The 56362-nt window shown below is 70.9% G+C and carries 51 protein-coding genes (1 of these 51 cut by a window edge); 8 read left to right on the plus strand and 43 right to left on the minus strand.

From position 1 onward, the window contains the following. From ACE3Q2_RS04415 to ACE3Q2_RS04550, 28 genes are all read right to left on the minus strand, one after another. A partial coding sequence (locus ACE3Q2_RS04415) for a CoA-transferase (RefSeq protein ID WP_374473084.1) occupies positions 1 to 417 on the minus strand: 417 nt, incomplete at its 3' end. Then, the gene (locus ACE3Q2_RS04420) at positions 417 to 1124 is read right to left on the minus strand and encodes a CoA transferase subunit A (protein WP_231696386.1); all 708 of its coding nucleotides are present in this window, start codon (positions 1122 to 1124) and stop codon (positions 417 to 419) included. The genes ACE3Q2_RS04415 and ACE3Q2_RS04420, both read right to left, overlap by 1 nt. A gap of 86 nt (positions 1125 to 1210) precedes the next feature. Then, entirely contained in the window at positions 1211 to 2218 is a 1008-nt protein-coding gene (locus tag ACE3Q2_RS04425) for a glycosyltransferase family 2 protein (RefSeq protein WP_374473086.1), read from the minus strand. Continuing rightward, a complete protein-coding gene (locus ACE3Q2_RS04430) occupies positions 2215 to 3621 on the minus strand; it encodes a hypothetical protein (RefSeq protein WP_374473088.1) in 1407 nt (468 codons plus the stop codon). Before ACE3Q2_RS04430 ends, ACE3Q2_RS04425 begins: the two co-directional genes overlap by 4 nt. 4 nt (positions 3622 to 3625) lie before the next feature. After that, positions 3626 to 4462 (minus strand): glycosyltransferase, encoded by an 837-nt coding sequence (locus ACE3Q2_RS04435; protein WP_231696389.1) that lies wholly within the window; start codon positions 4460 to 4462, stop codon positions 3626 to 3628. Continuing rightward, positions 4459 to 5586: a hypothetical protein gene (locus tag ACE3Q2_RS04440; protein WP_231696390.1), complete on the minus strand. Its 1128-nt coding sequence runs from the start codon at positions 5584 to 5586 to the stop codon at positions 4459 to 4461. Before ACE3Q2_RS04440 ends, ACE3Q2_RS04435 begins: the two co-directional genes overlap by 4 nt. Continuing rightward, positions 5583 to 6875: a sulfotransferase family protein gene (locus ACE3Q2_RS04445; RefSeq protein WP_231696391.1), complete on the minus strand. Its 1293-nt coding sequence runs from the start codon at positions 6873 to 6875 to the stop codon at positions 5583 to 5585. The genes ACE3Q2_RS04440 and ACE3Q2_RS04445 overlap by 4 nt, the downstream gene beginning before the upstream one ends. Beyond that, complete coding sequence (locus ACE3Q2_RS04450) at positions 6872 to 8239, minus strand: ABC transporter ATP-binding protein (RefSeq protein WP_231696392.1); 1368 nt, start codon at positions 8237 to 8239, stop codon at positions 6872 to 6874. Before ACE3Q2_RS04450 ends, ACE3Q2_RS04445 begins: the two co-directional genes overlap by 4 nt. Further along, entirely contained in the window at positions 8229 to 9056 is an 828-nt protein-coding gene (locus ACE3Q2_RS04455; RefSeq protein ID WP_231696393.1) for an ABC transporter permease, read from the minus strand. The genes ACE3Q2_RS04450 and ACE3Q2_RS04455 overlap by 11 nt, the downstream gene beginning before the upstream one ends. Next, complete coding sequence (locus tag ACE3Q2_RS04460) at positions 9053 to 10201, minus strand: cystathionine gamma-synthase (RefSeq protein WP_374473092.1); 1149 nt, start codon at positions 10199 to 10201, stop codon at positions 9053 to 9055. The genes ACE3Q2_RS04455 and ACE3Q2_RS04460 overlap by 4 nt, the downstream gene beginning before the upstream one ends. 81 nt (positions 10202 to 10282) lie before the next feature. Beyond that, positions 10283 to 11416, minus strand: coding sequence for an acyltransferase family protein (locus tag ACE3Q2_RS04465; protein WP_374473094.1), 1134 nt, complete (start codon positions 11414 to 11416; stop codon positions 10283 to 10285). A 116-nt stretch (positions 11417 to 11532) separates the two neighbouring features. Then, entirely contained in the window at positions 11533 to 12843 is a 1311-nt protein-coding gene (locus tag ACE3Q2_RS04470) for a hypothetical protein (RefSeq protein WP_374473096.1), read from the minus strand. Positions 12844 to 13164: 321 nt separating this feature from the next. Beyond that, complete coding sequence (locus ACE3Q2_RS04475; RefSeq protein WP_231696397.1) at positions 13165 to 15330, minus strand: secretin N-terminal domain-containing protein; 2166 nt, start codon at positions 15328 to 15330, stop codon at positions 13165 to 13167. Between the two features lie 25 nt (positions 15331 to 15355). Next, a complete protein-coding gene (locus ACE3Q2_RS04480; RefSeq protein WP_231696398.1) occupies positions 15356 to 16126 on the minus strand; it encodes a hypothetical protein in 771 nt (256 codons plus the stop codon). Beyond that, the gene (locus tag ACE3Q2_RS04485) at positions 16123 to 16746 is read right to left on the minus strand and encodes a hypothetical protein (RefSeq protein ID WP_374473099.1); all 624 of its coding nucleotides are present in this window, start codon (positions 16744 to 16746) and stop codon (positions 16123 to 16125) included. Before ACE3Q2_RS04485 ends, ACE3Q2_RS04480 begins: the two co-directional genes overlap by 4 nt. Further along, on the minus strand, positions 16743 to 16997 hold the full coding sequence (locus ACE3Q2_RS04490) for a hypothetical protein (protein ID WP_374473101.1): 255 nt from the start codon (positions 16995 to 16997) through the stop codon (positions 16743 to 16745). Before ACE3Q2_RS04490 ends, ACE3Q2_RS04485 begins: the two co-directional genes overlap by 4 nt. After that, the gene (locus ACE3Q2_RS04495) at positions 16913 to 17752 is read right to left on the minus strand and encodes a hypothetical protein (protein ID WP_374473103.1); all 840 of its coding nucleotides are present in this window, start codon (positions 17750 to 17752) and stop codon (positions 16913 to 16915) included. The genes ACE3Q2_RS04490 and ACE3Q2_RS04495 overlap by 85 nt, the downstream gene beginning before the upstream one ends. 49 nt (positions 17753 to 17801) lie before the next feature. Next, positions 17802 to 18857, minus strand: a complete 1056-nt coding sequence (locus ACE3Q2_RS04500; RefSeq protein WP_231696401.1) for a type II secretion system protein GspK — start codon at positions 18855 to 18857, stop codon at positions 17802 to 17804. After that, positions 18847 to 19446, minus strand: a complete 600-nt coding sequence (locus ACE3Q2_RS04505; protein ID WP_231696402.1) for a type II secretion system protein — start codon at positions 19444 to 19446, stop codon at positions 18847 to 18849. The genes ACE3Q2_RS04500 and ACE3Q2_RS04505 overlap by 11 nt, the downstream gene beginning before the upstream one ends. 2 nt (positions 19447 to 19448) lie before the next feature. Next, a complete protein-coding gene (locus ACE3Q2_RS04510; RefSeq protein WP_374473106.1) occupies positions 19449 to 19868 on the minus strand; it encodes a prepilin-type N-terminal cleavage/methylation domain-containing protein in 420 nt (139 codons plus the stop codon). Next, positions 19858 to 20292, minus strand: a complete 435-nt coding sequence (locus ACE3Q2_RS04515) for a prepilin-type N-terminal cleavage/methylation domain-containing protein (RefSeq protein WP_231696404.1) — start codon at positions 20290 to 20292, stop codon at positions 19858 to 19860. Before ACE3Q2_RS04515 ends, ACE3Q2_RS04510 begins: the two co-directional genes overlap by 11 nt. Beyond that, positions 20261 to 20698 (minus strand): type II secretion system major pseudopilin GspG, encoded by a 438-nt coding sequence (gene gspG / locus ACE3Q2_RS04520; RefSeq protein WP_231696405.1) that lies wholly within the window; start codon positions 20696 to 20698, stop codon positions 20261 to 20263. The genes ACE3Q2_RS04515 and gspG overlap by 32 nt, the downstream gene beginning before the upstream one ends. A 19-nt stretch (positions 20699 to 20717) precedes the next feature. After that, positions 20718 to 21914 carry a type II secretion system F family protein gene (locus tag ACE3Q2_RS04525; RefSeq protein ID WP_231696406.1) on the minus strand — a complete coding sequence of 399 codons (1197 nt, stop codon included), beginning with the start codon at positions 21912 to 21914 and terminating at the stop codon, positions 20718 to 20720. Positions 21915 to 21918: 4 nt separating this feature from the next. Next, positions 21919 to 23646 (minus strand): type II/IV secretion system protein, encoded by a 1728-nt coding sequence (locus tag ACE3Q2_RS04530; protein WP_231696407.1) that lies wholly within the window; start codon positions 23644 to 23646, stop codon positions 21919 to 21921. An 85-nt stretch (positions 23647 to 23731) separates the two neighbouring features. Continuing rightward, on the minus strand, positions 23732 to 25102 hold the full coding sequence (locus ACE3Q2_RS04535; protein ID WP_231696408.1) for a pyridoxal-phosphate dependent enzyme: 1371 nt from the start codon (positions 25100 to 25102) through the stop codon (positions 23732 to 23734). A 136-nt stretch (positions 25103 to 25238) separates the two neighbouring features. Continuing rightward, the gene (locus ACE3Q2_RS04540) at positions 25239 to 25457 is read right to left on the minus strand and encodes a YdcH family protein (protein ID WP_043800037.1); all 219 of its coding nucleotides are present in this window, start codon (positions 25455 to 25457) and stop codon (positions 25239 to 25241) included. A gap of 377 nt (positions 25458 to 25834) precedes the next feature. Beyond that, entirely contained in the window at positions 25835 to 26785 is a 951-nt protein-coding gene (locus ACE3Q2_RS04545; protein WP_374473110.1) for an OmpA family protein, read from the minus strand. 2 nt (positions 26786 to 26787) lie between these two features. After that, positions 26788 to 27150, minus strand: a complete 363-nt coding sequence (locus ACE3Q2_RS04550) for a hypothetical protein (protein WP_374473112.1) — start codon at positions 27148 to 27150, stop codon at positions 26788 to 26790. 94 nt (positions 27151 to 27244) lie between these two features. On the opposite strand from ACE3Q2_RS04550, the gene ACE3Q2_RS04555 reads away from it, so the two are divergent. After that, positions 27245 to 28378: a PilT/PilU family type 4a pilus ATPase gene (locus ACE3Q2_RS04555; RefSeq protein ID WP_374473114.1), complete on the plus strand. Its 1134-nt coding sequence runs from the start codon at positions 27245 to 27247 to the stop codon at positions 28376 to 28378. 7 nt (positions 28379 to 28385) lie between these two features. Here the strand turns inward: ACE3Q2_RS04555 and maiA are convergent, their stop codons facing one another. From maiA to hppD, 4 genes are all read right to left on the minus strand, one after another. Next, positions 28386 to 29048, minus strand: coding sequence for a maleylacetoacetate isomerase (maiA, locus tag ACE3Q2_RS04560; RefSeq protein WP_374473116.1), 663 nt, complete (start codon positions 29046 to 29048; stop codon positions 28386 to 28388). 123 nt (positions 29049 to 29171) lie between these two features. Next, positions 29172 to 30167, minus strand: coding sequence for a fumarylacetoacetate hydrolase family protein (locus ACE3Q2_RS04565; RefSeq protein ID WP_374473118.1), 996 nt, complete (start codon positions 30165 to 30167; stop codon positions 29172 to 29174). A gap of 25 nt (positions 30168 to 30192) precedes the next feature. Further along, positions 30193 to 31488, minus strand: coding sequence for a homogentisate 1,2-dioxygenase (gene hmgA, locus ACE3Q2_RS04570; protein ID WP_374473120.1), 1296 nt, complete (start codon positions 31486 to 31488; stop codon positions 30193 to 30195). Between the two features lie 34 nt (positions 31489 to 31522). Continuing rightward, entirely contained in the window at positions 31523 to 32623 is a 1101-nt protein-coding gene (gene hppD, locus ACE3Q2_RS04575) for a 4-hydroxyphenylpyruvate dioxygenase (protein WP_374473122.1), read from the minus strand. Positions 32624 to 32708: 85 nt separating this feature from the next. Between hppD and ACE3Q2_RS04580 the strand changes: the two genes are divergently transcribed. Further along, a complete protein-coding gene (locus ACE3Q2_RS04580) occupies positions 32709 to 33164 on the plus strand; it encodes a MarR family winged helix-turn-helix transcriptional regulator (protein WP_231696414.1) in 456 nt (151 codons plus the stop codon). Between the two features lie 58 nt (positions 33165 to 33222). Here the strand turns inward: ACE3Q2_RS04580 and ACE3Q2_RS04585 are convergent, their stop codons facing one another. The 3 genes from ACE3Q2_RS04585 to ACE3Q2_RS04595 form a co-directional block, all read right to left on the minus strand. Then, complete coding sequence (locus ACE3Q2_RS04585; protein WP_231696415.1) at positions 33223 to 34725, minus strand: peptide MFS transporter; 1503 nt, start codon at positions 34723 to 34725, stop codon at positions 33223 to 33225. 132 nt (positions 34726 to 34857) lie between these two features. Then, complete coding sequence (locus ACE3Q2_RS04590) at positions 34858 to 36438, minus strand: AbgT family transporter (protein ID WP_231696416.1); 1581 nt, start codon at positions 36436 to 36438, stop codon at positions 34858 to 34860. Between the two features lie 59 nt (positions 36439 to 36497). Beyond that, on the minus strand, positions 36498 to 37358 hold the full coding sequence (locus ACE3Q2_RS04595) for a tryptophan 2,3-dioxygenase family protein (protein ID WP_231696417.1): 861 nt from the start codon (positions 37356 to 37358) through the stop codon (positions 36498 to 36500). A 135-nt stretch (positions 37359 to 37493) separates the two neighbouring features. Between ACE3Q2_RS04595 and ACE3Q2_RS04600 the strand changes: the two genes are divergently transcribed. From ACE3Q2_RS04600 to ACE3Q2_RS04620, 5 genes are all read left to right on the plus strand, one after another. After that, positions 37494 to 41168 (plus strand): Calx-beta domain-containing protein, encoded by a 3675-nt coding sequence (locus ACE3Q2_RS04600; protein WP_374473126.1) that lies wholly within the window; start codon positions 37494 to 37496, stop codon positions 41166 to 41168. Positions 41169 to 41280: 112 nt separating this feature from the next. Continuing rightward, positions 41281 to 42354, plus strand: coding sequence for a pyruvate dehydrogenase (acetyl-transferring) E1 component subunit alpha (gene pdhA, locus ACE3Q2_RS04605; RefSeq protein WP_231696419.1), 1074 nt, complete (start codon positions 41281 to 41283; stop codon positions 42352 to 42354). 1 nt (position 42355) lies between these two features. Next, on the plus strand, positions 42356 to 43336 hold the full coding sequence (locus ACE3Q2_RS04610) for an alpha-ketoacid dehydrogenase subunit beta (protein WP_374473128.1): 981 nt from the start codon (positions 42356 to 42358) through the stop codon (positions 43334 to 43336). Positions 43337 to 43345: 9 nt separating this feature from the next. Further along, a complete protein-coding gene (locus ACE3Q2_RS04615) occupies positions 43346 to 44713 on the plus strand; it encodes a dihydrolipoamide acetyltransferase family protein (RefSeq protein WP_231696421.1) in 1368 nt (455 codons plus the stop codon). Further along, positions 44713 to 45102: a VOC family protein gene (locus ACE3Q2_RS04620; protein WP_231696422.1), complete on the plus strand. Its 390-nt coding sequence runs from the start codon at positions 44713 to 44715 to the stop codon at positions 45100 to 45102. Before ACE3Q2_RS04615 ends, ACE3Q2_RS04620 begins: the two co-directional genes overlap by 1 nt. 4 nt (positions 45103 to 45106) lie before the next feature. Here ACE3Q2_RS04620 and ACE3Q2_RS04625 read toward each other — a convergent pair whose 3' ends face one another. Genes ACE3Q2_RS04625 through ACE3Q2_RS04635 form a run of 3 tightly spaced genes read right to left on the minus strand, consistent with a single transcriptional unit; the run spans position 45107 to position 47874 of the window. Beyond that, the gene (locus tag ACE3Q2_RS04625) at positions 45107 to 46189 is read right to left on the minus strand and encodes a GGDEF domain-containing protein (RefSeq protein WP_374473131.1); all 1083 of its coding nucleotides are present in this window, start codon (positions 46187 to 46189) and stop codon (positions 45107 to 45109) included. Positions 46190 to 46240: 51 nt separating this feature from the next. After that, positions 46241 to 46555, minus strand: a complete 315-nt coding sequence (locus tag ACE3Q2_RS04630; protein WP_231696424.1) for a hypothetical protein — start codon at positions 46553 to 46555, stop codon at positions 46241 to 46243. Then, a complete protein-coding gene (locus ACE3Q2_RS04635) occupies positions 46555 to 47874 on the minus strand; it encodes a tryptophan--tRNA ligase (protein ID WP_231696425.1) in 1320 nt (439 codons plus the stop codon). The genes ACE3Q2_RS04630 and ACE3Q2_RS04635 overlap by 1 nt, the downstream gene beginning before the upstream one ends. 108 nt (positions 47875 to 47982) lie before the next feature. Here ACE3Q2_RS04635 and ACE3Q2_RS04640 point away from each other — a divergent pair, with 108 nt between their 5' ends. Further along, positions 47983 to 48735, plus strand: coding sequence for a hypothetical protein (locus ACE3Q2_RS04640; RefSeq protein WP_231696426.1), 753 nt, complete (start codon positions 47983 to 47985; stop codon positions 48733 to 48735). 69 nt (positions 48736 to 48804) lie between these two features. On the opposite strand, the gene ACE3Q2_RS04645 is transcribed toward ACE3Q2_RS04640, so the two are convergent. The 5 genes from ACE3Q2_RS04645 to ACE3Q2_RS04665 form a co-directional block, all read right to left on the minus strand. Beyond that, positions 48805 to 48957, minus strand: a complete 153-nt coding sequence (locus ACE3Q2_RS04645; protein ID WP_084062930.1) for an entericidin A/B family lipoprotein — start codon at positions 48955 to 48957, stop codon at positions 48805 to 48807. A gap of 75 nt (positions 48958 to 49032) precedes the next feature. Next, entirely contained in the window at positions 49033 to 49953 is a 921-nt protein-coding gene (rocF, locus tag ACE3Q2_RS04650) for an arginase (protein ID WP_374473135.1), read from the minus strand. A gap of 72 nt (positions 49954 to 50025) precedes the next feature. Next, on the minus strand, positions 50026 to 52455 hold the full coding sequence (locus ACE3Q2_RS04655) for an EAL domain-containing protein (RefSeq protein ID WP_374473137.1): 2430 nt from the start codon (positions 52453 to 52455) through the stop codon (positions 50026 to 50028). Continuing rightward, the gene (locus ACE3Q2_RS04660; RefSeq protein ID WP_374473139.1) at positions 52452 to 52886 is read right to left on the minus strand and encodes a response regulator; all 435 of its coding nucleotides are present in this window, start codon (positions 52884 to 52886) and stop codon (positions 52452 to 52454) included. Before ACE3Q2_RS04660 ends, ACE3Q2_RS04655 begins: the two co-directional genes overlap by 4 nt. A 76-nt stretch (positions 52887 to 52962) precedes the next feature. Beyond that, positions 52963 to 56362 carry the 3' portion of a PAS domain S-box protein gene (locus ACE3Q2_RS04665; RefSeq protein WP_374473141.1) on the minus strand. Its footprint extends 2681 nt past the window's final position, so 3400 of the gene's 6081 nt are visible here — the last part of the coding sequence; its start codon lies off the right edge, out of view — the gene reads right to left on this strand; the stop codon is at positions 52963 to 52965.

Raw genomic sequence — 56362 nt, forward strand, 5'->3', positions numbered from 1 at the left:
CACGCGCTTGACGCCGGCCACCAGGTCCATGGCGCCGCCCATGCCCTTGACCATCTTGCCGGGCACCATCCAGTTGGCCAGGTCGCCACGGTCGGTCACTTCCATCGCGCCCAGGATGGCCAGGTCGATGTGGCCGCCGCGGATCATGGCGAAGGAATCATGGCTGCCGAAGTAGCTGGCGCCGGCGCGCGCGGTCACGGTCTGCTTGCCGGCGTTGATCAGGTCGGCGTCCACTTCGTCCTCGGTGGGGAAGGGGCCGATGCCGAGCAGGCCGTTTTCCGACTGCAGCCACACGTCCACGCCTTCCGGGATGTGGTTGGCCACCAGCGTGGGCAGGCCGATGCCCAGGTTCACGTAGGCGCCGTCGGTGAGTTCGCGGGCGGCGCGCTGCGCCATTTCGTCGCGGGTCCAGGCCATTATTTCGCTCCTCGCACGGTGCGCTGCTCGATGCGCTTCTCGGGGGTCGGGTTGTGCACGATGCGGTCCACGTAGATGCCCGGCAGGTGCACCTGGTCGGGGTCGATGGCGCCGACCTCCACCACTTCCTCCACCTCGGCCACGCAGACCTTGCCGGCCATGGCGCAGGCGGGGTTGAAGTTGCGCGCGGTCTTGCGGAACACCAGGTTGCCGGCCTTGTCGGCCTTCCAGGCCTTCACCAGGGAAACGTCGGCGCGCAGGGCGGTCTCGAGCACGTAGTGCTTGCCGTCGAACTCGCGGGTTTCCTTGCCCTCGGCCACCACGGTGCCGTAGCCGGTGGCGGTGAAGAAGGCCGGGATGCCGGCGCCGCCGGCGCGCAGGCGCTCGGCCAGGGTGCCCTGCGGGTTGAACTCGAGCTCGAGCTCGCCGGCCAGGTACTGGCGCTCGAATTCCTTGTTCTCGCCCACGTAGGACGAAATCATCTTGCGGATCTGGCGCGTGGCCAGCAGCTGGCCGAGGCCGAAGCCGTCGACGCCGGCGTTGTTGGAAATGGCGGTGAGGTTCTTCACGCCCGAGTCGCGCAGCGCCGCGATCAGCGCCTCGGGGATGCCGCACAGGCCGAAGCCGCCGACCGCGAGGGTCTGGCCGTCGGCCACCAGGTCGGCCAGGGCCGAGCGGGCGTCGGGGTAGAGTTTGCTAGCTGCCATCGGGTTGCTCTCGGTGCAGTCCGGGAAGCGGGAATTCTACCCTGCCCCACCCGCGCGGCGACCCCGTACTTTCGGGCAGGGCGGGCTCAGCCCGGCGGCGCCGCCCGGTCGGCCAGCAGCGGGTGCACCGGCCGGCGCGGCACGCTGGCGATGTCGTAGCCCAGGAAGGCCAGCAGGAACTGCAGGCCGCTCACCACCGCCACGGTGGCGATCATGATGGTGCCCACCGGCGTGGCCACCCCGGCCTGGGCCGACTGCCACCAGTGCCAGCTGCCGAACACGGCGCCGAAACCCAGCAGGCCGGCGCCCGCCAGCAGTTCCAGCGAGGCCACCGGCAGGTCGCGCAGGAAATAGTTGTAGCCGATGCGCTTGGCCAGGTTGCGCAGGTGCTTGAAGGCGAACTCGCCGAGGATGCGCGACACCTTCAGCCCGCTCACCTCGTCGCCGTAGCGCGCGTCCATGGGCACGTCCACCACCACCGCGCGCAGCGTGTTGAGCCGGAACAGCAGGTCGGTCTCGAAGAAATAGCGCTGGCTGATCGACTCCATCGGCAAGTGCGCGGCCACGCCGGCGTGGATGGCGGTGTAGCCGTTGGTCGGGTCGAACAGGTCCCAGTAGCCGGTGCTGGCCTTGGCCAGGAAACTCAGCGCCAGGTTGCCCAGGCGGCGCACCAGCGGCATCTGCCGGATCTGGCGCAGGTCCCAGAATCGGTTGCCCTTGGTGTAGTCGGCGTCGCCGCGCAGGATGGGCGCCACGAAGGCCGGCAGCAGCGCCGGGTCCATCTGGCCGTCGCCGTCGAGCTTCACGATCACCCGCGCGCCGTCGGCGATGGCCTGGCGGTAGCCGGTCATCACCGCGCCGCCGACGCCCTGGTTCTGCGCGTGGCGCAGCACGCGCACGCGCGGGTCGCGCACCTCACGTTCGATGAAATCGCCGCTGCCGTCGGGGCAGGCGTCGTCCACGCAGTAGATGGCGTCCACCATCGGGCCGATGGCGGCGATCACGCCGGCCACGTGGCGGGTGACGCGGTGGCAGGGCACCACCACGGCCACGCCCTGGGTCCAGGCCACCGGAGGAAGGGGGTTCGTCGTCATGGCGACACCTTCGCCCCGCGCGGCGTCACGAGCAAGTGCAGCGCCACCAGGCAGGCCAGCGCGGCGGTGGGGTACAGGTAGCGGAAGTCGCAGGCGATGGTGGTGGGCACGTAGGAGCCGAAATACAGCCAGGCACCGAGCGTGGCGGCCAGCGCGGTGGGCGCGCCCTCGCCGCCCCGGCGGCGCAGCAGCACCAGGGTGATGGCCGCCAGCAGCAGCAGGTAGGCCCAGTGGCGCAGCACCGGGGTGTCGCGCAGCACGCGGGTGACGTGGCCGATGAGGCGGTCGCGCGGGTCCATTTCCTCGATCAGGCCGGCGTGCAGCACATGCTCGGGGATGCCGGCGACGCCCCAGTAGCCGGCGACGCAGCCTTCCATGGAGCCGAAGCCGAGCAGCGCGCCCAGCGCCTCGCGGCGATGCGCGAGGTATTCGCCGGCGTGCGCGCGCACGGCGCGCCACCAGTGCCCCGGCAGGGCCTCGCGGCCCATGTCGCCGAAAAAGGCCTTTACCTCGGGCCGGGCCCAGGTGGTGTCGATGCGTTCGACGCTGTAGCTGTCCTGGACGGCCGCCACCACCGCATCGTCGGCGCCGGCGTCACGCAGCGGCTGGCCGCCGGGCGTGCGTGCGCCGATGCCGATCAGGTCGTAGGCCATCACCATGGCCACGCCGGTGCCGGTGGGGCTGTCGGGCAGCGGCGTGATGGTGGCGTCGGCGGCGGCGCCGATGCCGCGGTGGCCCAGCGCCAGCACCAGCAGCACGGCCAGGCCGGCGGCGTAACGGCGCGGGCGGCCCGCCTGCTTTCGCGCCACCAGCCACGACAGCACGCCCCACAGCGGGAACGCCACCAGGAAAGCCTGCTGGCGCGCCCAGGGCAGCGCCGCCAGCGCCAGGCCCACGAGCACTACCAGCCACCAGCGACGCGCGTCCAGGCGCCGCTCCAGCGACCACAGGCCGACCACCGCGGCCATGGCCAGGGTCGCCAGCAGCACGTCCTTCCAGACGATGCCCACGTAGAGCAGGAACAGCGGGTTCAGGGCCAGCAGCAGCGCCAGCCAGAAGCGCCAGGCCGGCAGGCGGCCCAGATGGCCGGCGTCGGCGCCACGCGTCAGCACCAGGAAGAAACCGCCCAGCACCAGCGCGGTGTTCAGCGCCACGAACACCGCCGCGCCCACCACGCCGCCGCCCAGCCATTCGAGCACCGACGCCATGAAGGGCGGGCCCCAGCCGACCGCGCGGTGGATGACGCCCTCGTACAGCGCCACCACCGTGTCGAGCGACATCTGGCCCGGGCTGTGCATCGCCACCAGCAGCAGGGCCAGCACGTCCCAGGCCGCGGAAACGGCCGCCAGCCGCCGGCGGCCGCGGGCGAGTTCAACGGGGTTGGCCGTTGGCGTCGCCGTCATCGCCTCAGAGCCTGCGCCGGATGAACTGCGCGAAGCGCTTGATCCAGCCGCCGCGCTTCTCGATCCACTGGTCGAGCTTGCCGTAGCGGTAGCGGAAGTGGTCGAGCTCGCGGTACTGCTGGAAGCGGTGCTCGAACAGCACCTCGGCGTGCTGCGCGAAGAATGGCAGGTTGGCGCGGAAGATCTCCGCGTAGGTCGCCACCACGTTCGGCCGGTGCTCCATGAACTGCGTGGTGCGCGAGCGCTCCTGGATGCGGTAGAAGAACAGCGGCTCGGGGATCTTCGCCACGCCCCGCCCCAGCGACAGGATGCGCAGCCAGAACTCGTAGTCTTCCATGCCGTGCCGCAGCGATTCGCGGTAACCGCCCACGGCGGCCCAGTCGGCCTTGCGGAACAGGCTGGAGCAGAAGATCACGTTGTCCACCGCCATCTCGCGCAGCGAGAACGCCGGCAGCTGCCAGATGCCGCTTTCGGCGCCGAACTTCATCGCGTCGCAGTAGACGATGCCGAGCGACGGGTCGCGCTGCATTTGCGCCAGCGCCTTGGCGGCGTAGGTCGGGTCGAAGCGGTCGTCGGCGTCGAGCGGCAGGATGAACTCGCCGGTGGCCGCCGCGATGGCTCGGTTGCGCGCGGCGGCGGGGCCGGCGTTGGCCTGGCGGATCACGGTGACGCGCGGGTCCGCCAGCGAGGCCAGCACTTCGGCGGTGCGCGGGTCGGTGGAGCCGTCGTCCACCACCACCACCTCGGTGTCGGCGTGGGTTTGCGCGAGCGCCGAATCCACCGCCTCGCGCAGCAGCTCGCCGGCGTTGTAGCAGGGGATGACGATCGAGACGCGGCTCATCGCGCCGCCTTGCCGCCCGTGATGCGGCGCACCGCCTTGGCCATGGTCGGGCCCAGGCCGATCTCGCGGGTCGAGCGCATGAAGCGGTCGAGGATGGACGGCGGCTCGGTGGCCGCGGCCACGGCGGCGGGCGCCTCGCCTTCGGGCAGGAAGGTCGCGTCGCCGGCCTCGAACGGCCGCGGCACTGCGTCCCACAGCTCCGGGTTGCGGTAGGCCACGCGCGCCTGCAGCGCGATCTTGCGGCCGTCGGCGTAGGTGGCGTAGCTCCAGGGCGTCTTGCCCAGCGTGGCCTGGCCGTGTTTTTCCAGCAGGGCGCGGTATTCGGCGTAGAGCTTCACGAACGTGGCCGAATTGGCCGGCGTGAGCCACCAGCCGATGGCCTTGTCGATGGTGCCGGAATCCAGGCCCGAGAAATGGATGAAGCGCAGCGGGTCGCCGTTGGCGACGTAGCCCGACGAGGTCTCCACCAGCTCGCTGCCCAGCAGCGACCAGGTGGCGAAGTCGTAGCCGTGGTGCTTGAGGATGTGGCAGTCGAAGAAACACGGCACCAGGTCGATCCACTTCTGGTCGGTGAAGATGCCGCGGCTCTTGTCGTCGTAGCAGTACAGGAACAGGCGCTCGGCCCACCACTGCAGGAAGCGCGCCGAGTTGTCCGCGCGCGACACCGCCAGGAAGCCCAGGTTGTAGGCGCCGTGTGCCAGCGAGCTGATCTCCATGTCGATGTTGCCCGGCCGCAGCAGGTGCGGCGCCAGCACGATGCTGTGCTGGTCGAGCAGCGCGTCGAGCTCGGTGAACGGGCCGTACACCAGCACGTCCGGGTCGAGGTAGACGAACTTCCGCGCCTGCGGGTAGCGCTCGGTGAGGTGGATCATGAAGCGCGGCTTCACCGCCGTGGAGGCCTCGACGATGCTGTGGCGGAACATGAAGCGGTCGAAGTCCTCCCAGCCCGCGTCCTTGGCCAGCACCACCTCGTCGAAGTGCGGGAAGTCGAGCGCCACCTGCGGCGCCTCGCGTTCGACCAGGCAGAGCACGAAGGTGCCGTCCGGGTCGTGGCGCTTGACCGATTCGGCCAGCGCCATCGCCTTGGGCAGGTAGTTGGAGCAGATGGAGGTGAAGTAGATCATGGGGCTTTCTCGGGGGGATTCGGGGAGGCTTCGGCCGGGCGGCGGCCAAAGGCGCGGGCCAGGGCCCGCAGGGGCGCGGTGGCGCGCCAGGAGAACGAGGCCAGCACCATGGACAGGCGCGACTCGAGCCCGGCGATGCGCTCGCGGTCGGCCGCGGACTGGCGGTGCGCCTCGGCCAGCACCTCGCGGTGCTGCTCCAGGGTCTGCTCGGCCCAGCGCACCTGCGCGGCCAGGTCGCTGCGGGCGTTGGAAAGCGCGGCCTCGAGCTGTTCGCGCTGGTGCACCAGCGCGGCGTTCAGCGCCTGCTGCTGCTCCGACATGGCCTCGCGCTGGGCCAGCATTTCCTTGCCCCAGCGCACCTGCGCCGCCAGCTCGGAGCGGGCCGCGTGGATTTCCGTGGCCAGCCTGGCCTTGGCCTCGAGGTCAGGGAACACGGCGTCGCCCATCGCCTGCACGAAGGGGCCCACGGCGCGCCACTGCGCCTGGAACTCGGCGTCGAGCGCCTCGAAGTCTTCCCAGCGACCCTGCCCGCGCGCCAGCGCGAGGCCGGCGTCGTAGACGCGCCTGGCCAGGCCGGCCACGGGCGTCGCGGCGGCCGGGGCGGCCTGCGCGTGGTGCTGGTACGAGGCCTCGACGAAACCCGCCAGCGCGGAAGCGCGTTCGGCCGCGGGCACCGGCGCCTGCAGGCCCACGCGGCCCAGCGCGGCGTCGATGGCGGCCAGCGGCTCGCGCACCAGGTCTTCGTAGACGATGACGGTGCGCGGCATGCCGGCCGATTCGCGCACGGCGTCGAGCACGTGGCGCAGCCACAGCAGTTCGCCCAGCTCCGGGCCGAAGCCGTTGCGGGCGGCGAGCGAGGCCGCCACTTCGCCCGGCGGGCGCATCACCACCAGCACCGCCACGGGCAGCGCCAGGCGCCCGAGCACGCGGCGCCACAGCGGCAGGAAGCGGCAGGTGCGCGGGTCCTTCACCGCCCACAGCGCAGCGCCGGAGAAGTCGGCGCGCAGCAGCGCCACCAGGGCCTCCTCGGCGCGGCGCGCGGCCGGCGTTTCCAGCCAGCCCGCGGGCAGTTCGCGCGGGTCATACCACCAGCGCCCGAGCTCGCGGAACAGCTGCTCGTGCACGGCCACCACGCCGGCGTGCTCGAAGTAACCCTTGGGGTTGTCGCCGGCGGCGGGCACAAGCGAATCGCCCAGGGCGATGCCCAGCCGCGACAGCGCCCCGGACAGGGCCGAAGTGCCGCTGCGGTGCATGCCCGCCACCACGATGCCTTGGCTGCGCGTCGTCACGATGCCACTCCTTCGTCGGGAACCGGCGCCAGCGCCGGCACCACGTCCATGCCCACCAGCCCGGTGTCCAGGCGGCCCGCGTCGGGCAGCACCCTGAACATGGCCACGTCGATGCGGCGGTCGAGGTAGGCCTCGCCCTCGCCCAGCCGCGCCAGCACGCCGGCGTTGAGGAAATACACGCCCGCCGCCAGCAGGCAGCGGAAGCGGAACGCCACCGCCAGCCGCGCGCCGGCGTCCACCACCGGCAGCGCCCGCTCGGGCGTGGACGTCACCGCGCCACAGGCCTCGATGCCGGTGACCGTGCGCATCATCATGCCGCAGCGCACGCCCGCCGCCGCCTGTTCGAAATGGACCTGGTAGCGGTACACGTACTCGCGGCCGGCCACCAGCACGTTGACGCGGCGGCCGTCGGGCGTGGTCAGGTGCGGGTCCTCGATGCGCGCGCCCTGCGCGGCATAGGCCAGGGTGCTGGCCGGGCGCAGCGACTCGTCGTACCAGGGTTCGGGGCCGGCGTCGGCCGCCGCGGCGGGCGCGGGCTCGGCGTCGCGGGCGTTCTCCTGCCCGGCCAGCGCCGCCACGGGGTTGGCGCGGGCCTGCTCGCGCAGCTCGGCCAGGCGCCCCGCCGGGGCGTACAGCAGCTTCTGGTACAGGCCGATCACCTGCTTGGGCGCGCCGTCGGCCACCAGCTCGCCGCCGTCGAGCAGCAGCGCGCGGTCGCACAGCTCGATCACCGTGCCGGCCGAGTGCGACACGAACAGCACCGTCGCGCCCGCCTGGCGGATCTGCTCGATGCGCGCGAAGCACTTGCGCTGGAAGGCCTCGTCGCCCACCGCCAGCGCCTCGTCCACCACCAGGATGTCGGGCTCGACGTGGATGGCCACGGCGAAGGCCAGGCGCACGTACATGCCGCTGGAATAGGTCTTGACCGGCTGCTCGATGAACTCGCCGATGTCGGCGAAGGCGGCGATGGCGTCGAAGCGTTCGTCCACCTCGCGCCGGCTCAGGCCGAGCACGGTGGCGTTGAGGTACACGTTTTCGCGGCCGGTGAATTCCGGGCTGAAGCCGGCGCCCAGCTCGAGCAGCGCGGCCACGCGGCCGCGCACTTCCACCTCGCCGGCGCTGGCCGAGAGCGTGCCGCACAGCACCTGCAGCAGGGTGGACTTGCCCGAGCCGTTGCGGCCGACGATGCCGACGGTCTGGCCACGCGGGATCTCGAAGCTGACGTCGCGCAGGGCGTGGAACTCGCGGTACCAGCGGTTGGCCGGCCCCGGCGAGAGCATCTGCAGCAGGCGGTGGTGCGGCCGCGCGTAGACCGGGAAGGCCTTGGCCACGCGGGTGGCGCGGATGGCGAACTCAGAGGACATCCGCGAACCCCGAACGCGCCTTGGCGAAGAAGAAGCGGCCCAGGTAGGCCAGGCCGGTGGCCACCGCCAGGTAGCGCAGCAGGCCCCAGGCGTCGGGCAGCTGCTGCCACAGCAGCACCGCGCGCGCCTGGTCGATGATGAAGCTCAGCGGGTTGTATTCGAACACCCAGCGGTAGGAGTCCGGCACGGACTCGAGCGGCATCATCGCAGTGGACAGGAACAGCAGCGCCAGCGACAGCAGCGGCGTCACCTGGGTGATGTCGCGCAGGTACACGCCCAGCGCCGCCAGGAACCAGGCGATGGCCAGGCACAGCACCACCAGCGGCAGCATCACCAGCGGGAAGAACAGCGTGGTCCAGGCCAGCTGGCCGTCCATCACCAGGCGCAGCGCCAGGAACACCAGCAGGGTGGTGCCGGCGTGGAACAGCGCCGACATCACCAGCGGCCAGGGCAGGATGTCGATGGGGAACACCACCCGCTTCACGAAGTTCGGGTTGGCGGTGACCAGGGTCGGCGCCTTGTTGAGCACTTCGGAAAAGAAGCCGTGCACGATCAGCGCCGCGAACAGGATGATCGAGAAGCTGGCGCCGCCCTGCTCCACCTGCGGCCAGCGGTTGCCCATCACCGTGCCGAAGGCGAAGGTGTAGATCATCAGCATCAGGAAGGGGCTGATCAGCGACCACAGCAAGCCGAAGCTGGCGCCGCGGTAGCGACCCAGCACGTCGCGCTTGGCCAGCTCCAGCGTCAGCGAGCGGTGTTCGGTGAGTGCGGACAACGGGCGGAGGGCGCGGCGCGCCCAGCCCGGCTGGGCGTTCACCGCAGCGCGTCCTCGAGCTCGGCGAGCAGGTCGGCCACGTCCTCGACGCCCACGCTCAGGCGCACCAGGTTGTCGGTGACGCCCAGCACGGCGCGGCGTTCGGCCGGCACCGAGGCGTGGGTCATCACGGCCGGGTGGTTGGCCAGGCTTTCGACGCCGCCCAGGGATTCGGCGCAGGCGAACAGCTCGAGCTTCTCCATGAAGCCCTTGGCCGCCTCGAAACCGCCCTTGAGCCACACGCTGACCATGCCGCCGTAGCCCGCCATCTGGCGCGAGGCCAGGGCGTGCTGCGGGTGCGACTTCAGGCCCGGGTAGGCCACGCGCTCGACCTTCGGGTGCTTTTCCAGCCACTCGGCGATGGCCTGGGCGTTCTCGCAGTGCGCCTTCATGCGCAGGTGCAGGGTCTTGAGGCCGCGCAGCGCCAGGAAGCTGTCGAACGGGCCCTGCACTCCGCCGATGGCGTTCTGCAGGAAGGCCATCTTCTCGGCCAGCTCGGCGTCGTCGCCCACCACCGCCATGCCGCCGACGATGTCGGAGTGGCCGTTGAGGTACTTGGTGGCCGAGTGCATGACGATGTGCGCGCCCAGCGCCAGCGGCTTCTGCAGCATGGGCGAGCAGAAGGTGTTGTCCACCACCACGATGAGCCCGCGCGCGCGCGCCTTCGCGGCCACGGCGGCGATGTCGACCAGCTTGAGCGTGGGGTTGGTGGGCGTTTCGATCCACACCATCTTCGTGTTCGGCTGCACGGCCGCGTCGAACGCGGCGTCGTCGGAAAGATCCACGAAGCTGAAGTCAAGGCCGGCGCTGCGGCGGCGCACGCGCTCGAACAGGCGGTAGGTGCCGCCATAGACGTCGTCCATGCACAGCACGTGGCTGCCGCTGTCGAGCAGCTCTAGGATGGTCGAGGTGGCCGCCAGGCCCGAGGCGAAGGCGAAGCCGCGGCTGCCGCCCTCCAGCGCCGCCACGCAGCGCTCGTAGGCGAAGCGCGTGGGGTTGTGGCTGCGCGAGTATTCGTAGCCCTGGTGCACGCCCGGGCTTTCCTGCACGTAGGTGGAGGTGGCGTAGATCGGCGTCATCACCGCCCCGGTGGAGGGGTCGGGCGACTGGCCGGCGTGGATGGCGAGGGTGCCGGGACGATGGGCCACGAAAACTCCTGCAGGCTGGGTGTTGGCTGACCGGGAATGATACCCCCAAGGCACCGGGCGGACACCGGGGACGCGGTTTTTTCAGCCCTTGCGCGCCCAGCGCAGGTCGCGCCACGGGCGCTCGAACAGCAGGAAGGAAACACCCGCCGCCGCGAGCGCGGCCAGCAGGGCGCACCAGCCCGGCGCCGGCCAGCTGGCCAGTCCGTGCGCGCGCAGCAGGTCGAGCACCGGCATGTGCCACAGGTAGGCGCTGAAGCTGACCACGCCGACCCAGCGCGCCGGCGCCGACGCGAACGGCCGCCGCAGCCAGTGCGGGCCGTGCAGCACGGCCAGCAGCAGGGCCGACCAGGCCAGCCCGAAGAACACGAACCAGCGGTGGTTGACGCCGTAGTCCACCGGCGCGCCGGCCACCGCCGCCCAGGCCTCCGGCATCGTCAGCACCAGCGCGACGATGGCCAGCAGCCCCACCGCGGCCCAGGCGCCCGGCGACGGCGGCGAGGCCGCGGCGCGGAGGCGGTGGTCCAGGCGCGCGGCGAAAGCGCCGCACAGGAAGATGACCAGGTAGGGCCCCAGTCGCACGTCGTTCTCCAGCGCCTCCGCCGGTGGCCACGCCCAGGTTGCGGCGGCCAGCGCGACGGCGAAGCCCAGGGCTTCCAGCCACCACGGCCAGGCCCGCGCCATGGACCAGGCCAGCAGCCAGGCCACCAGCGGCAGCACCAGGTAGAACACGAATTCGACCGGGATGCTCCACAGCACGCTCTGCCCTTCGCGCAGCGTGAGGTGCCGCCACAGCGCCGCGTCGTCGAGCTGGTAGTGCCAGCCGGCGTGGCCGCTGCGCGTGAGCCACCAGGCCGACAGCAACACCACGAGATAGAGCGGCCAGATGCGCAGCACGCGGCGCAGGGCGTAGTCGGCCCACAGCCTGCCGTCGGCGAACCCGGCGGGCGGACGCCTGAGCAGCAGCCGCACCAGCAGGAAGGCGCTGAGCACGAAGAAGAGGTAGACGCCGCTCTTGCCGGTGCCGGAGAGCGAGAGGCCGGGCACCAGGCCCATGCCCGCGTTGGAGAGGTGGGACGCCAGCACGATGAGCACCGCGAGGCCACGCAGGCCGTCGAGGCTGTCGACCTGGTCGAGCCGCACGCGCGGCCTGCCGAGGAAAAGACCGGCCAGCCGCGCCAGGGGCGTCGGCGGCGTGTCCGGGAGCGGGGAAGACATGCCCTGTCGGGAGTCCTGCGAACGAAGTCGCGCCACTATAGCCGAGCGACCCGGCGCGACAAAAAAGAAGGGCCCGCCGAAGCGGGCCCTTCCAAGGCGTTACTGAACCCGAAGGATCAGTTGGTGCCCGGACGCACCATCACGTGGTTGCTGATCGAGCCCGAAGCCGGGTTGACGATCTGGTACAGGCCCTGGATCTGGTTGTTCGGGCCAGCAACGGTCAGGTTGATGGTGGCGCGCGGGGCGCCGGTGAAGCCGGTCAGCACGGTCTCGAGGTCAACGACCTTGGTGCCGCCAGCCGGCACGGAGCCGGTCATGTTGGCAGCGTTGGTCGAGATGGTGTTGCCCGTCTCGCCGAACACCGAGATCTCGTACGGACGATCCAGCGCACCGGTGTTGGTGATGACCACGCGGCTCAGCCAGTTGGCCGGCAGCTGGGCCAGCGGGGCCTGCAGCTGGGTGCCGTTGCGGATGATCTCGCCCGCGTCCAGCGGACCGACGTCAGCGATGGTGTAACCAGCGTTGGCGACGGCGTCGAGGGTGGCGGTGTAGGTCGACTCGAGGATCTGGTCGGCCAGGTTCGGGATGTACTCGATCGAGTCGATCTGCCAGTTGGAGCCGACGATGAAGTTGGCGGCATCGTCGGTCACGCTGTCGGCCGGACCCCAGTTGCGGAAGCCGGTGAACTCGACGTCGGCAGCGGCGGAGAAGTCGCCTTCGATGGTGATGTTGGTGTCGGCGTCGAACAGGTCGGCCATGGTGATCAGGGTGCCGTCGGCCTTGAACGGCTCGTTGGCAACCAGGTCGAAGAAGATTTCACCGAACACGCCGCCCGACAGGAAGTCGGTGTAGGCGCCGTCGACGGCTTCAACGTCGGCGATGGCCTGGCCCGGGGTGGCCTCGAACTCGAACGACGGGACCGAGGTGATGAACGGCAGCGGGCCGGTGGTGTAGATGCGGCCGGTGGCGCCGCCCGCCTGGGCCTGCGACGGCTGGTCGTACAGCGAGAACGAGCAGTTGACGTCGTCGTTCGACTCCAGGGTGTTGTCGGCGTCGAGCTGGATCTCGACGACGTCGGTCGGGACGGCCAGGGCCGCGTCGGCGGTCAGCGAGAAGAACAGGGCCGGGGTGCCGGCGCCGTTCACCGCACCGACGTCCACGAGGGCGGGGTCGCTGGAGGCCACGACCGGGTTCTCGATGGTGATGCTCGACGAGCACTCGAGGCGAGCGTAGCGGACTTCGCTCGGCGAGAAATTGTAGCCAATGGCGACTTCGATGGTGTCGGCCGGGTCGGTGATGGCAACCGGCTTGGTCATTTCACGCGCGTACTCGCGCGCGTCGTCGTTGCCCAGGGAAACCGCGCTGGCGGTCGTCGAGATCAGCAGACCGGCGATGGTGCCGGCGAGCAGCTTCTTGTTGAGAGACATTCTTGTTGACTCCTAAGCTTAGGAAATTATCGGAACAGCTAGGCCAGCCTGGACACCGCCCAGCGCCTGCACGCACGTGCCGGCGCCGGCACCGGAGGAAGGTTTTCGGAGGTTTGCGGTCTTCTTGACCTTCGGCCCCCAAATTGGCCCTCGCCCGCTTGCGCATGCACTAGCACTGCGCAGTCCCCAGACGTGGGCCGATGCTAATACGCATGTTTTGCAGCGTCAATGCTTGTTCAGGATTTGTGACCTTGTTCACATTTCCGGCCTGAACAGGGCATTGGAGGGGCCCGGCCCCTCCCCACCCCAGGGGGGTATGGCTCAGCGCTCGCCGGCCTCGAAACGGGCCCGGACGGCGTCCGTGATGGCCTTGGCCTGGTTGGCGTCCTCGATCACGTAGGGGGTGATCAGCATCAGCAGCTCGGTCCGGGTCTCGGCGTTGTTGGCGCTCTGGAACAGCTTGCCCACCACCGGGATGTCGCCCAGGCCGGGAACCTTGGACCTGCCCTGGCTCTTGCTGCTGGAGATCAGGCCGCCCAGCAGCATGCTTTCGCCGTCCGACAGGCTCAGGCTGGTCTCCAGGCGCCGGCTGAAGATGCTGGGCGAGGAAATGTCGCTGGTGTCGGTCTGGGTGGCCTCGCTGACCTCCTGGGCGACCTTCAGGTCCACCCGCTGGCCGGAATGCACCACCGCGTCGATCTCGAGCAGCACGCCGGTCTTGCGGTACTGCACCTGCTGCAGGATGGAAGAGCCGTTGCCCGGCGTCGTCGGCAGGTCCACCGCGGTGGCCTGGCTGGTGATGATGGGCACCTCGGTGCCGACGTCGATGCTGGCGCTCTCGCCGCTCTTCACCATCAGGCGCGGCGTGGACAGGATCGAGACGCGGCTGTCCTTCGCGAACAGGTTCATCACCGCGCGCACCTGGCCCGAGGAGGAGATCGGGCTCCACACCACGCCGCCGGTGTTGGGCTCGCTGCCGGTGTTGAAGCCGATGGGGCCGGTGAAGTTGCTGACGCCGACGTTGCGCAGCGCCCATTCCACGCCATGTTCGAACTCGTCGGTCAGGGTGACCTCGGCGATGGTGACCTCGATCACCACCTGGCGCGCGGGCTGGTCCAGCCGCGCCAGCACGCCCTGCACGGCGCGCCACTTCTGCGCCTCGCCCTGGAAGACGATGACGTTGCGGATCGGGTCCACGGCCAGCTGGCCGCCCACGCCACCCATCACGGTGGCGCGGCTGGCGCCGCGCGCACCGCCGGACTCGGCGTTCGGGCGGGTGCTGGTGGTCGAACCGCTGGTGGTGGCCGCGCCGCCGCCGGCCAGCGGGTTGCCGCCGCCGGCGCCGGTGCCGCCGACCAGGGCCTGCAGCACGGGCAGCAGCGACTCCACCGTGGTGTGGCGGGCGAAGTACAGGTAAACGCCGCCGTCGCCGGCGTTCTCGTCGCTGGGCTGGTCCAGGCGCTCGGCCCATTCGGCGGCCGCGGCCAGGGCCGGGTCGGACTCGCTGAAGATGAGCAGCGCGTTGGCGGAGGTGACCGGCACGAAGGTCAGCGCGCCCGAACCGGCGGTGCCCTGGCGGACCGAATAACCCTGGGCCTTCAGCACCTCGGTGAGCTCCTTGGCCAGCACGTCGGCGCCAAGGTAGAGCGGGTTGATGCGCAGCGACTTCTTGTCGCGCAGCGAAGCGCGGTCGAGCAGCGCGATCGCTTCCATCGTGGCCTGCACGACGGTCGGGCGGCCGCTGATGAGCACCGCGTTCGACTCGAGCATCTCGGTCAGGGTGACGCCGGAGTTGGCGCCGAGCAGGTTGCGCACCTGCGCGGTGATGCGGCCGGGCTCGGTGATGTCCAGCGGCATGGCCACGAACACCGGGCGCTCGCCTGCCGGCACGTCCGGCATGGCGCGGCCGGTGATCAGGCGCGCCGGTTCGACGTCCTCGGCGCTGCCCGGCGCGAAGCGCAGCACGCCGCCCTCGGCCTCGGTGATGTTGATCTGGTAGCGCTTGAGCACTTCCTCGGCGATCACGTACAGGCGGTGCGGCGGCTCCGGGTCCACCAGGCGAAGGCTCACCAGCTCCTGGCGGCTGCGCACGGCCGGGTCGACGTCCAGCGAGAAGCCGAGCTGGGTGCCGAACACTTCATTGATGAAGGCGCTGAGCGTGACGCCGTCGAGGGTCAGCGCCACCGGCTCGCTGCCCTTCATCGGCGGCAGCTTGCGGCGGTCGACGGTGCGCACCGGCGAGGTCTCGATGGTGGGGCCCGCTTCCACGCGCGGGCGGCCGCGGGTGGCGGCCTCGTCGCCGGGCACCGCCTCGGGCTGCGCCTCGGCCTTGGGCGCGCGCAGCGGATCCGGGAAGGCCGGCGGCGGCACCGTGGCGCAGGCGCCGAGCACGCCGCTGAGCAGGGCCATGACCAGCACCAGGACGAGCCTGCGCCCGGCCGGCATGGACAGGCCCGGGGACCGGGCGGAAAGCGGGTTTCGCATCATGGGTTCAAACCTGGGCAAAGGAAGTTCAGGGGCGCCGGCTGCTGCCGGGGCGCTCGGTGCTGGTCGGGCGCGTCGTGGTGGTCGCGGGGTAGGCGGTGGTCGTTGTCGTTGTCGTGGTCGTCGTCGGCGGGGCCGGGGACGCCGACGGGCCGGCAGCGGCATCGCGGCGCCGCGGGTTGCGGGGCGTGCCGGACCCGGCGTCCGGGCGGCGCAGCGGGTTGCGCGATTCCGTGGCGCCGGTGTTGTCGGGACGGCGCAGCGGGTTGCGCGACTCGGCGCGCTGGCGGGCGCGCTCGCGGCGGGCGTCGGCGGCATTCCCCGGCGTGGCCACGGGCGCGGCCACCGGGCGCGGATCGGCGTCCACCAGCAGTTCGCGGCGATGGGCTTCGCCGGCGGCGTCGGTCCAGGCCACCACGGTGGGCGAAATGGCCTTCACCTCGCCACCGGTCGGCAGCGCCTCGCCCTTGGCCAGGCGCACGACCTCGCCCCCGGGCATGAAGAACAAGGCCTGCCACTGGCCGGCGGCGGCGATCACGCCCACCGGCAGCGGCTGCGGCGCGGCGGCGCCGGTGGCGGCCGTCTCGGCGGCGGCGGCGCGGCCCCAGGGGGCGCGCTTCTCCCAGACCGCGCGCGCGGCGCTGGCGTCCACGGGGGCGTCCTCGGGCAACGACCAGGCCACGGCCTCGACCTCGCGCCCGGCATCGGTGTGCGGGCCGTCGCCCAGCAGCAGGTAGGCCACGCCGCCGAGCAGCAGCGGACCGAGCACGGGCAGCAGCGGGCGCAGGCGCGCGTTCAAGGCGCACCCCCGGTGGCCGGGGCGTTGGCGTCGGCGGGCGCGGCGGGCGCCGCGTCAGGCTTGCGGTAGTAACCGCGCACGATGGCGGACAGCTGGGTTTCGCGCCCCTCGGTGATTTCCAGGCGCTCGACCTGGATCCAGGGCAGGCCCGAGGACAGCGACTGCAGGAAGCGGTCGAGTCCGCCGGCGGGCACGGCGCCCTCGAGGCGCGCGACCACCTGCCAGAGCTCCGGCTGGCCGGGCACGTCGAGCGTGGCCTCGGCGCGCACGCGGGCCTGCTGCAGCTGGCCGGTGGCCGCCTGGCCGCTCAGCCAGGCCTGCAGCTCGGCCTGGGCCAGGCCGTCGCTGGCCGCCTGCGGGATGGAGGCGCGCATGGCGTCGGCGGCGGCCTCGGCCTGCTCGGCGCGCTCGGGCCAGGCCGATTCATGGCTGGCTTCCTCGAGGCGGCCCAGCAGCGCGGCGTCGCGGCGGTAATCCTGGGCCATCGCCTGCTGGCGGTCGGACAGGGTGAGCACGACGTGCGCACCGATGATCAGCAGCACCACCAGCGCGCCGAGGCGCAGGCGGCGGCTCTGGCGCCATTCCTGACGCATGCGTTCGAACTGCTCGCGCGCGTTCACGGCGTGCCCCCGGCGGCACCCGCCGCGCCCGGCGCCGGCGCGCGCGCGAGGTCGAAGTCGAGCTGCATGCCCTTGGCGTCGCTGGCCGGGTTGGCGGCGACGTCGGCCAGCAGCGGGTGGCCCTGGAAGGCCGAAACGAAGCGGCGCGGGTCGGTTTCGGCCGAGGTCACGCCGGCCTGCAGGCGCTCGCCCTCGCGGCGCCACTGCACCAGGCGCGCATCGGCCGGCAGCGGCGCGATGACGTCGGCCATGAGCAGGTAGTCGTTGGCGCCCTGGCGCAGGGCGCGGAAGGACTGCAGCCGCTCCACCGCGGCGTCGGCGCGCTCGCGCGCTTCCAGCAGCGGCGTGGGGGGCGCGCGCCCCCCCCCCCCCCCCCCCGCCCCCCCCCCCACCCCCCGGCCCCCCGGGGGCCGCGCCGCCCCTCCAGCCGCCACTGCGCGATGCCCCAGGTGGCCTGCGCCGCCAGCTGCCAGCCCAGGCACAGGGCCACCAGGCCCAGGCCCGCGACCCAGGCCAGGCGCTCGAGCGCGGCCGGCGAACCGGGCAGGCCGCGCGGAGCGTCGCCCCACGGGGTGGTTTCCCACGGCAGGGTTTCGGGCGCCGGAACGGCGCCGGCGGCGTCGGGGCCGATGCCGCAGGCGCGCAGGAAGCGGCGCCAGGCGTCGGCGTCGGGCACGGCCGGCCACCATTGGCTGGCCTGCAGCTGGCCGTCGCGCCAGACCTGGCCTTCGACGCCCTCGATCGCCTGCAGCAGGCGCGGGCCGTCGCCGGCGGGCGGCGCGCGCAGCAGTGATTCGGGGATCCAGCCGGGCTCGCCCTCGGCCATCACCGGGTCCGGCTGCGGCCAGATCCAGGCGTGCGCGGTGGCGCCGGTCCAGGCGACGTGCTGAAGCGCGCCCGGCGCGGGTTCGTGCCGGCGCACGGCCAGCTTCGCCGCGGCCGCGCGCTGGCGCACGGGCAGCTGGGCGAATTCCAGCCGGCGGTAGTGGCAGGCCGCGCGCGGCACCACCCACTGCAGCGGGCCAAGCGCACCGCCCGCGTGCAGGACCGTCGGCTCAGGGCCGATCAGTTTCCGCGTCGGCGAAAAGAGCGCTGTCAATCGGTCGCGGGGAGTCATCGAGGCTCGGGCGGGCTACGGGATAGGCGGCAAGGATGGTCCAGGGCGCACGCTTGTCCGCCAGGGGCGTCAATCGTACATGGATGCGCATGGCGGCGCCTGTACGCCCCCAGACCGTGAGGCGCAGCGTGTCGGAAGGAGCGAAGCGGTATTCGACCATGTCGTCGCCGGGCAACTGCACGCCGAGCAGGGCCTGCAATTCGCCGGCCGATCGGAAGGGCTGGTTGCGGCGCTGGGCCATCAGCGTGTCGCAGGTTCGCGGGCAACCATTGAGCAGCGTGGGCAGCAGGCTGGCCGGCGCGGTGTTGAGATTGAGCGCGCCGGCATAGAAGGTGGTGGTGACCGACTGCAGCGCGGCGAGGGTCCGCGGCGGCAGTTCGTCCCAGCCCAGCACGCGCGCGAGCTCCATCGGCAGCAGCAGGCGCCGGTTGGGTGGCAAGGGCCGGCCGGCGCGTTCGTACTCGCGCTTCTCGGCGCCGTGCAGGTGGCGCAGGCTGTCTTCGTCGATGTAGTCGAGCAGGGCGTCGCGCAGGCGAGCGCGGTTCTTGTCCGGCACGCCCTGGGTGTCGAGCAGGCGGTCGAGCCGCATCGCGTCCGGCCACACCACCGGGTACAGGCCGGCCTCGTCCTGCACCGAGAAGGTGGTGCCGCCGAGGCCCTGGTAGGCGCTGTCGTCGAGCCGCAGTTCGCCGCCCACCGGGTCGCGGCGCAGTCCGCCGAATTCCGACAGGGTGCGGGCCACGCGCTGCTCGGCGCTCAGGCCCTGCACGGGCAGGCCGGCCACGGTCATGTCGCGGGTGGCGGCCAGGTAGACCACGGTTTCGCGGGTGGAGAACAGCGCCAGCTGGTCCTCGGCCTGGTCGCGGTCGCGCTGCGCGTCGCGCACCTGGTCCAGGCTCCACAGCGTGACCAGGGCCACGACGATGGCGATGCCCGCCAGCAGCCACAGCGTCACCGCCAGCACGAAGCCACCCTGCGCGCGCCTAGAGGCCACGGTCGCCTCCCTGCGGGCGCAGCATCACCGGCATCAGCGGGTCGGCGGCCAGCGGCACCAGCCAGAGCAGTTCGCCCTCGCTGGTGACGGCGCGCAGGCGCACCATGCGCGGCAGCACTTCCATCGCGTCGACGGGCGGGTTCCACTCCGCCAGCCATTCGCCTTGCCCATCCAAATAGTCGAACGCGGCGGCGTCGAGCGGGCCGCGCAGCACCTCGATCTCGCCGAGCCGGCTGTCGGCGTAATGCAGGGACCAGCCGCCGTCCACCGGCTGCAGACGCCAGTGCACGCGCTCCAGGCCCGGCCCCGCCAGCGGCTGCGGCGTGACCAGCTCGAAGCCCTCGCGGGTTCCCTTCATGGCGCCCAGCGCATCGGCCAGGTCGGGCAGCGCGCTGCCGACGGTGTCGCGGAACCACTGCTCCTGCAGGCCGGCCACGCGGGTCTGGTCCTCGTGCCGCAGCAGGCGCGCGCGCAGGTCGAGCGACTGCGACAGCGCCTGCATCAACAAGGTGATGATCAGCGACACGACCACCAGCGTGACCAGGGCCTCGAGCAGGGTGAAACCGGCGGCGGCGCGGGCGCGGGGCATGGTCACAGGGCCTGCGGCTGGCGGACCTGGCGGTAGCCGATGCGGCGCACGCTGGCTTCGCGCTGCAGTTCGCCGTCGCGCCACAGCTCCAGGTCGAGGCGGTAGAGACCCACTTCGTGCAGGCCGGGCGCCACGTAGCCGGTGGCGCTGGGGCGCGCGGGCTCGAGCAGCTCGGCGTTCCACACCAGTTCGTAGGCCCCGAGCGGCTGCTGGCCCTGCGGGTCCTCGGCCGGGTTCACCGCGCCCACGTAGGCCAGGGCGTTGCGCAGGGCCGCGTCGGCCTCGCGCGAGCGTTCGGCGCGGCCGACCATCTGCACCGACTGGGTCATGGCCGCGAACAGGGCCATGCCGGCCGCCGCCAGGATGGCCAGGGCCACCACGGCTTCGAGCAGGGTGAAGCCGCGGGCGCGCTCACGGCGCATCGGCCACCTCGCAGGTCGGCATGGACAGGGACAGGTCCTCGGCGTCGCCGGGGCCTTCGACGCGCACGGCGGTGGCATGGCACAGGCCGTTGGCCTCCACGCGCAGCGGCTCGAGCGGCGTGACGCGCCAGCCCTCGGGCAGCGCCAGCACGGCGGCCAGGCCGGCGGCGTCGCCCTCGCCCACCACGATCGGCTGGCCGGCGATGCGCGCCAGCCGCGGCAGCCGGCCCAGCTGGCGCCGGACTTCGGCGCGTTCGCCGCTGCCGGCGATGGCTTCGTAGGTGCGCTGCAGGCGCGGTGCCACCAGCGCCGTCATCAGCCCGAGCAGGGCCAGCACGATGAGCAGTTCGAGCAGGGAAAAGCCGCGGCCGGCGGGGCCGCGGGGGCCGGCCTCAGCCGCGCGGGAGGTAACCGACGTCGGCATCGTTGCCCTCCCCGCCGCGCACCCCGTCGGCGCCGAAGGAATACAGCGCGAACGGCATGCCGTTGGCGCCGGGGATGGCGTACTGGTAGGGGTTGCCCCAGGGGTCCAGCGGCGCCGGCTCGTCCAGGTAGGGGCCCTTCCAGCGGGCGCGCAGGCGCTCGTCGGCGGGCGGGTTGTAGAGCACGCCCAGGCCTTCTTCCACCGAGGGCAGCTTGCCGACCTCCAGGCGGTAGGTCTCGATGGCGCCGCGCAGCATGCGCACCTGGGTCTCGGCCACCTGCACCTTCGAGGTGTCCACGCGGCTGAACAGGCGCGGGCCGACCAGGCTGGCGATCAGGCCGATGATGACCAGGACGACCAGCATCTCGAGCAGGGTGAAGCCGGCGTTTCGGCGGGAAATTTTCATGGCAACTCCGGGTAACGCGTCAGAGCGGGACCTCGTTGACGCTGGTGATGGCGAGGATGATCGCGGTGACGATGGTGCCGATGACGATGCCGATCAGGATGATCGCCAGCGGCTCGATCAGCTGCAGGAGCCGCTTCATGCGGTCCCGGCCCGTGGTTTCGTACAGGCGCGCCAGGGCGGCCAGCAGCTTGGGCAGCTCGCCGCTGGCCTCGCCCACCGCCACCAGGTCGTAGCCGGTGGGGTTGAGCGCGCGGTGCTCGCGCAGCGCGGCCGAGAGCGTGGAGCCGCCCTTCACCGAAGCGGCCACCTGGGACAGGCGGCTGCGCAGGAAGGCCAGCCGCACCGAGCCGGCGGCCAGGCCGAGGGCGCGGATCAGTTCGACCCGGCCGGTCAGCAGCGCCGACAGCGTGCTGGCCCAGCGGCCCACCTCGGCCTCGACCAGCCATTCGCCCAGCACCGGCAGGCCGGCGGCCCACTCGGCCAGGCGGTCGGTGAGCTCGCGGCGCGACAGCAGCGCGCGCAGGCCCAGGCCCGCTGCCACCGCCGCCAGCGCCACCAGGTACCAGTGCGCGCTGAACCAGACGCCGGCGCCGATGGTGAGGCGCGACAGCGCCGGCATGTTGTCGCCGTGCTGGGTGAGCAGGTTGCCGAAGCGCGGCACCACCCACAGGAAGATGATGGACACCGCGGCGATGCCCGAGAACACCAGCACCGCCGGGTAGACCAGGGCCGAGCGCATTTCGCTGGCCACGCGCTGGTCGTATTCGAACTGCTCGACGCCGCCGCGCATGGACTCGGCCAGCCGGCCGGTGGCCTCGCCCGCCTCGACCAGTTGCAGGAAATATTCGGGCACCGGCAGCTTCGCCTCGCGGAAGGCGGCGCTGAAGCTGTCGCCGCGGCGCACGGCCTTTTCCATGCCGGAGAAGACGCCGGTGATCTGCGGGTGGTGGCTGGACTTGGCCAGCGAGGACAGCGCCGTCACCAGCGACACCCCCGCCTCCAGCAGGGTGGTGAATTCCTGCAGCACCAGCTGCAGTTCGCGGCTGGAGGCCTTGCCGCGGCGGCGGCGCGCGCCCTGTTCGCCCTGCTCGGCCAGCGACAGCGTGGTCAGGCCCTGCTGGGCGAGCTGGCGCGAGGCCTCGCGCTCGCTGCGGCCGTCGACCACGCCGGAAACGGCATGGCCCGACTTGTCGATGGCCTGGTAACGGAACTGCATGGGCTCAGGCTTCGGCCGCGATGCCGCCGGTGACGCGCACGACCTCGTCCACCGTGGTCAGGCCCTGGCGCGCCTTGAGCAGGCCGTCCTCGCGCAGCGTGCGGCCGCCCTGGGCGGTGGCCAGCTGGCGCATGCGCTCGGCGGTGGCGCGCTCGAGCACCAGCTCCTGCAGCTCGGGCGTGACGTCGACCAGTTCGTAGATGCCCAGGCGGCCGCGGTAGCCGGTGCCGCGGCAGCGCGGGCAGCCCACGGCCTTGCGCCACTGCGGCGGCGAGGCGTCGCCGTCGAGCACCGGCGCCACCAGGCGCTCCACCGCCGGCAGCACTTCGGCCGGCTGGCTGCAGTCCGGGCAGACCCGGCGCACCAGGCGCTGCGCCTGCACGGCGCGCACCGAGGTGGCGACCAGGAAGGGTTCGAGCCCCATGTCCACCAGGCGGGTGAAGGCGCTGACCGCGTCGTTGGTGTGCAGCGTGGACAGCACTAGGTGGCCGGTGAGCGCCGACTGCACGGCGATCTCGGCGGTTTCCAGGTCGCGGATTTCGCCGATCATGATCACGTCGGGGTCCTGGCGCAGGATCGCGCGCAGGGCCCGGGCGAAGCTGTAGCCGATCTCGGCGTTGGCCTGGATCTGGGTGACGCCGGGCACCTGGTATTCGACCGGGTCCTCGACGGTGATGATCTTGCGGTCGCGCTGGTTCATTTCCTCCAGCGTGCCGTAGAGCGTGGTCGACTTGCCCGAGCCGGTGGGGCCGGTGACCAGCACGATGCCGTGCGGCTCGCGCGCCCAGCCGCGGAACATGGCCAGGTCGCGCGGGGTGAAGCCCAGGCGCTCGAGGCTCAGGTCCTGGCGCTCCTTGGGCAGCAGGCGCAGCACCAGCGATTCGCCGTGCACGGCCGGCACCGCCGAGGCGCGGATGTCCACGTCCTGGCCGCTGACGCGGGTGCTCAGGCGGCCGTCCTGCGGCAGGCGGCGCTCGGCGATGTCCATGCCGGAGATCAGCTTCACGCGCGAGGCCACCGCCGGGTAGCGGCTGATGGGCAGGGTGAGGCGGGTGTGCAGGATGCCGTCGATGCGCAGGCGCACGTGGAAGACCTGCTCTTCCGGCTCGATGTGGATGTCCGAGGCGCGCTGGTCCATGGCCTGTGCCAGCACGTTGTTCACCAGCTCGATGACCGGCGCCTCCTCGGCCAGTTCGCGCAGGTGGCTGACGTCGTCGTCGCCGAACTCGTCGTCGCGGCGCTCGCTGCGCGCGGCCAGGTCGAGCAGGCGGTCGAGGTCCTGGCCGCGGGCCAGGCGCCACTGCCAGCCGCCGGCGGGCAGGCGGCGGGCGAGGATTTCGTTGAGCGAGGGGTCGAGCGGGTCGCGCGCGGCCACCAGCCACTGGCCGGATTCGGTTTCCCAGCCGGCCACGCCGTTGTCCACCCACCAGTCGGCCACCAGGCCGCTGGCCTCGGCGACGCGGTGCATGGCGGCGGCGTCGGTGGGCCACTCGGGGCCTTCGAGCAGCGGCATTTCCAGCTGCTCGGACAGCACCGGCAGCAGGGACTCCTCCGACAGCGCGCCCAGGCGCACCAGGATGGAGCCGATGCGGCCGCCGAACTGCTGCTGGAAGGCCAGCGCCTTGCCGATGTCGGCGCGCGTGGCCAGCTGGCGTTCGACCAGCAGGTCGCCCAGGCGGCGGGCGCTGGGCGCCAGGGTGCGTTCGGTTTGTTCGGTCTGGGCTGGAGGCATGTTGCCGGGGTTTGCGGGCGGGCCGGGGCAGGATAGCAGTTCGCCCGCCGGCCCCGGCCGGCCGGCGGGGCCCGGTCAGGCGCGGTTACTGCACCCGGCGGCGCAGGTAGTTGAGCAGGTCGATGCGGGTGATCAGGCCCAGGAACTTCGGCCCGTCCATCACGATGGCCACCTGCCCGCGCTCGAACACCGGCAGCAGCGACTCCATCGGCGAGGTCACCTCCAGCACGTTGAGCTGGCTGACCATGGCGCTGGCCACGCTGTCCTTGAACCGGGCCTCGTTGCCGTAGACGTGCAGCAGCACGTCGGATTCGTCGACGATGCCGACGATCTTCTCGCCATCCATCACCGGCAGCTGCGAGACGTCGTACATCTTCATGCGCTGGTAGGCGACGTGCAGGGTGTCGTTCGGCCCCACCACCACGGTGTCGCGCTGGGCGTACGGGCGCAGGATCAGGTCGCGCAGGTCGCCGTGCTGCGGGCGCTCGATGAAGCCGTTGTCGAGCATCCAGTAGTCGTTGTACATCTTCGACAGGTACTTGTTGCCGGTGTCGCAGACGAACACCACCACCTTCTTGGGCGTGGTCTGCTCCCTGCAGTACTTCAGCGCCGCGGCCAGCAGGGTGCCGCTGGAGCTGCCACCGAGCACGCCTTCCTTCACCAGCAGCTCGCGGCCGGCCAGGAAGCTTTCCTTGTCGGAGATGGCGTAGGCCTTCTTGACGCGGCTGAAGTCGGAGATGTCGGGCAGGAAGTCCTCGCCGATGCCTTCCACCATCCAGCTGCCCGACTTGGTGCTGAGCACGCCTTCGTTGATGTACTGGGTGAGGATGGAGCCGACCGGGTCGGCGAGCACCAGCTCGACGTGCGGCGCGGCCTTGGCGAAGAAACGCGAGAGGCCGGTCATGGTGCCCGAGCTGCCGCAGCCGAACACGATGGCGTCCATGTCGTGGTCCATCTGCGCCCAGATCTCGGGGCCGGTGCCCTGCTCGTGCGCGGCCGGGTTGTCGGGGTTGCCGAACTGGTTGATGAAGTAGGCGCCCGGGGTTTCGGCGGCGATGCGCGCGGCCATGTCCTGGTAGTAGTCGGGGTGGCCCTTGGCCACGTCCGAGCGGGTCAGCACCACCTCGGCGCCCATGGCGCGCAGGTTGAAGATCTTCTCCCGGCTCATCTTGTCCGGGACCACCAGCAGCAGCTTGTAGCCCTTCTGCTGGGCCACCAGGGCCAGGCCGATGCCGGTGTTGCCGGCGGTGCCTTCCACGAGGGTGGCGCCGGGCTTGAGGTCGCCGCGGGCTTCGGCCGCCTCGATCATCTTCAGGCCGATGCGGTCCTTGATGGAGCCGCCGGGGTTCATGCATTCGAGCTTGAGGTAGAGCTCGCAGAGGCCGGTGTCGAGGTGCTGGGCCTTGACCATCGGCGTGTTGCCGATGAGCTCGAGGACGTTCTGGTGGGCCGTCATGGGGAGGGGAACCGGGCGCGGTGGCGGATTCCCGATTCTAGCAGCGGCCCCGGCCGCGCCGGCACCCGAGGCGGGGCCGGGAAAGTGCGGGCGGCGGCGACCCGACGAGGTGGGCCGCCGCCGCCGCAGCGGGAACTCAGTGCCTGCGCTGGTCGAACATGCGGGTCAGGCGGTCCTTCGCGTTCAACTTTTCCTTCTTCATGCGCGCGAGCGTGGTGTCGTCGAGCGGGAGCACGCCCAGCTCGGCGTCCAGCACCTGCTTGTCCAGTTCGCGGTGCCGGTGGTAGAGCTGCCGGAATTCCGGGTCGCTCTTCATCAGCGCGTCGAGCTCTTGTTGCGGTTGCCCTTCAAACATCGGAATGACCTCCTCCAGAAACGCGAACGCCCCGGCCGATGGGGACCAGGGCGTGGCGGATTGAGACAAAGGTCAGGTCGCTTTCGCGGGCGGCGCCTCCACACGACGCGCCCGCTTCCGTTCGGGAGGCGGCGCAATCGGCGGGGGCGAGGTCTGCTTTCATCGGCCTGGCTCGGTTACCCGGGGGCATCGCGCCACCCGGGCTTTGAACCTACGCCCCCCAAAACAGGGCTGCAAGCCTCGAGGCAAACCGTTGATCGGAAAAGGAAAAGCCCCCGACGGGCGGGGACTTCGCCGGCCCTGGGCCAGGGCCTTTGGATTCAACTACTTAGTGAATGTTAAGGCTTTGAGAAGCCCCACAAGTAATTGAATTTCCTTCAATTTACGATGATCTCGACGCGCCGGTTGAGTGCGCGGCCGGCCGCGCTGGCGTTGTCGGCCACCGGGGTCGATTCGCCCTTGCCGGTGGCGCGCATCCGGCTGCCGGCGACGCCGGCCTCTTCCAGCACGCGCCGCACCGCGTCGGCGCGGCGCTGCGAGAGCGCGCGGTTGGCGTCGTCGGCGCCCTGGCTGTCGGTGTGGCCTTCGATGCTGACCTTGCCGCTGCCCGTGAGCAGGCCGGCGAGCGCGCGCAGGCTGGCCTGGGCCTCGGCGGTGAGGCTGGCGCTGCCGCTGCCGAAGGCGTTGCCGGCCAGCGTGTACACCTGCTTGCCACCCTCGCGGCGCGCCGGCGGCGGGGCCGCGTCGGCGATGTCGTCGGCGGCGATGGCGGCGGCGAGTTCGGCTTCCTTGCGCGCCAGCTCGGCTTCGCGGGCACGGGCGGCGGCCAGCTTGCGGGCCTGGGCGGTTTCCGCCTCGGCGGCTTCCACCGCGGCGACGCGGTCGGCCTCGGCCAGCTCCAGTTCGCGCTGCAGCGCCTCCTCGCGGGCCAGGGCCTGCAGGCGCAGGCGTTCGGATTCGCGGCGGGCGCGTTCGGCCTCGAGGCGGCTGGCCTCGATCATGATCTGGTCGCGCTCGCGGTCGAGCTGCGCGGCCTGGTCGGCCAGCAGCTCGGCTTCGGCAGCCAGGCGAGCGGTTTCGATGCGCACGGCGGCCAGGGCCAGCTTGTGCTCGCGGTCGCGGCGGCGGGCGTCGCGGGCATCGGCCAGGGCCTGCCGGGCCTGCAGGCGTTCGAGCCGTCCCAGGCCGCCCAGCGAGGCGTCGGCGTCGAGCGTGCCCAGTTCGGCGGCCAGGCGGGCCACGGCCTGTTCGTGTTCGCTCGGCGCGGCGGCGGCCGGCATGGCCAGCAGGGCGGCCAGCATCAGGGAAACCCCCAGGGTGCGCAGCATGCTCAGTTCCCCCGGTTCACAAGCAGGCGGCGACGCAGGTCGTCGTTGCGCGCGGCGCGGCTGTCGACCTCCTCGCGGGCGGCGTCGAGCCGCGCCCGGGCGTGCGCCAGGTCGGCGTTGGCGGCGGCGGCTTCGGCCAGGCGCAGGCGATCGGACTGGCGGCGGCTGGCCTGGGCGGCCTGCCACTGGCCGCGGGCGCGGTCGAGCGCGGCGGCGGCCTCCCCGCGCGGGTTCGCCGACTCGGCGGCAAGCACCGCGCGTTCGGCGGCGGCGACGGCCAGGTCGGCTTCATTTGCCGCCGAAGCTGTGGACGCGGCCAGCAAAAGCGCCAGCGCGAGATGGATTTTTAGCGAGGATAGTGTCATAAGGCGAACTCGCAGGTCGGCGTTCGGGCGGTGCTCATTGTAGCCACCCCGCGCCGTCCACCGGGACCGAAACAGGGGATCCAAGGATACTGACATGGACATCGGCTATTTCCTGAAGCTGATGACGGAAAAGAACGCGTCGGACATGTTCCTGACCACCGGCGCGCCCGTCTACATCAAGGTCGAGGGCAAGCTCTACCCCCTCGGCAACACCGGCCTGCCGGCCGGCATGGTCAAGAAGATCGCCTACTCCCTGATGGACGAGGGCCAGGTCCCGGCCTTCGAGCGCGACCTCGAGTTCAACATGGCCATCGCGGTGAAGGACACCGGGCGCTTCCGCGTCAACGTGTTCAAGCAGCGCGGCGAAGTGGGCATGGTGATCCGCGCCATCAAGAGCGAGATCCCCAACATCGACCAGCTCAAGCTCCCGAACGTCCTCAAGGACATCGTGATGGAGCAGCGCGGCCTGGTGCTGGTGGTCGGCTCCACCGGCTCGGGCAAGTCCACCACGCTGGCGGCCATGATCGACCACCGCAACGCCAGCACCACGGGCCACATCCTCACCATCGAGGACCCGATCGAGTTCCTGCACAAGCACAAGAAGTCCATCGTCAACCAGCGCGAGGTGGGCCTGGACACCCACGCCTTCCACAACGCGCTCAAGAACGCCATGCGCGAGGCGCCGGACGTCATCCTGATCGGCGAGATCCTCGACGCCACCACCATGGAATCGGCCATCGCCTTCGCCGAGACCGGCCACCTGTGCCTGGCCACGCTGCACTCGAACAACGCCGACCAGACCCTGGACCGCATCCTGAACTTCTTCCCGGAGTCGGCCCACAAGAACGTGCTGATGAACCTGTCGCTGAACCTCAAGGCGGTCATCAGCCAGCGCCTGGTCATCGGCAAGGACGGCAAGCGCCTGCCCGCCGCCGAGATCCTGATCAACACCCCGATGATCCGCGACCTGATCCGCCGCGGCGAGGTGCACGAGATCAAGGAGGCCATGGACAAGTCGCTGCAGGAAGGCATGCAGACCTTCGACCAGTCGCTGTTCCGCCTGTACAAGGAAGGCAAGGTCGAGCTGGAGGAGGCGCTGCGCAAGGCCGACTCGCGCGACGGCCTGGCCCTGAAGATCCGCCTCTCGGAAGGCGCCACGGGCGAACACGACCCCTACGCCGACATGTACGGCGGCGCCGGCCCGGGCAGCGAATCGACGGGCTACTGAGCCGCGCTCAGTTCCCGACCGGGGCGTCCGGCTGGTTTTCCGGCCGGGCGGCCTCGAAGGCCTCGAGGGCGAGGCAGGCTTCGTTGATGCGCCGGATCGTCCGGTACGGCGCCAGGTCCACCCCGAAGCGCACCGCGTTGTAGACCTGCGGCACCAGGCAGCAGTCGGCCATGGTGGGCATTTCGCCGTCGCAGAAGGTGCCGGTGGAGGGGTTGTCGGCCAGGGTGTCTTCCAGCGCCTCGAAGCCCGCCTGGATCCAGTGCCGTACCCAAGCGTCGCGCTCGGCCTGGGGCACGTTCCAGGTGTTCTCGAAGAACTGCAGCACGCGCAGGTTGTTCAGCGGGTGGATGTCGCAGGCGATCATCTGGGCGATGGCGCGCACGCGCTGGCGGTCGCGCGCCGTGGCGGGCATCAGCGGCGGCGTCGGCCAGGTTTCGTCCAGGTACTCCATGATGGCCATGGACTGGCGCAGGATGCGGCTGCCGTGCAGCAGCACGGGCACCAGTTCCTGCGGGTTGAGGTCGCTGTAGGGCGCCTGGTGCTGTTCGCCCCGGGCCAGGTGCACCGGCAGCGTCTCGTAGGGCATGCCCTTGAGGTTGAGCGCGATGCGCACCCGGTAGGCGGCGCTGGAGCGCCAGTAGGAATAAAGCCGGATGGAGCCTGGATTCATACCGCCAGCCCTCTGCCCTCGCCTGTCCGGCCCAAGCATACGCCCGCCCCGCAGGTTGTGGGAGGGCCTTCAGGCCCGACGGGCTGTCGGGCCTGAAGGCCCTCCCACAAAGAGCAGATCAGGTCAGGCCTTGGCGATCTTCTGCTCGATGGCGCCGAAGATGTCGCTGCCGTCGCGCGCCTTCATCTCGATGCGCACGGTGTCGCCGAAGGCCATGAAGGGGGTGCTGGGCTTGCCGTCGCGCAGGGTTTCCACCGTGCGCTGCTCGGCGAAGCAGCTGGCGCCCAGCGAGGTGTCCTCGTTGGCCACCGTGCCCGAACCGACGATGGTGCCGGCCGACAGCGGGCGGGTCTTGGCCGCGTGCGCCACCAGCTGGGCGAAGTCGAACTGCATGTCCACGCCCGCCTCGGGCGCGCCGAACCACTTGCCGTTGATGTGGGTGAGCAGCGGCAGGTGCACCTTGTTGCCCTGCCAGGCCTCGCCCAGCTCGTCGGGGGTGACGAACACCGGGCTCAGCGCCGAGCGCGGCTTGGACTGCAGGAAGCCGAAGCCCTTGGCCAGCTCGCCCGGGATCAGGTTGCGCAGCGAGACGTCGTTGACCAGGCCGATGAGCTGGATGTGCTGCGCGGCCTGCGCCGGCGTCGCGCCCTGCGGCACGTCGTCGGTGACCACGACCACCTCGGCCTCGAGGTCGATGCCGAAGCCTTCGTCGGCCACCAGCACCGGGTCGCGCGGGCCGTAGAAGCCGGCGCTGACCGCCTGGTACATCAGCGGGTCGGTGTAGAAGCTCTCGGGCACCTCGGCGCCGCGCGCCTTGCGCACGCGGGCCACGTGCGGCAGGTAGGCGCTGCCGTCCACGAACTCGTAGGCGCGCGGCAGCGGCGCGGCCAGCTGGGCGAAGTCCAGCGCGAACACCGGCTCGCCGTTGATGGTTTCCGGGGTGCCGGCTTCCAGCGCCTCGTACACCGCGTTCAGGCGCGGTGCGGCGTTGGACCAGTCTTCCAGCGCGCGCTGCAGCGTCGGCGCGATGCCGGTGGCCTTCACCGCCCGCGACAGGTCCTTGGAGACGACCACCAGCGTGCCGTCGCGGCCGCCTTCCTTGAGGGAACCGAGTTTCATTGCTTGCTCCTGTGGGCCGCGCGGCTCAGCCGCGGCGGCTCGGGTCGAAATTCCGGGCCAGGCCCTGCCAGCACTGCTGGTAGGTGGCCTGGCGGTGGCCGGCGGCGAGCGCCTGCGCGGTCGGGCGGATGACGTGCCGCGACTCGAACATGAAGGCCATCGTATCGGTGATCACGTCGGGCTTCGACAGGTCGGCCGTGGTGGCCTTTTCGAAGGTGGCCGCGTCCGGGCCGTGGCCGCTCATCGAGTTGTGCAGCGAGCTGCCGCCCGGCACGAAACCCTCGGCCTTGGCGTCGTAGGCGCCGTGCACCAGGCCCATGAACTCGCTGGCGATGTTGCGGTGGAACCAGGGCGGCCGGAAGGTGTCCTGGGCCACCAGCCAGCGCGGCGGGAAGATCACGAAGTCGATGTTGCTCACGCCCTCGCTGTCGCTGGGCGAATGCAGCACCAGGAAGATCGACGGGTCCGGGTGGTCGTAGCTGATCGAGCCGATGGTGTTGAAGCGGCGCAGGTCGTACTTGCTGGGCGCGTAGTTGCCGTGCCAGGCCACCACGTCGAGCGGGCTGTGGCCGAGGCCGGCGCGCCACAGGCCGCCCTGGAACTTGGCCACCAGCTCGAAGTCGCCCTCGCGGTCCTCGTACGCAGCCACCGGCGTGAGGAAATCACGCGGGTTGGCCAGGCCGTTGCTGCCGATCGGGCCCAGGTCGGGCAGCTTGAACATGGCGCCGAAGTTCTCGCAGACGTAGCCGCAGGCCTGGCCGTCGGGCAGCGAGACGGTGAAGCGGATGCCGCGCGGGATCAGCGCGATCTCCTGCGGTTCCACCTCCAGCACGCCCAGCTCGGTGGCGATGCGCAGGCGGCCCTGCTGGGGCACGATCAGCATCTCGCCGTCGGCGTTGTAGAAGAAGCGGCCGGCCATGTCGGCGTTGGCGGCGTACAGGTGCACGCCCAGGCCACCGGCCGAGGGGCCGCCGTTGCCGGCCATGGTGTACAGGCCGTCGAGCCAGTCGGTGGGCGCCACCGGCATGGGAAGGGGGTTCCAGCGCAGCTGCTCGGGCGTCACCGGGCCCTGGCCGAAGTCACCGTGGAAGCTGGCGTGCGCCATCGCCTCGAACGGCCCGTGCATGGCCGCGGGCCGGATGCGGTACATCCAGGTGCGGCGGTTGCTGTGCCGCGGCGCGGTGAACGCGGTGCCGCTGATCTGCTCGTTGTACAGCCCGTACGGGCAGCGCTGCGGCGAATTGCGCCCCTCGGGCAACGCACCCGGCAGCGCCTCGGTCGCGAACTCGTTCCCAAACCCACTCAGGTACTTCAGGCTCATCGTCGGTTCCAGATATTGGGGTTCGAACGTGGTGTCAGAGCACACCGCGGCGCATCTGGTCGCGTTCGATGGATTCGAACAGGGCCTGGAAGTTGCCCTCGCCGAAGCCCTCGTTGCCCTTGCGCTGGATGATCTCGAAGAAGATCGGGCCGAAGGCGTTCTGGGTGAAGATCTGCAGCAGCTTGCGCTGCTTGGTCTCCGGGTCGGCGTCGATCAGGATGCTGTTCCTGCGCAGCCGGGCCACGTCCTCGCCATGGTTCGGGATGCGCTGGTCGATCACCTCGAAGTAGGTGTCCGGGGTGTCGAGGAACTTCACGCCGGCCTGGTGCATGGCCTCCACCGACGAATAGATGTCGTCGGTGAACAGGGCGATGTGCTGGATGCCCTCGCCCTTGTACTCGCGCAGGTATTCGTTGATCTGGCTCTTCTCGTCGCTCGACTCGTTGAGCGGGATGCGCACCACGCCGTCCGGCGCGGTCATGGCCTTCGACAGCAGGCCGGTCTTGGCGCCCTTGATGTCGAAGTAGCGGATCTCGCGGAAGTTGAACAGCTTCTCGTAGTAGTCCGACCACTTCGCCATGTTGCCCACGAACAGGTTGTGGGTGAGGTGGTCGATGAAGGTCAGGCCGAAGCCCTTCGGCGCCTGGTCCACGCCCGGCAGCGGCTCGAAGTCGGCGTACAGGTCGGCCCGGCCGTCGTCCACCAGGTACAGCATGCAGTCGCCGATGCCCTTGATGACCGGCGCGTCCACCGCGCGGGTCTCGGCCAGGTGCTCCACCTTCTCGCCGCCGTTGGCCAGCACGTGCGCCAACACGTCCTGCGAGGGCTTGCGGAAGCGGATCGCGAAGCCGCAGGCCGAGGGGCCGTGCTGGGCCGCGAAGCCGGACGCGAAGGAATCGGCCGATTCGTTGAGCAGGAAGTTGATGGCGCCCTGGCGGAACAGGGTGATCGGGCGGTGCTTGTGCCGGGCCACGGCGGTGAAGCCGAGGTTGCGCAGGTACTGCGCCATCGACTCGCCGCGGCCGGCCGGGGCGGCGAATTCGACGAATTCGAAGCCGTTGATGCCCATCGGGTTCTCGAAGGTGGTGGGCGTCATGCCGAGGTTCGGGGCGTGGGCCTGGGGCTGGGCGTTCATGGGCGGTCCTCCGGTGGGAGCGGCTTGCAAGGGGAAGGGCGTCGTTATAGTTTCATTTGAAACCACTTGCAAGGCGCGGCGCCGCATGCCCGACCGGGACATCCTCGACCTGGAGCACTTCCTGCCCTACCGGCTTTCGGTGCTGTCGAACCGCATCAGCCAGGACATCGCCCGGCTCTACGCCGATCGCTTCGGCCTGGGCATCACCGAATGGCGGGTGCTGGCGGTGCTGGGCCGGCACAGCGACATCCCGGCGCGGGAAGTGGCCGAGCGCACCGCCATGGACAAGGTGGCGGTGAGCCGGGCCATCGCCTCGCTGCAGGCCGCCGGCCGCATCGAGCGCCAGACCCGGCGCGACGACCGCCGCCATTCCATGCTGCGCCTGAGCCCCGCCGGCCGCGCCATCTACGACGAAGTGGCGCCCATGGCCCTGGCCTACCAGCGCCGCCTGCTCGAGGGCCTGTCGCCCGAGGAACGCGCCGCGCTCGACCGCCTGCTCACCCGCATGGAAGAGCTGGAGCTGGCCACCCGGCCCGGCTGAAGGCAAAAAAAACGGCGGCCCGGGGGCCGCCGTTTCCTTTCCAGCAATGGCGCGGCCTTTACTTCACGCCGTGCATCAGCTTGTTGATCAGCGGGGCGATCAGGAACAGCAGCACGCCCGGGATCACCAGCGCCCAGAAGCCGAAGGTGTAGCCCGACAGGGCCGACTCCACGCTCATGCCGCCCTCGCCGCTCACGTGGCTGGCGAAGATGCCCGACAGGTTGTTGCCGATGGCGGTGGACAGGAACCAGCCGCCCATGCCGAAGCCCACCAGGCGCACCGGGGCCAGCTTGGTCACCATGGACAGGCCGATCGGCGACAGGCACAGCTCGCCCACCGACTGGATCACGTAGACCATGAAGAGCGTCCAGAACGGGATCTTCAGGGTGGCCGGGTCGACCATCGTGGACAGGGCCAGCATCAGCAGCAGGAAGGCCAGGCCGTTGAAGATCAGGCCCAGGCCGAACTTGCGCGGGATGGACGGGTTGTGGCGGCCCATCTTCACCCACAGCCAGGCCAGCACCGGCGCCAGCGTGATGATGGCCAGCGAGTTCACCGACTGGAACCAGCCCACCGGGAAGATCCAGCCGCCGAGGTCGCGGTCGACGATGTTCTGGGCCAGGAAGTTGAACGAGCTGCCGGCCTGCTCGAAGAAGCACCAGAACAGCACGTTGAACACGAAGATGATGAGCATGGCGATGGCCATGTCGCGGCGAACCGCGCCGTCCTTGAAGCCTTCGCGCAGGATCAGCACGCACAGGCCGACGAACAGCGCCGACAGGATCCACTGCAGCGCGCCGGCGCCGATCGAGAGCAGGAAGTACACGACCGGGATGGCCACCAGCGCGCAGATCGCGGTGACGAGCACGCGTCCCTTGCCGTCGGCGCCTTCCATCGGCCGGCCCACGCCCTGCAGCTGGCTGCGGCCGAACCAGAACCAGATGAGGCTGATCACCATGCCGATGCCCGAGACCAGGAACACGACCTTGTAGGCCGGCATGGCCGGGCTGCCGCCCATGACGCGCTCGGCCAGCAGGCCGGTGAGCCACGGGGCGATCATCGCGCCCAGGTTGATGCCCATGTAGAACAGGGTGAAGCCCGAGTCGCGGCGCTCGTCGCCGGTGGCGTAGAGCTGGCCGACCATGGTCGAGATGTTGGGCTTGAACAGGCCGTTGCCGACGATGATGGTGGCCAGGCCGAGTTTGAACAGCTGCTCGTCGGGCATCATGATCAGGAACAGGCCGGTGGCCATGATCACCGCGCCCAGCAGGATCGAGCGCTGGTAGCCGATCACCTTGTCGGCCACCCAACCGCCGAACAGCGCCGCCGCGTACACCAGCGCCAGGTAGGCGCCGTACAGGCGGCTGGCCGGGGCCTCGCCAGCGCTGTCGCCGGCGTAGAACTGCGCCACGATGTACAGGGCGAGCGCCCAGCGCATGCCGTAGAAGGCGAAGCGCTCCCAGAACTCGGTCATGAACAACATCCACAGCGGCCTGGGATGGCCCATGAGCTGCGGGTAGGCGGGCACGGCGGCCGCGGATTGGTTCGGTGCTCCGCTCATCGCGGTCTCTCCCCTGGTGATTCGTTGTTATGGTGGTTTTGGCGCCCGCGGCGTCCGGCAAGCCGCCGCCGCGGGGCCGGCAAGGTGTAACCGGAGCGGCCCCGCCCCGTCAAACCGGGGCGGGCGCGGGCATCAGCGCGCGGCCGGCAGGTATTCGTAGCTGGCGCCCCAGCCCAGCGGCAGTTCCAGGGCCCAGTAACCCAGCAGGAACGCGGTCCAGGTGACGAGCAGGGTGACCGAGAACGGCAGCATCAGGGCCAGCAGGGTACCGATGCCCGAACCCTTCACGTAGCGCTGGCAAAACACCACGATCAGCGGGAAATACGGCAGCAGCGGCGTGATGATGTTGGTGCTCGAGTCGCCGACGCGGTAGGCCGCCTGGGTCAGGTCGGGCGAAATGCCCAGCTCCATGAGCATCGGCACCATGATGGCGCTGATCAGCGCCCACTTGGCCGAAGCCGAGCCGATCAGCAGGTTCACGGAAGCGGTGAGCAGGATGATGCCCACCAGCGTGACGGCGTTGGGCAGGCCCAGCGCGCGCAGGCCGCTGGCACCCTCGACCGCCACCAGCGCGCCCAGGTTGCTCTGGCCGAAGGCCCAGATGAACTGGGCGCAGAAGAAGGCCATGACGATGTAGTAGCCCATGCCCGACATGGCCTTGGCCATGCCCTGCACCACGTCGCGGTGGCTCTTCACGCTGCCCGCGGCCACGCCGTACACCACGCCCGGCACCAGGAAGAAGATGAAGATCAGGGGCACGATGGACTGCATCAGCGGCGCCTGCGGCACCAGCAGGTCGCTCTGGCCCGGCGGCAGCGGCGTGCCTTCGGGCGCGCGCCACGGCGAGGTTTCCGGCCACACGCTCAGGACGAACAGCACCGCCGCGACCGCCATCGCCGCCGCCGCGCGCGCCAGGCCGGCCTTCTCGGCCGCGGTGAGCGGGTCGAGCCTGGGCATCTGAGAGGGGTCGCCGTCGATGGCGGTGCCGCGCAGGCGCGGTTCGATGACCTTGTCGGTGAGGAACCAGCCGACGAGCATGATCAGCACGCTCGAGGCGGAGGTGAAGAAGAAGTTGTTGAGCGGGCTCACGGTGACCGCCGGGTCGGTGAGCTGCGCGGCGGTCTGGGTCAGGCCCGAGAGCATCGGGTCGAGGCTGCTGGGAATGCCCAACGTCGCCGAGAAGCCGCCCGACACGCCGGCGAACGCCGCCGCGATGCCCGCCAGCGGGTGGCGGCCGGCGGCGTAGAAGATCACCGCGCCCAGCGGGATCACCAGCACGTAGCCGGCGTCCACCGCCACGTGGCTGAGGATGCCCACGCCGATCAGGGCCGGGGTCAGCAGCATGCGCGGGGTGACGGTGAGCGCGGCGCGCAGCGCGGCCGAGATGAAGCCGGTGTGCTCGGCCACGCCCAGGCCCAGCATGGCCACCAGCACCACGCCCAGCGGCGGGAAGGTGGCGAAGGTGTTGACCATGGCCGCCAGGAAGCCGGTGAGCGACTCGCCGGCCAGCAGGTTCTTCACCGCGATGGGCTGGCCGGTGCGCGGGTCCAGGGCCTCGAAGGCCACGCCCGACAGCGCCCAGGACACCACCCAGGTGGCCACCATCAGCAGCAGGAAGAGCACGGCGGGGTCGGGCAGCTTGTTGCCCACGCGCTCGACCAGGTCGAGCGCGCGCACGATCCAGCCCTTGGGCGCGGCGGTGGCGGTAGTCATTCGGGTCCCTCGGTTCGAACAGGACCCCCGAGCCTACCAGCCCTTGCGCCCCCGGCGCGTCAATCCGGGGTGCCAAGCACCGTGCGGACCTCGAACAGCTCGGGGAAGAAGGTCAGGTCCAGGGCCTGCTTCAGGAAGCCCACGCCCGAGCTGCCGCCGGTGCCGCGGCGGTAGCCGATGATGCGCTCCACCGTCTTCATGTGCCGGAAGCGCCAGAACTGGAAGCCGGCCTCCACGTCCACCAGCTGCTCGCAGGTGGCGTATGCCTCCCAGTGGGCGTCGGTGTCCTCGTAGATGCGCTTGAACACCGGGATCAGGCCGGGCTCGCGCACGTGCGGCTTCGACCAGTCGCGCTCGACGCAGGCCGCCGGGATGGCGTAGCCCCTGCGGTGCAGGTGCCGCAGGAACTCGTCGTAGAGGCTGGGCGCGTGCAGCACGGCCTCGAGCTCGGCGGTGGCGGCCGGGTCGTGCGAGAACACCTTCACCATGTCGGCGTTCTTGTTGCCCAGCAGGAATTCCACCAGCCGGTACTGCAGGGACTGGAAGCCCGAGGCCGGGCCCAGGACCGAGCGGAACTGCAGGTAGTCGGCCGGGGTCAGGGTTTCGAGCACCGACCACATTTCGGTGAGCTGGCGCTGCACCTGCTTCACCCGGGCCAGGATCTTCTGCATCGGGTCGAGCTGGTCGCGCTGCAGGCAGCCCAGGGCGGCCCGGAGCTCGTGGATCACCAGCTTCAGCCACAGCTCGGAGACGTGGTGCTGGACGATGAACAGCATCTCGTCGTGGTGCGGCGGGTCCGACAGCGGGGTCTGGGCCGACAGCAGGGTGTCCAGGCGCAGGTAGCCGCCGTAGGTCAGGCGGTCCCTGAGGTCGGTGGTGATGCCCTGCTCGAGGGCGCGCTGGTTGGGAGTCTGGGACACGGGCCGGTCCGGGCGGGAAGGGGGCGTCAGGGTACCCCCCGGGGGGTGTCACGCGAAAGCAAAGAAAAAGCCGCTACCATTCCGCCCTTGCGGCCGCCATCGGCCGATTGCGCAACCACCCAGGGGAATCCACCTATGCGTACTGCCCTCCGGCGGGCCGGCCTCGCCGCGGCCCTGCTTTCCGCCCTGCTGGCCACCACGGCCCAGGCCGACAGCACTCCCCAGTCCCTGCCCTTCGCGCAGGACTGGACCGACACCGGCCTGATCACCACCAACGACAGCTGGTCCGGCGTGCCGGGCATCGAAGGCTTCCGCGGTGACAACCTGACCGGCCTCACCGGCGCCGACCCGCAGACCCTGCTGGGCGCCGACTCGCCGGGCGTGATCGACGTCAACGCCAACCAGGCTGCGCCGAACACCAACACCGCCGGCGGCGTCACCGAATTCCAGATCGCCAACCCGGTGGTGGCGCTGCAGGGCAGCGGCACCGCCGACGCGCCCTACCTCAAGCTCTACGTCAACACCATCGGCGCCCAGGACGTCACGGTCGCCTACACGATCCGAGACATCGACGGCTCGGCCGACAATGCCACCCAGGCCGTCGCGCTGCAGTACCGCGTCGGCAACAGCGGCGACTTCACCAACGTGCCGGCCGCCTTCGTGGCCGACGCCACCACCGGCCCGAGCCTGGCCACGCTGTCCACGCCGGTTTCCGTGGTGCTGCCGGCCGAGGCCGAGGGCCAGCCGCTGGTCGAGCTGCGCATCGTCACCAGCAATGCCAGCGGCAACGACGAATGGGTCGGCATCGACGACATCAGCGTCACCGCCTCGGTGGCGCCGCTGCGCATCGCCGTCAACGACGTCACGCTCGCCGAGGGCGAGGCCGGCACCAGCACCGCCACCTTTACGGTCAGCCTGAACCAACCGGCCCCGTCCGGCGGCGTCAGCTTCGACATCGCCACCGCCGACAACACGGCCACGGCGGGCAGCGACTACGTCGCCCGTTCGCTCACCGGCCAGGTAATCGCCGAGGGCGACAGCAGCTTCACCTTCGACGTCACCGTGAACGGCGACGACGTGATCGAAGGCGCGAATGAAACCTTCTTCGTGAACCTCACCAACGTGGTCGGCGCCGACGTGGGCGATGCCCAGGGCCTGGGCACGATCACCGAGGACGACTTCCCGATCCTGGCCATCCACGAGATCCAGGGCAGCGGCCGCAATTCGCCGCGCACCGGCGAGTTCCTCTACACCCGCGGCATCGTCACCGCCGTGCGCACGGCCGGCTACTACCTGCAGACCCCGGACGCCGAGGCCGACGCCGACGCCGCGACCTCGCAGGGCATCTACGTCTTCACCGGCAACAACAACGTCCCGGCCCAGGCCGTGGTCGGCAACCTGCTCGAGGTCTCGGGCACGGTGGTGGAATACACCCCGTCCTCGAACCCGCACCAGCAGCCGCTGACCGAGCTCACCGGCACGGCCGTCACCGCCCTGGTGTCGACCGGCAACGCGCTGCCGGCCCCGGTGGAAATCACCGCCGCGCTCGCCAACCCGGCCGGCCCGGTGGACAGCCTCGAGCGCCTCGAGGGCATGCGCGTCTCCGTCGCCCGCCTGGTCTCCTCCGGCCCGGGCGAGGGCTTCATCGACGAGAACGACGCCCTGTCGAGCGCCAACGGCAACTTCTGGGGCGTGGTCGAAGGCGTGGCCCGTCCGTTCCGCGAGGAAGGCGTGGGCGCGCTCGACGTCACCCCCGGCATCCCGGCCGCCACGCCGGTGTACGACACCAACCCCGAGCGCATCCGCGTGCAGAGCAACGGCCAGGTCGGCGCCCCGGTGATCGCCGTGGACGCCCAGGCCGTCGTGAGCGGCCTGGTGGGCGTGCTCGACTACGGTTACGGCACCTACACCCTGCTGCCCGACCCGTCCGCCCCGGTGGTCGTCGAAGGCGGCGCCACCCCGGTGGCCGTGGCCGACCCGACCCCGTCGGAGTACACCATCGCCGGCTTCAACCTGCTGCGCTTCTACGACGACGTGAACGACGCCGGCGGCGACACCGTGCTCACCACCGTCGCCTTCGAGCGCCGCGTGGCCAAGACCGCCCGCGCCATCTGCGAATACGTCAGGACGCCGGACATCCTGGGCGTGGTCGAGGTGGAGAACCTCAACGCGCTCTCGCGCCTGGCCGACGCCATCAACACCAACGTGCCGGGCACCTGCGAGCGCAACCCCCAGTACGTGGCCTACCTGGTGGAAGGCAACGACGTCGGCAAGATCAACATCGGCTTCCTGGTGAGCACGGCCGAGGTGCGCCCGTCGGTGCCGCGCGTCGAGGTGCTCGACGTGGTGCAGTACGGCAAGGCCGAGGTCATCAACAACCCGAACGGCAGCACCTCGATCATGCACGACCGCCCGCCGCTGGTGCTGCGCGCGGTGGTGAACGCCGCCAACGGCGCCAGCGCCCCGGTGACCGTGGTCGGCAACCACCTGCTGTCGCTGATCGACATCAACTCGCTCGACCCGGGCTCGAACGGCTACCCGACCACGGGCGACCGCCGCCGCACCAAGCGCGCCCTGCAGGCCGAGTACACCGCCGCGCTGATCGAGCAGTTCCAGCAGGCCAACCCGGACGAGCGCATCGTGCTGCTGGGCGACTTCAACGCCTTCGAGTTCAGCGACGGCTACGTGGACGTGATGGGCATCATCACCGGCCGCGAGGCCGCCAACGACGCCGTGCTCGAGTACGTGGACAGCCCGGTGACCGTGCCGCTGACCAACATGAGCTTCGAATCGGAGGAAGGCCAGAACTACTCCTTCACCTTCGAGGGCAGCGCCCAGACGCTCGACCACCTGGTGGTGAACCAGGCCCTGATCGACGCCGCAGGCGCCCTGCGCACCGAGCACGCCCGCATCAACGCCGACTTCGGCGTGGACAACTTCGGCGACGACGCGGTTCCGCTGCGTTCCTCCGACCACGACCCGGTGGTGCTGTTCGTGGACGAGGACGGCTTCCGCAGCGTCGACCTCGGCCTGGCCGTCACCGCCACCGGCGGCGCCGTGCAGCCGGGCAGCCCGGTGGGCTTCCAGGCCACCCTGTCCAACGCCGGCCCGCAGGACGCGACTGACGTGCTGGTGAGCTTCAGCGCCAATGCCGAACTGCCCTCGCTGGCGGTGTCGGCGCCGGCCGGCTTCACCTGCGCCCCGGCCGTGGTGGCCGCGGGCGCGACTTCGGTGGACTGCGTTTCCGAGTCCGTCGCGGCCGGCAGCGCCGTGTTCACGATCACCGCGGGCACCAGCGACTCGACCGCGTTCCAGGCCGACGGCCTGACCCTGTCGGCCAGCGTGGCGACCACCAGCAACGACGGCAACGGCGCCAACGACGAGGCCTCGGCCACGGCGTCGATGATCCTTTACGCCAACCTGGTGCTGTACAAGGCCGACACCCCGGCGACCATCGTCTACGCCCGCGAGGCCGTGGTCGGCTACCGCGTCAACAACCGCGGCCCGCACGCGGCCCCGGCGACCTCGCTGGAGGTGTCGTTCAACCGCAGCCTCGAGAGCGTCGTTCCCGAGGCACCGGCCGGCTGGAGCTGCGGCCTGGCTTCGGTCACCAGCTCGCGCCAGACCTTCCGCTGCGACCGCGACGGCGCCTACCCGAACGGCGGCAACGACGTGCTCCGCTTCCGGGTGCGCGCCAACCAGTCCACCAAGGCCTATGTGACCGCCGAGGTGGAGAGCGCCGCCATCGACTCGCTGCCGGCCAACAACAGGCAGGTGACCCAGTTCACCGTCGGCCTCGGTTCGTACTGAATACGCCGGCGTAGGTAACCCGGGGGCGCGGCCTTGGCCGCGCCCCTTTTTTTGGGCGGCTTGCTTTGCCCCGGGGTGGCTGCTATCAAACCCTCCTGCCCGGGAGGCCCGAATGAGCACCGTCGCCACCTTCGAGATCGAATACCTGCAATACCTTGGCCAGGACGGCCGCCTGGTCCGCGAGGACCTGCCCGAATTCGCCCGCGACCGCCGCAACCTGGTCGAGCTGTTCAAGCAGATGCTGCTGGTGCGCACCTTCGACACCAAGGCCGTGGCCCTGCAGCGCACCGGCAAGCTGGGCACCTACGCCAGTTGCCTGGGCCACGAGGCCGCGCACATCGGCATCGGCAGCGCCATGCAGTACGACGACGTGTTCGCGCCGAGCTACCGCGAGTACGGCGCGCAGTTCATGCGCGGGGTGAAGCCGCGCGACGTGCTGATGTACTGGGGCGGCGACGAGCGCGGCAACGACTTCTCCGGCCCGCCGCACGACTACCCCTGGTGCGTGCCCATCGCCACCCAGTGCCTGCACGCGGCCGGCGCCGCCCTGGCCTTCAAGCTGCGCGGCGAACCGCGCGTGGCCGTCACCTGCGTCGGCGACGGCGGCAGCTCCAAGACCGACACCTACGCCGCCATCAACTCGGCCGGCGCATACGCCCTGCCCTTCGTGCTGTGCATCATCAACAACCAGTGGGCCATCTCGGTGCCGCGCAAGTCGCAGACCGGCGCCAAGACCCTGGCCCAGAAGGGCCTGGCCGGCGGCCTGGACTGCGTGCAGGTGGACGGCAACGACATCATCGCCGTGCGCGCCGCCATGGACCATGCGCTCAAGCGCGCGCGCAACGGCCACGGCGGTTCGGTGCTGGAACTGGTCACCTACCGCCTGTCCGACCACACCACCGCCGACGACGCCCGCCGCTACCGCGACGACGCCGAGGTGAAGGCGGCCTGGGAACGCGAGCCGATGTCGCGCCTGCGCACCTTCCTGATCAACGAAGGCATGTGGAGCGAGGCCGAGGAGGCCGCCTGGAAGGAGGAATGCGGCAAGCGCGTGGACGAGGAGGTCAACGCCTACCTCGAAACCAAGGTGCAGCCGGTGGAAGCCATGTTCGACTACCTCTACGCCGAGCTCCCGGCCGAATACGAGGCGCAGCGCGCCGACGCCATCAAGTGGGAGGGCCGCTGAGATGGCCGCCATCACCCTGATCGAAGCCATCACCCAGGCCCTGGCCTGGGAAATGGCCCACGACGACACCGTGCTGGTGCTGGGCGAGGACGTGGGCGTGAACGGCGGCGTGTTCCGCGCCACCGCCGGCCTGCAGCAGCGCTTCGGCGACCAGCGCGTGCTCGACACGCCGCTGGACGAAACCACCATCGCCGGCCTCACCGTCGGCCTGGCCTCGCAGGGCATGAAGCCGGTGGCCGAGGCGCAGTTCGACGGCTTCATGTACCCGATGGTGGACCACATCGTCTGCCACGCCGCGCGCTTCCGCTACCGCACCCGCGGCCGCCTCACCTGCCCGATGGTGCTGCGCGTGCCCTGGGGCGGCGGCATCCGCGCGCCCGAGCACCACAGCGAGGCGAATGAAGCCATCTTCACCAACGTGCCCGGCCTGCGCGTGGTGATGCCCAGCTCGCCGCAGCGCGCCTACGGCCTGCTGCTTGCGGCCATCCGCGACCCGGACCCGGTCGTGTTCATGGAGCCCAAGCGCATCTACCGCCAGTACAAGGAAGAGGTGCCCGACGACGGCGAGGCGCTGCCGCTGGACGTGTGCTTCGTGCTGCGCGACGGCGCCGACGTGACCCTGGTCACCTGGGGCGCGCAGGTGAAGGAAACGCTGGAAGCCGCCGAGGCGCTGGAGAAGGAAGGCATCAGCGCCGAAGTGATCGACGTGGCCACGCTCAAGCCGCTCGACTTCGACACCATCCGCGAGTCGGTCGGCAAGACCGGCCGCTGCGTCATCGTGCACGAGGCCGCGAAGACCGCCGGCTTCGGCGCCGAAATCGCCGCGCGCCTGGCCGAGCAGTCCATGTACGACCTGCTGGCGCCGGTGGAGCGCGTCACCGGCTACGACACCCACATCCCCCTGTTCCGCCTCGAGATGAAGTACCTGCCGAGCGTGGAGAAGATCGTCGCCGCGGCCAAGCGCACGCTGGCGGCGGGCTGAGGAAATCACATGAGCGAGAAGAAGCTGTTCCTGCTGCCCGACCTGGGCGAAGGCCTGCCCGACGCGGAAATCGTCGAGTGGCTGGTCAAGGTCGGCGACGTGGTGAAGCTCGACGAGCCGCTGGTTTCGATGGAAACCGCCAAGGCCGTGGTCGAGGTGCCCTCGCCCTATTCCGGCAAGGTGACGCGCCTGGCCGGCGGCGCCGGCGACGTGATTGAAACCGGCCACTGGCTGGTGGAAGTGGAGCTCGACCCGTCGCTGCCACAACGCGCCGAGGCGCAAGACACCGGCCATTCGCATGGCCACAAGCCCGCCGCGGCGCCCGCCCCTGCTCCCGCCCCCGTAGGATCGGCTTCAGCCGCGACCACGGCGCCCACGCAGGTCGCGGCTGAAGCCGCTCCTGCAGCGGCGCCGGCAGCCTCCTCCGACGCAGGCACGGTCGTTGGCGCCATGCAGAGCTCCGACGCCGTGCGCAGCGAACAGGCCGTGGCCGTTGGCGGCGTGAAGGCCATGCCGGCCGTGCGCGCGCTGGCGAAGAAGCTCAAGGTCGACCTGGCCCGGGTGCGCCCCACCGGCGCCGACGGCGTGGTGACGATGGCCGACGTGAAGCAGGCCGCCGCCGCGGGCAACGCCGCGCTGGGCACCGCGCCGCGCCCCGCCCTTCCCCCTCTCCCGCCCGCGGGAGAGGGCCGGGGAGAGAGCCCGCGCGCCGCCGCCGCGCCGCGCGCCGCCGCCAACTACGACGTCGACGAACCCATCCGCGGCGTGCGCCGCAACATGGTGCGCTCGATGTCGGCCGCGCACGCCGAAGTCGTGCCCACCACCCTGATGGACGACGCCGACATCCACGCCTGGGCCCCGGGCGAGGACATCATGGCGCGCATGATCCGCGCCCTGGCCGTGGCCTCGGCCGCGGAGCCGGCCATGAACGCCTGGCTCAACGCCAAGGAAGGCACGCTGCGCCGCCACGCCCGCGTGGACGTGGGCGTGGCCATCGATTCGGCCGAGGGCCTGTTCGTGGCCAACCTGCGCAACGTCGAACGCCTTGACGCGGTGCAGGTGCGCGCCGCGCTCAACCGCGCCCGCGACGGCGTGAAGAACCGCACGCTGCCGCCGGAAGAGCTGCGCGACTACACCATCATGCTGAGCAACTTCGGCGTCTTCGCCGGCAAGTACGCTACGCCGGTGGTGGTGCCGCCCTGCGTGGCCATCGTCGGCGCCGGCCGCCTGCACCACGCGGTGGTGCCGGTGCTGGGCGGGCTGGAAACGCACCGGATCATGCCCATCTCGCTCACCTTCGACCACCGCGCCGCCACCGGCGGCGAGGCTGCGCGCTTCCTGCGCGCCCTGCTCGACGACCTGCAGCGGGCGCGCTGATGCCGCACCACAGCCGGCTGGCGGGTTTCATCATCGATTGCGAGGGCGGCTCGCTGGGCGCAGCCGCGGAGTTCTGGAGCCAGGCCCTGGGCCTGCCCGTGGTGGACCCCGACGAGGACGGCCTCGACAAGTACGCCCGCCTCGACGGCAGCGCGCTGGGCCTGCACATCGAAGTGCAGAAGGTGCAGCACCCCTCGCGCGTGCACCTGGACATTGAAAGCGACGACATCGAAGCCGAGGCGGCGCGCCTGGTGGCGCTCGGCGCCAGCGAAGTGGCGCGCCCGCACCAGGGCCGCTGGATCGTGCTGCAGGCGCCCACCGGGCACCGCTTCTGCGTGGTGCGCGCCCGCGAGCCGCTGACGGCCGCGAACGCCACGTTCCACCCCTGAAACCCTAGTCCGGCGCCAGCTCGACGCGGTTGCGGCCGCGCCGCTTGGCCAGGTACAGCGCCTGGTCGGCCGCCTGGAACACCTGTGCCGGCGCGTGGCGCCCGGCCACGCCGGCCGCCACGCCGGCCGACAGCGTCACCGGCGTCGGCAAGTCGCTGCGTGCGGCGATCGCCTCGCGGATGCGTTCCACCACCGTCACCGCCGCCGCCAGCGGCGTGCCCGGCATCATCAGAAGGAACTCCTCGCCGCCGTAGCGCGCGGCCACGTCGCCGCCGCGCACGCCGCGGCCGATTTCCTCGGCGGCGATGCGGATCACCTCGTCGCCGGCGCTGTGGCCCAAAGTGTCGTTCACGCGCTTGAAGTGGTCGAGGTCGAGCACGGCCACCGAAAACGGCCCCGTGCCGGCCCAGCCCAATTCGGTGGCGCGCTGCAGGCCACTGCGGTTGAGCAGGCCGGTGAGCGCGTCGCGCCGGGCCTCTTCCTCGAGCTCGGTGTTCTGGGCTTCCAGCTCGCGCTGGTAGCGCAGCAGGCTCTGGGTGGTGAGTTCGCGCTCCACGAGCTGGCGCCGGCTCTCGAGCTCGCCGCGGCGCAGCTCGAGCAGCCGCACCACCAGCCGCGACAGCGCCCTGAGTCCCTCTATCTGCGCCTCGCTCAGTTCGTGCGGCTGGCTGTCGAGCACGCACACCGTACCCAGCGCGAAGCCATCCGGCGTGACCAGCGGCACACCGGCATAGAAGCGCAGGTGGTCCGGCCCGGTCACCTGCGGGTAGTTGCGAAAGACCGGGTGGGTGGAGGCGTCGGGAACCACCAGCACGTCGCCGGGGCTGCGGATGGCGACGTCGCAGAAGGCGATGCTGCGCGGGGTTTCCTCATCCTCGATGCCCAGGCTGGCCTTGAACCACTGCCGGGTCTCGTCGACGAAGCTCACCACCGCCTGCGAGGTGCCGCAGAGCGTGCTGGCCACCTTCACGACGTCGTCGTAGGCCTGCTCGGCGAGGCTGTCGAGGATGCGATAACGGCGGAGCGCGGCGAGCCGCGCGTCATCGCCCGGTGGCGGCTGGAAATGGGCTTCCGGTGTCGCGTCCATCGCAGGCCTCCGGTGCGTCTGCGTCCCAGTCTAGACCCCGCACGCCATCAATCAAGCGGTCTTCCTGAACCGCATGCCGCGCCAGGCCCAGGCCACCGCCACCACCAGCAGGAAGGCCTTGTAGGCCAGCAGGCTGGCCAGCACCTGGCGCCAGATCGGGCCGGCTTCGATGCTGGTGTCGGCGAACGCGTAGCCCCAGCGGCCGGCGAAGAACGCCGCCATGAAGGCCGTGGCCAGCATCGCCAGGTCGAAGCGGCGGCGCGCCGGCGACTTCTCCAGCGTGCGCGGGTAGAACCAGTACAGCGCGCCCAGGATGAGGAACCAGGGCAGGAACAGGATCAGCGCGAGGTCGGCGACGTCGGCCATCACGCCTCCTCCGCCGCGAAGGCCTCGAGCGCGGCGATCACGTCGCCGGCCTCGATGCCCTCGGCCAGGCGCGCCACTTCCGCCTCGTCCAGCCACAGCGCGTCGCCGCGGAAGGCCCGGGTGCCGGCACCGGCCTTGAGCGCGGCCACGGCCTGGCCGGCTTCGCGCGGCGAGGCGAAACCCGGGCTCACCAGCAATTCGCGCCCGAACGCATCCACCAGCTTGAAGTGGAAGCGACCGTCCTTCTCGCGATACTGCTTGAACACCGGCAGCGCCGCCTTGGCCTTCGCCTCCTTCTTGCCGCCGGCCTGCTCGCGCAGGTCGCGCAGGCCGACGGCGCGGCGCAGCTCGAGCATCAGCGGCGTGGCGATGGCGCGGGCTTTTTCGGCGCCGGCGCGCAGCACGGCTTCGATATGGTCGGGGCGCGCCATCAGTGCCTCGTACTTCCCGCGCAGCGGCGCCAGCTCGGCGTCGAGCAGTTCGAACAGCGCCTGCTTGGCCTCGCCCCAGCCGATGCCGGCGGCGAAGGCGACGGCGAACTCCGCCGTTTGCGCCGGGGTGGCGAAGGCCTGGTAGAGCTGGAACAGCGCCGAGCCCTCGGTGGCCTTGGGCTCGCCGGGCGCGCGCGAGTCGGTGAGGATGGAGAACACCCGCTTGCGCAGCTCGTCGCGCGGCGCGAACAGCGGGATGGTGTTGTCGTAGCTCTTGCTCATCTTGCGGCCGTCGAGGCCGGGCAGCGTGGCCACGTTCTCCTCGATGGCCGCCTCGGGCAGCACGAAATGCTCGCCGTAGAGGTGGTTGAAGCGCGCGCCGAAGTCGCGCGCCATCTCGATGTGCTGGATCTGGTCGCGGCCCACCGGCACCGAATGCGCCTTGAACATCAGGATGTCGGCGGCCATCAGCACCGGGTACATGAACAGGCCCGCAGTGACGCCGGCGTCGTCGTCCTCGCCCGCCTCGCGGTTCTTGTCCACGGCCGCCTTGTAGGCGTGCGCGCGGTTGAGGATGCCCTTGCCGGCCACGCAGGTGAGCAGCCAGGTGAGCTCGGGAATCTCGGGGATGTCGGACTGGCGGTAGAACCACACCTTGTCCGGGTCCAGGCCGCAGGCCAGCCAGCTGGCGGCGATCTCGAGCGTCGAGCGCTGCACGCGCGCCGGGTCGGCGGTCTTGATCAGCGCGTGGTAGTCGGCCAGGAAATAGAAGCTCTCCACGCCGGCGCGCCGGCTGGCGGCCACGGCGGGGCGGATGGCGCCGGCGTAGTTGCCCAGGTGGGGGGTGCCGGACGTGGTGATGCCGGTCAGGACGCGGGTCACGGACATGAAGGGGTTCGCTCGGGGAAACCCGGCAAGTTTACCGCCTCGGCCGGCCAACCCCGCGCCCGGGAGGGGAACGTTGTTTCCCGTACACCCACCCCGGAGACCACCGCCATGAAACGCCTCTTCGCCCTGCTCCTCGCCCTGTCCACGCTGCCGGGCTGCGCCCGCGCCGAAATGCTGGTGGACCTGCACGTGCTCGACCTCGAGGACAACCAGTTCCTCGTCCGCCACCCGCACGAGGGCCGCCAGTACATCGAAGGCCGGCCCGGCCACCGCTACGCCGTGGTGCTGCAGAACCTGACCCCGCGCCGGGTGCTGGCCGTGCTCTCGGTGGACGGCGTGAACGCCATCACCGGCCAGACCGCCGGCACCGGGCAGTCGGGCTACGTGCTCGAACCCTGGCAGCGGCTGGAAGTGCGCGGCTGGCGCAAGGACCTCTCCAGCGTCGCCGCCTTCCACTTCACCGCGCTGGGCGACAGCTACGCCGCGCGCACGGGCCGGCCGCAAAACGTCGGCGTGATCGGCGTGGCGGCGTTCCGTGAGCGCGAGCTCGAGGAAATCACGGTGTACGGCACCCGCGCCGAGGCCCAGGCGAAGGCCGGCGCCAGCGCCGATGCCGCGGCGCCGGCGATGGAATCCCGCGCGCCCGCGGCGCCGGTGGCGCGCCAGCAGCTCGGCACCGGCCATGGCGAACGCCTGCGCAGCGACGCCCGCCGCACGCGCTTCGAGCGCGAGAGCGACCGACCCGACCAGGTGATGTCCCTGTGGTACGACGCCACCGAGGCGCTGGTGGCCCGCGGCGTCCTCCCGCCGCGCTGGGACGCCCCCGAGGCCTTCCCGGTGGGCTTCACGCCCGATCCCTGAGCCCGGAACGACGCAGGCCGGGCATCGCTGCCCGGCCTGCGCCTTGTGATTCGAACGCGGCGAGGCGAATCAGTCGTCGCAGCCGCCCTTGCAGTCCTCGGCGGTGTCGGAAACCACTTCGCCGGCCTTCTTCACGTCCTTGCCGATACCGGCGATGGTGTTGCAGCCCGACAGGGCGAAGGCAGCCAGCAGGGCCAGCAGGACGAGGCGGGAACGGGTCATTTCGGCGGCTCCGGAAAGGGTTTTGGCGAGTCTATCCCAGGCCCCGGCCGGGTCAAGCCGGGCCCGGGGCGGCGCTCAATCGCGCATCAGCGTGGACTTGCCGAACAGGCTTTCGACCAGGTCCACGGCCAGCTTGCCGGTGCGGTTGTGCTCGTCGAAGGCCGGGTTGAGCTCGACGATGTCGAGCGAACCAAGCCGGCCGGTGTCGGCGATCATCTCCATCACCAGCTGCGCCTCGCGGTAGTTCGGGCCGCCGGGCACGGTGGTGCCCACGCCGGGCGCGATGGCCGGGTCCAGGAAGTCCACGTCGAAGCTCACGTGCAGGTGGGTGTTTTCGTCCACGCCCTCCAGCGCCTCCTCCATCGCGCGCTTCATGCCGATCTCGTCGATGTAGCGCATGTCGTAGATGTCGAGGCCGAATTCCTTGACCAGGCGCTTTTCGCCCTGGTCCACCGACCGGATGCCCACCTGCCGGATCTCGGACGGGTCGATCGCCGGCGCCTGGCCGCCCAGGTGCGTCAGCGCCCGCGGGCCCAGGCCGCACAGGCAGGCCACCGGCATGCCGTGCACGTTGCCCGAGGGCGTGACCGAACTGGTGTTGAAGTCGGCGTGCGCGTCGAGCCAGAGGATGCGCAGCTTCCTGCCGGTTTCGCGGCAGTGGCGCGCCACCGCGGTGATGCTGCCCACGCCCAGGCAGTGGTCGCCGCCCAGCAGCACCGGCAGCCGGCCCTGGCCGAGCTGGGCGTGCACGGCGTCCATCACCGCGCGGTTCCAGGCCACTACTTCCTCGAGATGGCGGTAGCCCTCGGTCGGCGGCAGCCACGGGTTCACGGGACCGCTGAGGTTGCCCACGTCCAGCACTTCCAGGCCGCGCTCGCGCAGGGCTTCGGCCAGCCCGGCGACGCGCAGGGCCTCGGGGCCCATGGAAGCGCCGCGGTGGCCGGCGCCGATGTCGGTGGGGGCGCCGATCAGCGCGAGCGTACGCGACAGGCTCATGGGGCGGCTGGCTCCGTGTCTTCCGGGGGAGCCGCAGGATAAGCCGCCCGGCCCCGCCCCGCCAACCGAGGCTCAGGCGCGCGGTAGCAGGCCGGCCACTTCGGCGGCCGCGGCCGGACGCCCGAAGTGGAAACCCTGCAGTTCGTCGCAGCCGATCTGGCGCAGGAACAACGCCTGCTCCTCGGTTTCCACGCCCTCGGCCGCCACCACCATCTTCAGCTCGTGGCCGACCGCGACGATGGTGCGGGCGATGGCCGAGTCGGCGCTGTTCTCGGGCAGGTCCTTGACGAAGCTGCGGTCGATCTTGAGCTTGTCGAGCGAGAACTGCTTGAGGTAGGCCAGGCTCGAATAGCCGGTGCCGAAGTCGTCCAGCGACAGCGACACGCCCAGCGCCTTGAGCTCCGCCAGGCGCACCTGCACGCGCTCGACGTTTTCCATCAGCGAACTTTCGGTGAGTTCGATCTCGAGCATCCGGCCGGGCACGCCGTGGCGCGCCAGCGCGTCGGCCACCAGGGGCACGATGTCCGGCCGCTGCAGCTGCTGGGCCGAGAAATTCACCGCCACCGTGAAGCCGCCGAAGCCCTGGTCCAGCCAGGCACGCAGCTGGCGGCAGGCCTCGTTGAGCACCCACAGGCCCACCTCCGGCATCAGGCCCAGGGCCTCGGCGATGGGGATGAAGCGGCCCGGCGGCACGCGGCCCAGCTCCGGGCTGTTCCAGCGCACCAGCGCCTCGAAGCCGGTGACGCGGCGGTCGCCGGCGTCGAGCTGGGGCTGGTAGTGCAGCTCGAGCTCATTGCGCGTGATGGCCTCGCGCAGGCGGGCGCCGAGCACCAGGCGGTCTTCCAGTTCCTGCATCTGGGCGGCCGAGAACTCGCACACGCCGTCGCGGCCCTGGCCCTTGGCGCGGGTCATGGCTGCCTCGGCGCGGCGCAGCAGGTCCATGCCCGAGGTGCCGTGTTCGGGCGAACGGGCGATGCCCACGCTGGCGGTGAGGAAGAGCCGGTAGCCGTCGCCCTCGATGGGCTGGGCGACGGTCGCGCGCAGGGCCTCGGCCGTGGCCAGCACCTGTTCGCGCGTGGCATGCGGCACCACCGCCACGAACTCGTCGCCGGCGAAACGCGCCAGGTAGCCGGGCCCGCCCAGCACCTCGCTCATGCGGCCGGCGAGGATGCGCAGGGCCTCGTCGCCGATCACGTGACCCATGGACTCGTTGATGGCGTGGAAATGGTCGAGGTCGATGAACAGCAGCGAGACCTCCGCGCTTTCATCGTCGAGCAGCCCGCCCAGCGCGGCCTCGAGGATGGGGAAGCGCGGCAGGCCGGTCACCGGGTCGTGGTTGGCGGCGTAGGCCAGCTCGGCTTCGACCTGGCGGCGCTCGGTGAGGTCGTTCTGGATGCCGACGAAATGGGTGAGCGTGCCGGCCTCGTCGCGCACGGGCGAGATGAACAGGTGGTTCCAGAACAGTTCGCCGTCGCTGCGGAAGTTGCGCAGGATGACGTTGCAGTCGCCGCCCCCGCGCAGCGTGCGGCGCAGGATTTCCAGCTCGGGCTGGTTCCGCTCCTCGCCCTGCAGGAAGCGGCAGTTGCGGCCGATCGCCTGCTCGGCGGTGTAGCCGGTCATGCGCTCGAAGGACGGGTTGACGTAGATGATGGGCATGTCCGGCGCCTGGGCGTCGGCGATGACGATGCCGTTCATGCTCGACTCGACCGCGCGCTGCAGCAGCAACAGCTGCTCCTGCGCGGCGCGCTGGCGGGTGATGTCGTGCGCGATCACCATGCGGCAGCGCTTGCCGTCGAGCTCGATCGAATGGGTGGTGATGTCGGCCCAGAGCAGGCTGCCGTCCTTGCGCCGGTGCCGCCAGACGCCGGCGTTGCCCGACCGGTTGCCCCAGCCGGCCAGGAATTCGCGCAGCCGTCCGGCCTCGTCCGGGTCGCGGATGTCCATCACCGACATCCGCTGCAGTTCTTCGCGGTCGTAGCCGTAGTTGGCCACCATGGCGTCGTTCGCCGCCACGAAGCGGAAGGTGGCCGTGTCGTACACCCAGGTCGGGAACGGGTTGAGTTCGAACAGCAGCCGGTAGCGGCGCTTGCCGTCCTCGATCTGGGCGATCTGGCGCGAACGCTCGGCGGCGTAGCGCAGCGAGCGCGCCAGCTTCTCGGCGTCGATGCTGCCCTTGACCAGGTAGTCGGAGGCGCCGGCGGCCAGGGCCTCGCGGTCCACTTCGGGATTGCCCTGGCCAGTGAGCATGATCACCGGGCGGTGCGCGCTGTGCTCGGCCACGGCCAGCCGCACCAGGTCCATGCCGTTGTCGGGGCCGAGGTGGTAGTCGACCAGGAACACGTCGTGCGCGTTGGCGCGCAGCGCGGCGACGCCCGCTTCCAGCGTGCCCACCCAGTCGAGCTCGAACCGGCCCTGCGGGTAGTCCGCCAGCAGGTCGCGCAGGATCAGGAAGTCCTCTTCGTCGTCGTCGACCACCAGGACCCGGAGCGGCGTGTCGTTCAACGCGTCGTCCCTTCCTGCGCGCCCGGCAGGTCCACCACCTGCAGCCAGTACTTGCCCAGGGTCTGCACGACCTCGATCAGCGCCGTGAAGGTCACCGGTTTGGTGATGAAGGAATTGACGCCGTCGCGGTAGCTGCGCACCACGTCCTCCTCGGCCTTGGAGGTGGTGAGGATGACGACCGGGATGCCGCGCAGGGCCGGGTCGGCCTTGATCTCGCGCAGGGCCTCGCGGCCGTCCTTCCGGGGCATGTTCAGGTCGAGCAGGATCAGGCCCGGGCGGGGCGCGGCTCCTTCGTCGGCGAAGTCGCCGCGGTGCTGCAGGTAGTCCATCAGCTCCTCGCCGTCGGCGACGAACTTGAGCGGGTTGCCCAGCCGGCACTCCGTGAAGGCCTCCTGGGTCATCAGGCGGTCGTCGGGATCATCGTCGGCCATCAGGATCGTGATCGGTTGCCGCGGTGCCGTCATCGCCACGTCTCTACCCTCAATCCCCGGGCTGCCTCGCCCGACTTTACGACTCCGCCATCGGTCCCGCCAGAAGCGCCGGGTCGGCCGGCTGCGTTTGCGGGAGCCGGATCACGAAAGTGGCGCCCTCCCCGGGCCTTCCCTCGGCGTGGATCTGGCCGCGGTGCCGCTCGATGATCCGGCGCACGATGGCCAGGCCGATGCCGGTGCCGGCGTATTCCTGGCGCGCGTGCAGGCGCTGGAACGGACCGAACACCTTCTCGGCGTGGCGCGGCTCGAAACCGATGCCATTGTCTTCAAAACGCAGGATCCAGCCCGGACCGTCCTCGGCCGGTGAAGGTTCCGCCGTGATGGTGACCACCGGGGCCCGGTCCGGGGACCGGAACTTGAGCGCGTTCGACAGCAGGTTCTGGAACACCTGGCGCAGCTGGGTCGGGTCGCCCTCCAGCGTGGGCAGCGGGCCGGCCACCACGCGGCCGCCGCTGGACTCCAGCGCGGCCTCCAGGTCGTCCAGCACGCCGGCCAGCACCTGGCCCAGGTCCACCGGCTTGAAGGGCTTGCCGCGCGCCGCCACCCGCGAATAGGCCAGCAGGTCGTCGATCAGCACCTGCATGCGCGCGGCGGCCTGGCTGGTGCGGTCGAGGTAGTCGCGCGCCTCGGCGGCCAGGCCCTCGGCATGGCGCTGCTGCAGGCGGTCGGCGAAGGCGCGGATCTTGCGCAGCGGCTCCTGCAGGTCGTGCGAGGCGATGAAGGCGAAGTCCTGCAGCTCGCGGTTGCGGTTGTTGAGGTCGGCCAGGGTCTGGCGCAGCGCCGCCTCGGAGCGCAGGCGCTCGGTGATGTCGCGGCCCACGGCATACACCAGCCCGTCGTCGTCGGGCGAGGACATCCACTCCATCCAGCGCACGCCGCCGTCGCGGCGCACGTAGCGGTTGACGAAGGCGGTGGGCACGGCCTGGCGCCCGGCCAGGGCCGCGGCGCGGTCGCCGGTCTTGGGCCAGTCGTCGGGATGCACGAAGGCCTGGATCTCGCGGCTGCAAAGCTCCTCGCGGCTGTAGCCGGTGATCTCGCTGAGCATGGGGTTGACCTGGACGAAGCGCTGGCTCGCCGGGTCGAAGACCACGAAGACCTCCAGCGACATCTCGAAGAAGCGGTCGCGCACGCCCAGCCGGGTCAGCAGCCGCGCGCGCTCGATGGCGATCACCGCCATCTGCGCGAACTGCATGGCCACCTGCTCGTCGTCGGCGTTGAATTCGCCCCGGTACTTGTCGCTCAGCTGCAGGATGCCCAAGGTCTTGCCGTCGCTGCCCACCAGGGGCACGGCCAGCCAGCCGCGCATCGGCGGGTGCCGCGAGGCCTCGGCGCCGAAGCCGCGCCAACGGGGGTGGGCCTCGAGCTCGGCCTGGCCCATGCGCATCGGCTTCTGCTGTTCGCCCACCATCATGTAGATGCCGGTGCAGTCGATCGGCGCGTCGTAGTCGCGCCACTGGGCGTACTTCTCCGACAGCGACATGGCGCTGATCAGCTGGGTACCGCCCTCGGAAGGCTCGACGCTGACGACCGCCTGGTGCGCGCCGACGATCTCGCGGACCTTGTCCACCAGCTGCTGGTACAGCGTCGCTTCGCCGAGGTCGCGGTTGATGGCGATGGAGGCTTCGCTGAGCCGCTGCAGCTGGCGGCTGAGCTGGTCGGCCGCGTCGAGCGCACCGGACAGTTCGCGCTGGTGCTTGTGCAGCAGGCTGATGTCCTGGGCGATGCCGAACACGCCCGTGACCCGGCCCTCGACCACGATAGGCAGGTTGGTGACGCGCAGCTCCACCCGCGAGCCGTCCACGGCCAGGCCGGCCATCTCGTAGCTGCGGGCCTCGCCCCGGCAGGCGGCTTCGAAGTGCGCGCGCACCACGTCGCGGTGCTCCGGCACCGTGCGCTCGTCGAAGCGCTGGCCGATCACCTGCGCCGGCTCGACGCCGGCGAGGTGGGCGAAACTGTCGTTGACCGAGGTGTAGCGCCCCTCGAGGTCGAGCGAATACACCGCGTCCGGGTGCTCGTCGAACAGGGAGCGGAAGCGCTGCTCGCCCAGCTCGAGGTTGCGGTAGGCCTCGGCGTGCTCGATCGCCACCGCCACCAGCGAGGCGAGGCCGTCGATGGTGGCCAGCTCGGCCGGCGTCGGCTCGCGCGGTTCGCGGTAGTAGGTGGCGAAGGTGGCCAACACCTTGCCCGAGGAGGATTTCACCGGCGTGGACCAGCAGGCGCGCAGGCCGTGCTCGCGCGCCAGCCCCCGGTAGTCTTCCCAGAGCGGGTCGGTTTCGATGTCGGTGACCACCACGCGTTCGCCGCGCCAGGCCGCGGTGCCGCAGGAGCCGGCCTTGGGCCCGATCGCCAGGCCATGCACCGCGGCGTTGTAGGCCGCCGGCAGGCTGGGCGCCGCGCCCTGCAGCACGTGCTGGCCGCTTTCGTCGAGCAGCAGGATCGAACACAGGGCCCCGGCGAACTGCTCCTCGCAGACGCGGGTGGTGGCCAGCAGGCTGTCGGTGAGCGGCCGCCGCGCCGCGATGCTGGCCAGCACGCTGCGCTGCCCCGCTTCCAGCTGCCGCGCCCGCTTTCGCTCGGTGATGTCCTGCACGCTGCCGGAAATGAGCCAGGGCCGGCCGTCCTCGCCGCGCAGCACGCGGGCGCGCTCGTGCACGTGGCCGACGCTGCCGTCGGGCAGCACGATGCGGTGCTCCACGTCCATGTCGGGGCCGCCCTCGAGCATGCGCTGCTGGGCCGCCTGCAGCCGCGCCAGGTCCTCGGGGTACACGCGCGCGGTGAAGGCCTCGAAGGTACCTTCGAACTCGCCCGGTCGGACGTGGAAGATGCTGTAGACCTCGTCGGACCAGCGCAGCGAGTTCGCGGCGATGTCGAATTCCCAGGCGCCCATGCGCGCCACCTGCTGGGCGCGCTGCAGGCTTTCCTTCGCCTCGCGCAGGGCGTTGGCCTGGCGCTCGGCCTCGGTGACGTCGCGCGCCACGGCGAACATCAGCCGCTCGCGCGGCGACCACACCGCCGACCACTGCATGGACACCACGCTGCCGTCCTTGCGCAGCACGCGGTTGCGGAAGTCCACCGTGGGCCGGCCGGCCAGCACCGCGGCGCCTTCGCGCAGGGTGTTGGCGCGGTCGTCGGGGTGGGCCAGGTCGAAGTAGGCCCGGCCCACCAGCTCGCCGGGCAGGAAGCCCCACAGCGCCTGGCAGGCGCTGCTCACCTGCGTGAAGCGGCCGTTGGCGTCGATGACGCAGATGACGTCGAGCGAGTTCTCCAGCACCAGCCGGTTCATCACCAGCGACTGCTCGAGCCGGCGCGAGAGCTCGCGCAGCGCGTCCTCCGACTGGTGCCGCTGGGTGACGTCCTGGATGGCGCCCGAAGCCGCCACCGGCGTGCCGGCCTCGTCGCGCACCAGGGTGCCCAGC

It is taken from the genome of Arenimonas sp. (assembly GCF_041913985.1).
Lineage (GTDB): Bacteria > Pseudomonadota > Gammaproteobacteria > Xanthomonadales > Xanthomonadaceae > Arenimonas.

Excerpts from the sequence above, each read along its gene's own strand:
- hppD (WP_374473122.1), bottom strand. The coding sequence starts at position 32,623 with ATGAACGCCCAGCCCCAGGCCCACGCCCCGAACCTCGGCATGACGCCC.
- ACE3Q2_RS04630 (WP_231696424.1), bottom strand. The coding sequence starts at position 46,555 with ATGGCCGACGTCGCCGACCTCGCGCTGATCCTGTTCCTGCCCTGGTTC.
- ACE3Q2_RS04615 (WP_231696421.1), top strand. The coding sequence starts at position 43,346 with ATGAGCGAGAAGAAGCTGTTCCTGCTGCCCGACCTGGGCGAAGGCCTG.
- ACE3Q2_RS04550 (WP_374473112.1), bottom strand. The coding sequence starts at position 27,150 with ATGACACTATCCTCGCTAAAAATCCATCTCGCGCTGGCGCTTTTGCTG.
- ACE3Q2_RS04515 (WP_231696404.1), bottom strand. The coding sequence starts at position 20,292 with ATGCCGACGTCGGTTACCTCCCGCGCGGCTGAGGCCGGCCCCCGCGGC.
- ACE3Q2_RS04420 (WP_231696386.1), bottom strand. The coding sequence starts at position 1,124 with ATGGCAGCTAGCAAACTCTACCCCGACGCCCGCTCGGCCCTGGCCGAC.
- ACE3Q2_RS04540 (WP_043800037.1), bottom strand. The coding sequence starts at position 25,457 with ATGTTTGAAGGGCAACCGCAACAAGAGCTCGACGCGCTGATGAAGAGC.
- ACE3Q2_RS04580 (WP_231696414.1), top strand. The coding sequence starts at position 32,709 with ATGCCCGACCGGGACATCCTCGACCTGGAGCACTTCCTGCCCTACCGG.
- ACE3Q2_RS04565 (WP_374473118.1), bottom strand. The coding sequence starts at position 30,167 with ATGAAACTCGGTTCCCTCAAGGAAGGCGGCCGCGACGGCACGCTGGTG.
- ACE3Q2_RS04475 (WP_231696397.1), bottom strand. The coding sequence starts at position 15,330 with ATGATGCGAAACCCGCTTTCCGCCCGGTCCCCGGGCCTGTCCATGCCG.
- ACE3Q2_RS04590 (WP_231696416.1), bottom strand. The coding sequence starts at position 36,438 with ATGACTACCGCCACCGCCGCGCCCAAGGGCTGGATCGTGCGCGCGCTC.
- ACE3Q2_RS04660 (WP_374473139.1), bottom strand. The coding sequence starts at position 52,886 with ATGGCCGACGATGATCCCGACGACCGCCTGATGACCCAGGAGGCCTTC.
- ACE3Q2_RS04535 (WP_231696408.1), bottom strand. The coding sequence starts at position 25,102 with ATGACGGCCCACCAGAACGTCCTCGAGCTCATCGGCAACACGCCGATG.
- ACE3Q2_RS04610 (WP_374473128.1), top strand. The coding sequence starts at position 42,356 with ATGGCCGCCATCACCCTGATCGAAGCCATCACCCAGGCCCTGGCCTGG.
- ACE3Q2_RS04440 (WP_231696390.1), bottom strand. The coding sequence starts at position 5,586 with ATGATCTACTTCACCTCCATCTGCTCCAACTACCTGCCCAAGGCGATG.
- ACE3Q2_RS04425 (WP_374473086.1), bottom strand. The coding sequence starts at position 2,218 with ATGACGACGAACCCCCTTCCTCCGGTGGCCTGGACCCAGGGCGTGGCC.
- ACE3Q2_RS04645 (WP_084062930.1), bottom strand. The coding sequence starts at position 48,957 with ATGACCCGTTCCCGCCTCGTCCTGCTGGCCCTGCTGGCTGCCTTCGCC.
- gspG (WP_231696405.1), bottom strand. The coding sequence starts at position 20,698 with ATGAAAATTTCCCGCCGAAACGCCGGCTTCACCCTGCTCGAGATGCTG.
- ACE3Q2_RS04465 (WP_374473094.1), bottom strand. The coding sequence starts at position 11,416 with ATGTCTTCCCCGCTCCCGGACACGCCGCCGACGCCCCTGGCGCGGCTG.
- ACE3Q2_RS04525 (WP_231696406.1), bottom strand. The coding sequence starts at position 21,914 with ATGCAGTTCCGTTACCAGGCCATCGACAAGTCGGGCCATGCCGTTTCC.
- hmgA (WP_374473120.1), bottom strand. The coding sequence starts at position 31,488 with ATGAGCCTGAAGTACCTGAGTGGGTTTGGGAACGAGTTCGCGACCGAG.
- ACE3Q2_RS04620 (WP_231696422.1), top strand. The coding sequence starts at position 44,713 with ATGCCGCACCACAGCCGGCTGGCGGGTTTCATCATCGATTGCGAGGGC.
- ACE3Q2_RS04555 (WP_374473114.1), top strand. The coding sequence starts at position 27,245 with ATGGACATCGGCTATTTCCTGAAGCTGATGACGGAAAAGAACGCGTCG.
- ACE3Q2_RS04435 (WP_231696389.1), bottom strand. The coding sequence starts at position 4,462 with ATGAGCCGCGTCTCGATCGTCATCCCCTGCTACAACGCCGGCGAGCTG.
- ACE3Q2_RS04625 (WP_374473131.1), bottom strand. The coding sequence starts at position 46,189 with ATGGACGCGACACCGGAAGCCCATTTCCAGCCGCCACCGGGCGATGAC.
- ACE3Q2_RS04470 (WP_374473096.1), bottom strand. The coding sequence starts at position 12,843 with ATGTCTCTCAACAAGAAGCTGCTCGCCGGCACCATCGCCGGTCTGCTG.
- ACE3Q2_RS04490 (WP_374473101.1), bottom strand. The coding sequence starts at position 16,997 with ATGGCCGACGTCATCGCGCCGCTGCCGGCCGATGCGCGCCTGGTGCAG.
- ACE3Q2_RS04640 (WP_231696426.1), top strand. The coding sequence starts at position 47,983 with ATGAAACGCCTCTTCGCCCTGCTCCTCGCCCTGTCCACGCTGCCGGGC.
- ACE3Q2_RS04510 (WP_374473106.1), bottom strand. The coding sequence starts at position 19,868 with ATGCGCCGTGAGCGCGCCCGCGGCTTCACCCTGCTCGAAGCCGTGGTG.
- ACE3Q2_RS04450 (WP_231696392.1), bottom strand. The coding sequence starts at position 8,239 with ATGTCCTCTGAGTTCGCCATCCGCGCCACCCGCGTGGCCAAGGCCTTC.
- rocF (WP_374473135.1), bottom strand. The coding sequence starts at position 49,953 with ATGAGCCTGTCGCGTACGCTCGCGCTGATCGGCGCCCCCACCGACATC.
- ACE3Q2_RS04430 (WP_374473088.1), bottom strand. The coding sequence starts at position 3,621 with ATGACGGCGACGCCAACGGCCAACCCCGTTGAACTCGCCCGCGGCCGC.
- ACE3Q2_RS04545 (WP_374473110.1), bottom strand. The coding sequence starts at position 26,785 with ATGCTGCGCACCCTGGGGGTTTCCCTGATGCTGGCCGCCCTGCTGGCC.
- ACE3Q2_RS04600 (WP_374473126.1), top strand. The coding sequence starts at position 37,494 with ATGCGTACTGCCCTCCGGCGGGCCGGCCTCGCCGCGGCCCTGCTTTCC.
- pdhA (WP_231696419.1), top strand. The coding sequence starts at position 41,281 with ATGAGCACCGTCGCCACCTTCGAGATCGAATACCTGCAATACCTTGGC.
- maiA (WP_374473116.1), bottom strand. The coding sequence starts at position 29,048 with ATGAATCCAGGCTCCATCCGGCTTTATTCCTACTGGCGCTCCAGCGCC.
- ACE3Q2_RS04585 (WP_231696415.1), bottom strand. The coding sequence starts at position 34,725 with ATGAGCGGAGCACCGAACCAATCCGCGGCCGCCGTGCCCGCCTACCCG.
- ACE3Q2_RS04635 (WP_231696425.1), bottom strand. The coding sequence starts at position 47,874 with ATGTCCGTGACCCGCGTCCTGACCGGCATCACCACGTCCGGCACCCCC.
- ACE3Q2_RS04505 (WP_231696402.1), bottom strand. The coding sequence starts at position 19,446 with ATGCCCCGCGCCCGCGCCGCCGCCGGTTTCACCCTGCTCGAGGCCCTG.
- ACE3Q2_RS04530 (WP_231696407.1), bottom strand. The coding sequence starts at position 23,646 with ATGCCTCCAGCCCAGACCGAACAAACCGAACGCACCCTGGCGCCCAGC.